The following is a 57671-nucleotide window of genomic DNA, read 5'->3' as shown; positions in this document are numbered from 1 at the left end:
ACTGGACATAAAGCTTTTTTAAATACAGCTCTTTTTATAAACTTAGTTTTGTCTTTTTGCGGACTGTTTTTGTATCGTGTTATTGTAAAACAAACTTTTGAAATGTATTTTTCAGAAAAGGCGACTACCAAGCTTGTAAGAACTGTTATTTATGGTACAGATGCAAATGCAATTTCAGTAGCTAATGCCTTAAAATTTGAAACACCTTCTAGATTTAAAATTGTTGGATTTGTAGATAAAAATAATCAGAATGCATCTAAGCGTATGTTGGATCTTCCGATTTTAATTTTAAGAAAAAAACTTCCTGCGTTAATGCGTTCTGTTGCAGCAGAAGGAGTAATTATCGCAGACAAGAGTTTGACAAAAGATGAACAGCTTATTATTGTTGATCAATGCTTAGAATTTAATTACAGAGTATATACTGTTCCATTGATTTCTGACTGGGAAAACCAAAAAGAAATTTCTCAAAAAGTAAAAAACATACAAATTGAAGATTTATTAGAAAGAAAGCCGATAGTTCTAGATAGTAAATCAATTTCTAAACAATTAAAAGATAGAACAATCCTTATTAGTGGAGCCGCTGGGTCAATTGGAAGCGAAATAGTAAGACAAGTTTTAAATTTTGGTCCAAAAAGAGTCATTGTTGTGGATCATGCTGAAACACCTTTGCATAATTTATGTCTAGAGACGCAAGGAATGAATGTTGATACTAAAATTGTAGCTGTAATTGCAGATGTAAGAAGCAAAAAAGCGCTGGAAAAGGTTTTTAAAAATTACAATCCACACGTTGTTTTTCATGCAGCAGCTTATAAACATGTGCCTTTGATGGAAGAAAATCCTTCTCAGGCAATTCAAACCAATATTAAAGGGACTAAAAATCTTGCCGATTTGGCTTGTAAGTACCATGTCAAGAAATTTGTAATGGTTTCTACAGATAAAGCTGTCAATCCAAGCAATGTAATGGGGGCAAGTAAACGTATTGCAGAAAAATATGTGCAGTCTCTATTCTTAAAAAATCAAAGGGAAAATGTAGAAGGAGGCACGAAGTTCATTACAACCCGTTTTGGAAACGTTTTGGGTTCAAATGGTTCTGTTGTGCCATTGTTTACAAAACAAATTGCTGAGGGTGGGCCTGTAACAATTACGCATCAGGATATTATTCGCTATTTTATGACAATTCCAGAAGCTTGTCAGTTGGTATTAGAAGCAGGGGCAATGGGTAACGGAGGCGAAATCTATATCTTTGACATGGGTAAACCAGTTAGAATTATTGATTTAGCACGAAAAATGATTAAACTTGCTGGTTTTATACCAGATAAAGAAATCAAAATTAAAATAGTTGGACTAAGACCTGGGGAAAAACTTTATGAAGAATTGCTAAATGATACTTCTAAAACTCTTCCAACTTATCATAATAAGATCATGATTGCACAAGAAATTCAAGACGAGTATGAAAATCTTCATAATGAAGTTGATGAATTAATAGGTATTGCCGATTTTTATGAAAACGATGATATTGTGGCTAAGATGAAAAAAATTGTACCAGAATTTAAGAGCATGAATTCTACTTTTGAAGTTTTAGACAAATAAGATCAAGTAAAATAAAATCAAATATAATCAAGAGGTGTTTTTTTAAACGCCTTTTGACATTTTTAAATAATTTTCAAAATGTTAAAAATCTTGTTAAAATTATAAAACTAGATTTTTTTGTTCTTCTAAATGAATTATAAAAACACAAATGACTGGCTGTTTGAAATAACACCCAAGAATAAATTTTTCTCTTTAAATTTTAAAGAAATTTGGCAATATAGAGACTTATTAATGCTTTTTGTAAAAAGAGATATAATTACAGTTTATAAGCAAACTGTTTTAGGGCCTTTATGGTATTTAATACAGCCTTTATTTACTTCTATAACCTTTACTATTATATTTAATAACGTTGCCGGAATAAAAACCGGTACAATTCCTCCATTCTTATTTAACTTAGCAGGAATCATGGTATGGAATTATTTTACTGCCTGTTTGAACGGAACTTCAGACACTTTTAAGTCTAATGCTGGAATATTTGGAAAAGTTTATTTTCCTAGAATTATTACGCCTTTATCAATAGTGATTTCCAACTTAATTAAATTTGGAATTCAATTTGGCATATTTGTTTTCTTTTATATTTTCTTTTATTTTCAAGGAGCAGATTTAAGTCTAAATGTATCAATGCTATTTTTCCCAATCTTAATTTCATTTATGGGAATTTTGGGATTAGGTTTGGGTATGATGATTTCTTCAATGGTTACAAAATACAGAGATTTAAATAATTTAGTTGGTTTTGGAGTACAGTTACTAATGTATATATCTGCCGTAATGTATCCGATGGAATTGATAAAAGAAAAACTTCCAAAATTTGGTTGGATTGTAGAATATAACCCATTAGCTTATGTGATCGAAACTTCTCGTTATATGCTTTTAAACATAGGAAGCATATCAATTTTAGGGTTGATATATACAATGGTCGTTACAATTGTAGTTTTCTTTATTGGATTGTTAATTTTTAATAGGACAGAAAAAAGCTTTATAGATACCGTATAAATGAAAGATATTATATTAAAAGCTGAAAATATTTCTAAGCAATACCGCTTAGGTCAGGTTGGAACTGGTACTTTGAGTCACGACCTAAACCGATGGTGGCATAAAATTCGTGGAAAAGAAGATCCTTATTTAAGAATAGGAGATGTGAATGACCGTTCTACAAAGGGAACTTCAGATTATGTTTGGGCGTTACAAGATATTAATTTTGAAGTAGAAAGAGGAGAAGTTTTAGGTATCATTGGAAAGAATGGAGCAGGAAAATCTACACTTTTAAAAATTCTTTCTAAAGTAACTGCGCCAACTACAGGAAGTATTAAATCGCGTGGAAGAATTGCGTCACTTCTGGAAGTGGGAACGGGATTTAATGGGGAAATGACCGGAAGAGAAAATATATTTCTAAACGGTGCTATTCTCGGAATGACTAAAAAAGAAATTACTTCAAAACTTGATGAAATCATCGAGTTTTCTGGTTGTGAACGTTATATTGATACTCCTGTAAAAAGATATAGTTCTGGGATGACTGTTCGTCTCGCATTTGCAGTTGCTGCTTTTCTAGAACCTGAGATTTTAGTAGTCGATGAGGTTTTGGCAGTTGGAGATGCTGAGTTTCAGAAAAAAGCTATTGGGAAAATGCAGGATATTTCTAAAGGGCAAGGAAGAACGGTTTTATTTGTAAGTCATAATATGGCGGCAGTAAAAAGTTTATGTACAAAAGGGATTGTTTTAGAACATGGTAAAGTGATTTTTGAAGGAAATATTGAAGAAGCTGTTAATAAATATTTCAGTGATCAAGAGCGATTTGCAAACAGAAAGTGGGATTTAGAATCATGTCCTAAAACCAATTTTTTACGTTTATTAGCGGCAAAAGTGTTAAATGTAAATGGTGAATTAACACTGAATCACCAAATATCGAATTCAATAGCAATTGAATTTACATATGAAATCCTAGAAGAAGGAAATGTTTTTACTCATGGATTTAATTTATTTAACAATGAAAATATCCATATTTTAAGTTCTCATGATAGAAACTCGTTAACTTTAAAAGAAGCGCAAAAAAAAGGAGTTTACTCAAAAAAAATTATTATACCAGAAAATTTATTAGCAGAAGGAACTTATTCGTGTAGTTTTGCCATTATGAAATATAACCCTTTTGTTGTTGAATTTCATGAAATGGACGTGGTTGGATTTAATGTAATTGATGAATTTGGAGGTGATACAGCTCGAGGGAATTATAATGGAAATTTCCCAGGAATTATTAGGCCAATCTTAAATTGGAAATAGAATATTTATGAAAAAATGGACTGGAGAGAGGTTAGAACCTTTTATTTATAATCGAGTTGCAATTGAGCATTTACATAGATATGCAATTACAAGCACTTATATAAAAGATAAAATTGTACTTGATATAGCTAGCGGTGAGGGTTATGGTACGAATTTAATGAGTAATCATGCTTCATTTGTATATGGCGTTGATATTGATAAAGAATCTATTGCCCTTGCTAAATTAAAGTACAAGGCAGAGAATATAGAATATTTAGAGGGGAGTACAAGCAACATTCCTTTAATAGATAACAGTGTTGATGTCGTGGTTAGTTTTGAAACAATTGAGCATCATGATGAACATGAAAAAATGATGCTAGAAATAAAAAGAGTTTTAAAACCCGAAGGGATATTAATAATATCTACACCTGATAAATTATACTATTCTGAGCTCCGAGATATTGTAAATGAGTTTCATGTTAAAGAATTATATAAAAATGAGTTTACTAGTTTAATTTCTAATTATTTCAGTAAGTTTCAATTACTATCTCAAACATATAACAATGGAAGTTCAATCATTCAAGAGGATGCCACTGTAAAAAACTCAAATTATTTCTACGGTAATTATACTACGATTAGTAATAGAGTAACAAACCCAATGTTTCTAATAATTATTGCTTCTGAGCATATTATTGAAGAATATAATATCTCTTTTTTTGATGGGGGAGATTTTATAAAAAAAGGATGGTTAGAGGAGGTTAAAGCTAGTTATACCTATAAAGTTGGGCATGCATTTTTACTGCCATTTAAGCTTTTAAAGCGAATTCTCAAATAATACCATCCTAATTTAATATGCAAAATAAGATTTTTGTCATTGTTGTAACTTTTAATGGAATGCAATGGATTGAAGACTGCTTAAATAGTATTTTAAATAACGCAGTTTCATCTCATGTTATTGTTATTGATAATTGTAGTACAGATGGTACAATTGAATTTATTAAGCTAAATTTCAAAAGTGTTCTTTTAATACAGCAAAATAAAAATTTAGGTTTTGGGGCAGCTAATAATATTGGACTAAACATCGCTTTAGAAAAAGGAGGTGAGTATTTTGTTTTATTAAATCAAGATGCGTATTTAAAAGAAGATACAATAGGACTTCTGATTGAACAAATGGAAGCAAATCCAGAATATGGTGTTTTAAGTCCTGTACATTTAAATGGTAAAGGAAACAGAATAGATTTATTGTTTCAGACCTATGTTAATGCAAATAACTGTAAAGATTTTTACTCAGATCTTTTTTTAAGGAAAGATTTGAAAAATATTTATGATGTTAGTTTTGTTAATGCAGCAATTTGGCTTCTGTCAAAAAAAACATTACAGAATGTAGGAGGGTTTAATCCATATTTTTTTCATTATGCAGAAGATAATGATTATATAAACAGATGCCGATTTAAAAAACTAAAAGTTGGTATTGTACCCAAATCAGTTGCTTTACATGATAGGGATGTAAGTGAGAGAACGTTTACTCTCAAAAATTTTGTTAATGCGAATGATCTAAAGCTTTTGAATCCTAACAATGCATGGACAGTAAATAAAATGCTCAAGTTTATTTTAAAAAGAAGTATAGTATCTATTCTATTACTTAACAAAAGCGATCTAACTTATAATCTCAATTATTTAGTAAAGACTTTAAAAAAATATAAGCGTGTTAAAAGTCTTCAGCAAGAGAGTATGTACAATGAATATTCTTTTCTTAGTTCATCACAAGTTAAAAGATGAGTAATAATTTATCAAATATGAGTAAAGAGCTAGTTTCTATAATTATTCCTACTTTTAACCGTGCGCATTTAATAGGTGAAACATTAAACAGTGTACTAGCTCAAACTCATCAAAATTGGGAATGTATCATTGTTGATGATGGCTCAACTGATAATACTATAGAAGTAATTAATAAATACGTAAAAAAAGATAGCCGTTTTCAGCTACACCATCGGCCCTTAGATAGATTGTCAGGTGGTAATGCAGCACGTAATTATGGTTTTGAATTAAGTAAGGGAGAGTTTATTAATTGGTTTGATGATGACGACATAATGATCAATAATTTTCTTGATAGGAAGGTCGAATTGTTTTCTGAAGAAATTGATTTAGTTATTTGCTCAGGAACTTATACTGATCAAAATTTGAAAGTATTGCAAAATATCAATCTAGAAATAAATACTTATTTATTTAAAGATTATGTTCTATGGAGACTTCAAATCCTTACCCCATCTATTCTTTTTAGAAGAACTTTTTTAAATAATAAAGAATTATTCAACCTTAATATCGCAAGGGGGCAGGAAACAGAACTTTTCTCTAGATTGTTTTTTGATATTTCACCAAACAATTACAAAATTATAGATATACCATTATTTTTGTATAGACAGCATGGTGAAACAAAAAGTGAAAAAAATAACCAATATGTAAAGACTTATAAAAAATCTCAATCCTACATTGCTTTAGAAAATTTCAAACGTAGTATAGCTCTACATGATAATGATTTAATACAATATTTTTACAAAGCAATCGTAGAATATTTTTTTAGAGCATTAGAAAATAATCATGCTGAAAACGCCAATTATATTTTAAAAGAATTTATCCCGTTGCTTAAAAGCAAGAATTATATAAGAGGTGTAGAATTTGCTTTTTTTGGGAGATTGTTTTATTTGATTGATAGAGGGAGTTATCGAATAGAAAAGTATCTCAAATTAAAAAAAATTAATGAATAACTCATCTTTAATTTCCATAATAATTCCTACTTACAATAGAGCTCATCTTATCGGAAAAACACTCGACAGTATATTGATGCAAACTTATGAAAATTGGGAGTGTATAATAGTTGATGACGGCAGTTCTGATAACACAAAAGAAATAGTTTCTAAATACGAAAAAGATTCAAGATTTAAATATTTTGAGAGACCAAAAAATAGTATCAAGGGACCTAATTCTTGTAGAAATTTTGGTTTTCAGATGAGTAAGGGATCTTGGATTAATTGGCTAGATAGTGATGATTTTTACAAAAAAAATGCTCTTGAAGTCTTTTTCAATTCCAAAGATCAAAATACTGATGTTGTTGTTGCTAATCTAGTTAAAGTAGATGTTTTAAGTAATCAAATTATAGGGTACAATAGAACAAATACTAGTAATTTATTTCAAAATTATTATACAGGTTTTACCAGCTTTTATGTTTGCGGGCCTTTATGGAAAAGAGAATTTTTAGAAGAAGCTAAAGAATTATTTGATGAAAACATTCGCTTTTTGGATGATTGGGATTTTAATTTGCGAATGTTGTATAGAAAACCAGAAATCAAATTTGTTGATCAAATTTTAATTCAATATAATATTGATTTAGACTCATTGTCTAACCAAATTTATAAATTGAATGTAACAGAAATACAATCAGAAATAGTAGCTAGAGAAAAACAGCTAAAAATTATTAAAGAAAATCAATTAATAGATTACACAACCTGTTTACTTTTTACTAGAGAAAGATATAAAATTATTTTTAGAGACTTATTGATAAAAAATGGACATGGGGAAATGAAAAGAAAACTGTTTTTTAAATTGTTGCAAAAAGATTTTGAACTGAAAAATTTTGTACTTCCGGTTAAGACAGCATTTGGGTATTTATCCTTTTCGCTTTTCAATAAGGGGTATTTCTTTTTTAAGTAGACTATGGAGCAAATTCCTAAAATAATTCATTATTGTTGGTTTGGAAAAAATGATTTTAATGATATTCAGTTAAAGACGATTAATTCGTGGAAGAACCATTTATCTGACTACGAGTTTATATTATGGAATGAAGAGAATTCAGATATGAATCATCCTTTTGTTAAGTTTGCATATGAGCGTAAAAAGTATGCGTTTGTTGCAGATTATGTTCGGCTAAAAGCAGTATATGAATTTGGAGGGATTTATATGGATACCGATATGTTTTTAATAAAAAAATTAGATAGTCTATTAAACGATACTTTTTTTATTGGAGCAGAAAATGAACAATTAATCAGTGCGGGTATTTTTGGAGGAGTAAAAAAAAGTGAATATCTTCTAGAATGTTTCAAGTATTATGAAAACGCTCAAATAGAAGAATGGCAGATGAAATTTGGCATCCCGAGAGTATTAACAAGAGCATTTGAATCATATACTGGAATTGAAAATCCAATTTTCAAAAAAATCGTAGAAGAAAAACAAATTGTGGTTTATCCTCCAGAGTATTTCTACCCTCTTCCATTTGATGTTAACAAGCCATTTCAAAAGGACTTTCTAAAATATGCTTCGGAAAAAACCATAGGGATTCATTTATGGGACGGATCATGGATAGAATATGATGTTTTTCAATTAATAAGGAGAAAAGAATATTTAAATGCAGTAAAAAAAACTAAGTTTGGAAGAAAACCAGATTTAAATTTTATAGTTAAGATAGTTAAGACAGTTCTAAAATCAATTATTAGCTAAAAATGATCTCAATAGTCATAAGAAATAAAAACGAAGCAAAAGCATTAGGGGCAACTCTAACGATGCTAAATAAAGTTTATGCGGAAGATATTGATGAAATTATTATAGTTGATAATAATTCGACAGATGAAAGTATAACTGTAGCAGAAAAATTTAATTGCAAAATTGTAAAAATTGATGTCTTTACATATGGCAAAGCAATAAATCTGGGTATTGAAATAGCTAGAAATAATTTAGTCTTACTTTTGAGCTCGCACGCAATTCCTGTTGGAAACTCATTTTTTAAAAATTCGCTAAAAGAGTTTAATCGGAATTCATCGTTAGCTGGAATAAGATATATAAATTCTTACACGAATTACTTGAGAGCAAATGATAATGATTTCACTGTTAAAGATGGTCTTAAGTATGGGTTAATGGCGGGATGTGCTATGATAAATAAAGAAATATGGAAAAATTTTAAATTTGACGAACAGCTTGTTTTTAGTGAAGATAAGCAATGGTCAGAGCGAGTTATAAAAGCAGGATTGATAATTAAAGATTTTAATGAAACATTTTTTTACCATATAAAACGCGATGAAAAAAGTCTTTTAAGTCGTTTAAAAAATGAAACAATTGCTCATTATCAATTACATCAATTAGAATACCTTTCTGTAATTAAAATTTTATTGATTTTTGGAAAAAAAATCATGCTAAATTTGCCTGCAGAATTCTTTCAAAAAATTATTTTCGAAACCAAATTACTTCGAACTAGGTTAGAAATTAGAAAAAAGATACTTAAAAATTAAAAATGGATAGTCTAGTTTCGGTTGTCATACCTTGTTTTAATGTTTCAAAATTTGTTGAAGAAACAATAGAATCAGTTATTTCTCAAACGTATCAAAATTGGGAAATTATAATAGTAGATGACGGGTCAAATGATGATTTATTTGAAACTATCGACAAATATCTTTCAGACAGTAGGATTTCCTTTTTCCGTAAAGAAAACGGTGGACTTTCTAGTGCAAGAAATTTCGGAATTTCAAAATCAAAAGGAATTTACATTCTTCCTCTAGATGCAGATGATCTTATTCATCCCACTTATATTGAGAAAGCAGTTAATGTTTTTAATAATGATGATGAGTTGAAATTGGTTTATTGTCGAGTTTCTTATTTTGGAGAGAAAGAAGGAGAATGGATACTTCCGCCTTATTCTTTTCCTGAAATTTTGATTGAAAATATGATATTTAGTGCATCAATGTTCAAAAAAAACGATTTTATAAGTGTTGGGAAGTATAATGAGACATTAAAATCAGGATTAGAAGATTGGGACTTATGGATAAGACTTTTGTGCCCAGATGGGAAAGTTTTTAAAATACCAGAAATTTTATTTTTTTATCGTAAACATGCTGGAACATCTATGAGCGATAAATTTCTTGATAAAGAAAAGCATAATATTGTGTTGAATACTTTATTTGATATAAATAGAAACATTTATAATGATTATTTTGGGAATCCAATTTTTATGGCTAGAAAAGCTATTTTGTTTAAAAAGAAAATTGTAAGTATTGAAAATTCAATAGTATTTAGGTTTTACAACAAACTTAAAAAGATTAAAAACAGTAAGTGGTTTATTTTTAAATGATTGCAATTGTTGTCCCATATTATAATTACCTGTTTTTTTTACAAACATTAGAATCACTATCACTTCAGACTGATAAAAGATTTCGAGTTTACATAGGTGATGACTGCAGTCCAATTAGTCCTGAAGAAATTATATCACAATTTCAAACGTCATTATCTGTAAAATATAAAAGATTTGAAAATAATTTAGGACATTACTCATTATCTGAACATTGGAATAGATGTGTTGATCTAATTGATAACGAAAGCTGGATTATGGTTTTGGGAGATGATGATCAACTTCATCATCAAGTAATCGAGAACTTTTATAAAAATATAAATGATATTGAAGTGTCTGGTTCTAATTTAGTTCGACTTTCAACAATCATAGTAAATGAAAATAACTTACCATTTTCACAAAGATATGTTCATCCAAAAACAGAACATGCTAAAGATTCTATGTTTCGAAAAATGAGAAACGAAACAAGAAGTTCGTTAACTGAATATATTTTTTCGAGAAAATCATTTGAAAGAAACAGATTTAAACATTATCCTCTGGCCTGGCATTCTGATGATATTGCTTGGCTTGAGTTTTCAGAAAAAAAGATAATTTTTACAATTAATGAAGCGATCGCCTATATTCGAGTGACAGATCATAGTATATCTGGTAATAAAAAAAACACGTTTTTAAAAAGAGAAGCAAACAATTTGTTTTTTATTTATATAATTAAAAGTGATTTTAATTATACGGTATCAGAGTTTAAATATGTTATAAATAGTTTTGCTCATTTTCTTGCACTATATAATAAATTTAGATTAAAAACTTTAATTTTTCTTGTTTTAAATTGTATTAAGAATTTTCAATTAAGCCTAACATTTTCAATTATAAAAAAGTTTTTTAAGTATAAAGTATCGAATACTATGAAATTTGCTAAATTAAAATTAAAGTCATCGTGAATAACAAAGTAAGCATATTTATACTTACTTATAATCAAGAAAAATTTATAGGTCAGACTTTAGAAAGTATTCTATCTCAAAAAACTAATTTTGAATTTCAATTGGTTATTGGAGAAGATCACAGTACAGATTCAACAAGAATTATCTGCGAAAAATATGCCAAGGAAAACCCTATAAGAATAAAATTATTGCCATCCTTAGAATGCAATATTGGATTGATAAAAAATTATATACGTACTATACAAGAATGTGATGGTAAATATATAGCAATTTGCGACGGTGATGATTATTGGATTGACGATCAAAAACTCCAAAAGCAAGTAGATTTTTTAGAAAGTAATCCAGATTTTTCTATAATATACACTAACATAGAATTATTGTTTAAAGATGGCACTAGAAAGATATGGGAACCGATTATATCTAAAAAAGATACACAATTTGATGATCTAGTTTTTGCTAATCACATTCCATCTGTTTCTGTTTTATTTAAAAATAATCAAAGTCATACGGAAAAATTGCCATCTTGGATTTTAAAATACCCCTTTGGAGATTGGCCAACATATCTGTGGACAATTAGAAATGGAGGATGCATTCATTATCTAAATGAGATAACCGCAGTTTATAGAATTGATGCTGGTATTTCAACAGAGATGAGAAGAGTAAATAGTAATATTTTAAAAATTAATCTTAATATTTTGCAAGATGTATTTCAAGACAATGATTTCGCATCTAAAAAAGAGATAACAGCCAAAGCGATACTAAATTTAAAGAAAAGTTTAATGTTAAGTTTTAATAGAGAGAATAGGTATCATAAAGGGTTTATCCAATTTTTAAAAAACTTGAAAGAAACAGGAGTCAATTATATTGACTTAAAAATGTATTTATATTCTATTTATAAAAGTTTTATATGATTAGTATAGTTCTCACAAATAGAGATCGTGATTTACGAATTGTAGAAAGAAGTTTAGCATCTCTTGACATTCAATCGGATAAAGACTTTAAAGTGTTTTTAGTAGACTACGGAAGCAAGGTTGATTATATCGATAAACTTAAAGAATTAACTAAAGCATTTATTTTTGTAGAATTAATAGTATGTCCAGTTCAAGGACAATTATGGAACAAATCTCGAGCTATTAATATTGCATTAAAAAAAACAAAATCACCCTATTTTTTGGTTGGGGATATTGATTTGATGTTTCATCCCGATTTTATAGAGATATCAAAAGGTTTAGTAAATAATAAAAAAATCTATTATTTTCAGTATGGATTTTTATCTCCTGAAGAATCTAAAGAAGGAAAAGATTTTGATGACTATAAGGTTGATTTTCTGGGAAATGATGAAGTTACGGGAACAACTCTTTTTCCAACAGATGTATTAATGTCTGTTAACGGATATGATGAATTTTATCATGGCTGGGGAGCTGAAGACACAGATATTCATCTGAGATTAAAAAATGCTGGATTATCTGTAATTTTCATAGATGAAAAATTACTAGTAAAGCACCAATGGCATCCAAAAGCTTATAGAAGTAAGAATAGCAGCAATCCTTTTCATTCAACATTGGAGCGAATCAATCACTCGTATATGCACTTTTCTAATGCTTCTAGGCGAACAAAATTAAATCTTCAAAATGAATGGGGAATTATACCATTGGAATCAGATTATAATGAGTTAGTAAATAATAAAGCTGATTTCCAATTTATATTGGATTCGGAAGAAGTTAAGCTTTCTGCAATTTTGATGCAATTGAGTAATTTTGAAAATGTGACGGTAGAAATAACTATTAATAAAATACCGTTCAAAGAAAAACTCAAAGAAAATATAAAAAAACTTTTTGGCAAAAAAAGTAAAAAATATTTAGAACCACAGATAATAAATGACAGGATTTTAGAAATTATTGTTTCATTCTATAGAAATAATTCATATCAATATTCATTTGATACTACAACAGGTGAAATTCAACTCAAAATAAAATTATAGAAATGAAAATTCTAATGGTTTCGATACCTAATCACCATTTTTTTCAATGGGTAAATCAACTGAGAGATGCAGGACATGAGGTTTATTGGTTTGATATTTCAGATAGTTCAACTACATCTGAAAGAACAAAATGGTTGAAACAAATTAGAAATTGGAAAACAAAATGGGATTTTCCAGGAAGGAAAATGCTCAAAAAATACTTTCCAGAGATTTATAAAATCATTCAACAATATAATGAAAGAAAAGTAGAAGTATATTTTAATGAACTTTTACATCAGATTCAACCAAATATTGTACACAGTTTTGCAATGCAGTTATCTTGTGTTCCCATTTTGGATGTAATGAAACAACATCCAAAAATTAAGTGGATTTATTCGTCTTGGGGAAGTGATATATTTTTACATGAAACATTAGGCATTACAAAGGATAAATTTACAGAAGTGCTCCAAAGGGTGGATTACTTAATTACAGATTGCAGAAGGGATTATAATATAACTTTAGAAAACGGATTTAAAAACAAATTTTTAGGAGCTTTTATTGGTAATGGAGGATTAGAAATCAATGAAAAATTTATTTTAGATTCTGATCAAAGAAATATTTTCTTAATTAAAGGTTATGAAGACGGAATTGGTAAAACTTTACAGATAATTGACGCTGTTGAACTACTGCCAAAAGAATTATTTGAAAATTTAAAAATAGTAATTTATAGTGCGGATTTAGTAGTAAAAGAAAGAGTAGAAAAATCAGAATATTTTAAGAATTTAAAGGTAAGAATGTATCTGCGTGGCCAGTTTGTTTCTAATGATGTTCTACTCGAAATTATGGGAAAAAGTATTCTGCATGTTGCCAATAGTGTTTCTGACGGTTTACCAACAGCTGGAATAGAAGCAATGGGAATGGGGGCATTCCCTATCCAAACGAATCCTGGAAATGTATCAGAAGAAGTTATCACACATGGAGTAAATGGATATTTGATAGAAAATCCCTTTGATGTTCAGAAAATTGCACTCAATTTGCAAAATGCTTTGAAAAATGCAACCCTGAGAGAAACAGCAAAGCAGTATAATGTTACATTTGTTGATAAGAATTTTAATAGAGATCGTCTTAAAAAACAAATAATTAAATTGTATGAAAGCATTGGTCAAGAATCTAATTAATTTGCTACGCCCAGTAAATGATGTTGATCAAACATTACACGAGCGCCAAATTGAAAACAGCAAACTTAGAGCAGAAAAAAAAACCGATTTTAAAAGATGGCAAAACAATGAGCAGCTTTTTTCAGATTGGGATGAAAGAACAATTATTCTAGGCTCTTATATTTTGCCAAATGCAAATATTATAGAATTCGGAGCTGGAAATATGATTCTTAAAAATCATATTCAAAATTACAAAAGTTATATTCCAACAGATATTGTTCCTAGATTTGAAGAGACTATTGTCTGCGATTTAAATCAAGAAATTATTTCGGAAGTTAAAAAATGCGATACAGCAGTTTTTAGTGGTGTTCTTGAATATGTATATGATATTAACCGTGTTTTTGATGAATTGGGGCCTACAATAAAGCAAGTGGTTTTATCCTATTGCTGTAGCGATATTGTAAAACTATCACGCGATAAAAATGGCTGGTTAAGCGATTATACAAAACAAGAACTAGAAGAAATTTTTAGCAAGCATAGTTTTAAAATTGAAAACTACTCAGAGTGGAGACAACAATCTATCTTTAATTTAATTAGGTTATAACAGATGAAAAAAATAGCAATAATTCCTCTAAGAAAAAACTCAAAAGGAATTCCCGGAAAAAACAAAAAGAAAATGTTAGGTCGCCCACTTTTTTCATGGGTTTTAACAGAAGCTTTTTTTTCTGATTTAGATGAAGTTTATGTTTTTACAGACGATCAGGATATTTTAGATTATATTAAAAGGGAATATTTTTGGACACCAAAAGTAAAAACACTTTTAAGAAATGACGAAAATGCATCAGATACTGCTTCAACAGAAAGTGCAATGCTGGAATTTTCAACGTTAATAAATTACGATTTTGATGTATTGTGTTTATTGCAGGCAACTTCACCAATGACAAAGACTGAAGATATTAATGCAGTATTAAATGAAATCATTATTAATGAAAAAGAATCTGCACTTACAGTTGTAAATACACATCGTTTTATTTGGAATTCAGACGGAACACCAAATAATTACGATGTTTTTAAAAGACCAAGACGGCAGGACTTTGAAGGATTGCTTATCGAGAACGGAGCTGTTTATGCAACTACTAAAGAAGCTTTTTTAAACTCTAAAAACAGAGTAAGCGGGACAATTGGATTAGTAAAAATGCCCGAAGAAACTTTGGTAGAAATTGATAGTTTGTCCGACTGGGATATTCTTGAAAAATTATTAGGAGATCGTCAGAAAAAGAAAAAGGTGCATCAAAGAATCGAGTATTTGGTTCTGGATGTTGATGGAGTTTTTACAGACGGTTGTGTTTATTATGATGCGAATGGCGAAATGGCCAAAAAATTCGATATGCGTGACGGAATGGGATTAGAAATCCTGAGACAAAATAATGTTGAGGTCGTAGTAATGACTTCAGAAAATTCTGATTTAGTTGCGGAGAGAATGAAGAAATTGCAGATTAAACGTACATTTTTAGGAGTAAAAGATAAATTTTCCTTTTTAACACATTTTCTTTCAGAGAGAAATAGTAGTTTTGGCGCCGTTTCGTACGTGGGCGATGATGTAAATGATTTGGCAAATATTTGTAGCGTCGGATGGTCATTTACGCCAGCAGATGCAACAGATATTTTGAAGGCAAATGCAGATTATGTTTTAACTCATAATTCAGGAGCTGGAGCTATTAGAGAGACTTGTGAAATTTTATTAAAGTATAATAAACGTTATGAAGGAATTTAAAAAACCTTATGTGATTGCAGAAATTGGATGTAATCATAAAGGGGAAATGGAAATAGCCAAAGAATTAATTAAAATTGCAAAAATCTTCGGAAATGCAGATGCTGTAAAATTCCAAAAACGTAATAATAAAGAACTTTTAACAGAGGAACAGTATGATGCTCCACACCCTAATGCTTCTAATTCTTATGGAGATACTTACGGAGCACATCGTGAATTTTTAGAATTTGACGCGGCACAGCATCAAGAACTAAAAACATATTGTGAAGAAATCGGAATTGTCTATTCTACTTCAGTCTGGGATACAACTTCTGCAAAAGAAATAGCGGATTTAAAACCAGAGTTTATAAAAATACCTTCGGCCTGTAATAATAATTTTGAAATGCTGGGCTGGCTTAGCGAAAATTATGCTGGCGAAATTCACATTTCAACAGGAATGACAACTAAAGATGAAACAGATCGATTAGTTGAATTTTTTACTGCAAAAGGAAGAAACAAAGATTTGGTTTTATATAATTGTACGTCTGGTTATCCTGTTCCTTTTCAAGATGTATGCCTTTTAGATATTAACCTTTTAAGGCAAAAATATGGCGATAAGGTTAAACACATCGGTTTTTCAGGTCATCATCTCGGAATAGCGGTTGATATTGCGGCCTACACTTTGGGAGCTAATATTATTGAAAGACACTATACACTTGACAGAACTTGGAAGGGTACAGATCATGCAGCGTCTTTAGAGCCAATGGGACTTAGAAAATTAACTCGTGATTTAAATGCCGTTTATCAGGCTCTGACTTTTAAATCGACTGATATTTTACCAATCGAACAAATTCAGAGAGATAAACTAAAAAACAAAAAGGTTTAAATTATATGTTTTTCGCAAAAACAATCAGACTTTTTTGGTGGAATGAAAAAATCATTCAGAGGAAGAAAAATGAAAATTACGGAGATCTTCTGGGCAAATACCTTGTAGAGAAAATTTCCGGAAAAAAAGTAGTTTTTGCCTGGCCTAAAAAGTTTTCCTTTTTTGATTGGTTTGCGCCGATTTATGTTACTGTCGGAAGTATTTTGGCAAATGTAAACCAAAAATGTATTGTTTGGGGCAGCGGAATAATAGATCAGAACATCAAAATAAAGAATGCAGTATTTTTAGCCGTTCGTGGTCCGCAGACGAGAAAATTTCTTTTAGAACTTTCTTATAATGTTCCCGATGTGTATGGCGATCCGGCTTTATTACTGCCAAGATATTTTAATCCGAAAGTGGAGAAAAAATATAAATATGGTTTTGTGCCACATTATAATGATTATAAGTTAGTACAAAATTGGTTTTCTGATAATCCGGAAGTACTTCTAATCGATATGATGACAAATGATATCGAAGCCAAAACAATCGAATTTTTACAATGCGAAAAAATTATTTCCTCATCACTTCACGGCGTTATAGTTGCTCATGCGTATAATATTCCAGCAGTTTGGCAGAAATTCTCAGATAAGGTTTTTGGAGATGACATAAAATATCAGGATTATTTTGAATCTGTTCAAATGCCATTTTTTAAACCTGAAATCAGACTCGAAAAATATACAGATTCTGAGTTAGAAAAACTCTTTGAAGAACTTCCGAATCTTCCAAAAAGAGAAATAATCAGTCAATTATGCGACGGACTTTTAAAAGTTTGTCCTTTTAAAAAATAGGATTTCAAATAGCAGTTTTAGCTTTTTATTTTAAATGAAAAAAAACATATTTATCTTTTTACCAGACGGAGTTGGACTTCGAAATTTTGCCCTGACTTCATTTAAAGATATTGGAGAAAAAAACGGTTTTGATATCACGTATTGGAATAATACACCATTTTCGATAAATGAAAAATTAGGTTTTAATGAATTAAAGATTCAGGAAAAATCATTAAATCCATTAACTACGGTTTACACTCGTGCCCGAAAAAGAATGGAATTGAATGTTTTTGATAGAAAATTTAATGAAATAGTTTACAATACGTATAATTTTCCGCAATCTTACAAAGGGCTCACCAATTTCACCAAAAGTGTAATGGTTGATGTTTTGGTGAAATTTGGTTCTAACGAAAAAGGAATCAAATTTGTTCGTGAACAAATAAAAAAAGGCGAGCGCTCTACCAATAAATATAAAGAAAGCAAAAAGCAATTAGAAGAACACAAACCTGATTTTGTTTTTTGTACCAATCCGCGACCGACGCAAGCGATAGCTTCAATTTTGGCAGCACAGGATTTAGGAATTCCAACCGGAACGTTTATTTTTTCATGGGATAATTTGCCCAAAGCAACAACTTTGGTTGAAACAGATTATTATTTTGTCTGGAGCAAACACATGAAAAAAGAACTTTTAATGTATTGCCCGTATGTAAATGAAAATCAGGTATTGGTAACAGGAACACCTCAATTTGAAAGTCATTTTGATAAAAGTCTTTTACAAACCAGAGAAGAATTTTATAAAACTCATAATCTGGATCTTAACAAGAAATACATCTGTTATTCTGGCGACGATATTGTGACTTCTCCTCTTGATCAGTATTATTTGGAAGATTTGGCATTATCCGTTAGAGAATTGAATAAAGTAGGGTATTCTTTAGGAATAATTTATAGAAAATGTCCGGTAGATTTTACAGATCGTTACGATGCCGTTTTAGAAAATTACAAAGATGTAATTGTAAATATTGATCCGTTATGGAGTCCGGTCGGAACAAGCTGGAACGAAATTATGCCAACCAAAGAAGATTTTGCACTTCAGTCTAATATTTGCGAGTACACCGAATTTGTTGGGAATATTGCCTCTTCAATGGTTTTTGATTTTTCTGCACACAATAAATCATGTTTATTTTTTGATTATGAACAGCCACAATTAAAAAAAGGAATTCGTGACATTGGACAGAACTATAAATATATTCATTTTAGATCAAAACCTTCTGAAGCAGCTGCTTTATGGGTTAGAGATAAAAAAGATTTGAAAACGATAGTCAAAGATATTGTAGACGGAAAAATTTCCAGCGTAAAAGAAAGTAAAAAATGGTTTGATATAGTTGTAGGACCGGAACCAACCAAAGCATCTGAAAAAATTTGGGATAGTTTAAAAAGTATTTTAAAAAAATAATCATTTATGTTCTTTAATTCGTTGGCTTTTGCCATCTTTTTGCCAATTGTTTTTTTTCTGTATTGGTTCGTTTTCAATAAAAACAAAAGCACTCAAAATGCATTATTAATTGTAGCAAGTTACTATTTCTATTCCTGTTGGGATTGGAGATTTCTGTTCTTGTTGGTTTTCTCAACATTTCTGGATTATTTTACCGGAATCCAAATTGAAAAAAGTGATTCTGATAAAGGAAGAAAATTTTGGTTTTGGCTGAGTATTTTAGTCAATTTAGGATTTTTAGGAATCTTTAAATACTATAATTTCTTTGCCAGTTCTTTTGCAGAAATGTTTACCTCTTTTAGGTTTAAAGCCAGTCCGATTTTGCTGGATGTTATTTTACCAGTCGGAATTTCTTTCTATACTTTCCACGGATTGTCTTATGTAATTGACATTTATTATAAAAGAATAAAAGCCGAATATAATTTTATAGATTATTCATTATTTGTGAGTTACTTTCCTCTTCTGGTTGCAGGGCCGATTGAGAGAGCAACGCACTTATTGCCAGAATTAAAAGAAAAGCGGGAGTTTGATTTTGAAAAAGCAAAACAAGGAGTTTGTCAGATAGTTTGGGGATTAGTAAAAAAAGTGGTTATAGCAGATACTTGTGCGGTCTACGCCAATGCAATTTTTGACCATTATCAATCCATGAATTCTTTATCACTGATTTTAGGCGCCATTTATTTCGCTTTTCAGATTTATGGAGACTTTTCCGGATATTCAGATATGGCGCTTGGAGTTTCGAAATTGTTTGGTTTAGATTTATTGAGAAACTTCAATTATCCTTATTTCTCAAGAGATATTGCCGAGTTTTGGCGTCGCTGGCATATTTCGCTTTCTTCCTGGTTTCGCGATTATTTATACATTCCGTTGGGCGGAAGTAAAGGCGGACTGTGGATGAAAATTAGAAATACATTTATCATTTTTCTTGTTAGTGGTTTTTGGCATGGAGCCAATTGGACTTACATCGTCTGGGGATTTATAAATGCAGTTTATTTTCTGCCCTTGTTACTTTCAAACAATAACAGAAATAACATGGATTCAATTGTTTTAAAATGGGATCTGGATTCTGTAAAAGTATTGTTTAGCATTCTTACTACTTTTTTACTGACTTGCGTGGCTTGGGTATTTTTTAGAGCCAGAACAATTACAGATGCAGTATTATATTTAAAAAGGATTTTTACAGATAATAAGTTTGCTTCGCAGTATTTAGAAAATGAACGTTACAATTATGAATTATTATTAATGATTGGTTTGTTTGTTTTGGTTGAGTGGAATAATCGAACGAAAGAAGAACCAATTTCCGGAAAAAGAAATATGTTTAAAATGGCTTTAGCAATTCTTGCCATCATTGCTTTTGGAACATATTCAGATTATAAAGAATTTATTTATTTCCAATTTTAATGAAAAAGTTTATACGTTACATATTTTTAATTTTTGTAGTAGTAGTTCTGATTGCGGTTCTCCTTGACGTAGTCTATACTTATGTATTTTTACAGTCTAAAAATCGTGGGAAAATTGAAACTGTTTTCAATTCTTCAGCAAAAAAATACGATGTCGTTATTCTTGGTTCTTCAAGAGCAAATAATCATTTTGTTTCGCAAATGTTTGAAGATAAAGGAATCAAAACATTTAACTACGGAATGAGTGGCGGCCATTTATTTGAAGCTTCGTTAATGTTAAAATTGATGCTGGAAAGAAAGTACGAAATCAAAAATGTAATTCTTGAAGCCGATTTGAATCTTTCCAACGATCATCAGGCAGAAGGTATCTCAGCATTATTTTTGCCATATATTCACAACTCATCAATAATTAAAAATCACTTCAAAAATGAAAGTGATTTTAAAGAATTATACTATATCCCGTTTTACAGATATATTAAGTATCAAACTAAAATTGGAGTTAGAGAAGTTTTTTTTACCGGAATTGAGAAGAAAACTACATCACTGTATAATTTAGGTTACTATCCGTTAGAAAAACATAAAAATGGCAATATGAAAAATAACATTATCAATCTTAATCCATTGCCACACAATAAATATTACGAAGAAATTAAAAGTCTTTGCAAAAAACACAATATCAACTTTATTGCTGTTATGACTCCAATGTGCAAAAATGTTGTTGGAATGAATTATTTTGCGAAGGTTAAAAAAGCTTATCCCGAAATTTATAATTATGAAAATACGGTTATTGATGATAAGTATTTTTCTTCCTGCGGGCATATGACAGATGAAGGGGCAAAGTTGTTTACATCCAGAATAGTTAAAGACTTTTTTAATAAATAATGATGCATATCGCTTTTTTAACCCCAGAATTCCCACACGAAAAAGTTAAACATGCTGCCGGAATAGGTACCAGTATAAAAAATCTGGCCATTTCTTTGGCGAAAGAAGGTGTAAATGTTTCTGTTTTTATTTATGGTCAGAATACCCATGAAATTATTGTGGAAGACGGGATTAAAATACATTTAATTAAGAAAAGAGATTATAGATTTTTAAGCTGGTTTTTCCAAAGAAAATATATTGAGAATTATTGTAACGAAGTATCTAAGAAAGAAAAAATAGATTTAATTGAAGCCCCTGACTGGACGGGAATAACCGCTTTGATGAATTTTAAAATTCCGCTTATAATTCGTTTTCACGGAAGTGATGCTTACTTCTGTCATTTAGAAAACAGAAAACAAAAGCGTAAAAATTTCTGGTTTGAAAAAATTGCTATAAACGGAGCAAAAGCATTTATTGCTCCGACCAAGTTTGCCGGAGATGTTTCTAAACAACTTTTTAACATAAAAAGAAAAGAAATCAAAACTATTCATTACGGTTTAAATCTTGAGAACTTTGAGAATGAAACACCAAAGGAATTTGAAAAAGATCTGATTTTATATATTGGCACTTTAATTAGAAAAAAAGGAGTTTTAGAACTTCCTGAAATTTTTAATAAAGTGCGTAAAGATTTCCCGAATGCCAAATTAGTTTTAATTGGTGGCGACGCACCCGATTTAAAAACGAATTCAAAATCTACATGGGAATTAATACAGAATTTATTCCAGGATGATTTAAATAATGTAGAATATTTGGGTAAGATTCCCTACAGCGAAGTTCAAAATTATATTAAAAAAGCAAATGTATGCGTGTTTCCTACTTTCGCAGAAACTTTAGGAATGGTGACGATTGAGTCTATGGCAATGCAAAAATCAGTTGTAAATAGTAATATTGGATGGTCTCAGGAATTAATTGCAGATGAAGAAACTGGTTTTCTGGTTTATCCCTCCAATCATGATTTGTACGTAGCAAGAATAAAACAAGTTTTAAGGGATAATATTTTGGCACAGAAAATTGGTGAAGCAGCCAGAAAAAGTGTAGAAGAAAAATTTGATATTAAAAAATTAGTTCTTGAAAATATCACTTTTTATCAAAGTATTTTAAATAAGAAATAATCAAGAAAGTGATAATCGTTTATCATCAGAATAATAAAGTAGTTGAGGTTAACTTTCAAGGAGAAAATATCCCATTTTCCCTAGAAAGTGTAGCGTATAATTTATTTCAGATTGCTGAAAAATATTCAGATGAACTTATAATTTGGTGCCGGCTGGATTTAAAATCAAATTTAAATCAGTCAAAAATTCAGGATGTTTTTCATCACAAAAAAATAATGGCTTCTTATAATTTATCCGAAAACCATTTTTTGCCTGATGCAATCGAATATGTCGACGAATCACTTTTTTTAAATGTAAAAAAAGACGTTTGTTATCCGACATGGTTAATGAGTGGTGATGTTGGAGGAATTCATGCTTCGGTTTTAAATCTTTTAAGAAATAAAATCAAAGAAGATTTCAGTTTTAATTATTTTCTTGTTTCATTGGCAAAGCTTGCAATGTTATGTGGGCTTTTATGTTATTCTGAGCCGTTACTGGTAAAAGATACTTCAAAAGTTCTTACTAAGAAAAAAAGTAGTAATTATTTAGTTTTTCGTTTTGTAAAACAACATTACAAAACAGGCTGGGTTTTCTTATTGTTTTTGAATCTGTTTTTATGCGAAAGTAAGTTTGCTCTTCTTCCTTTAATTACGAGTTTTGGCTTTAGAAAAAGAAGCTTAAAAGAAAATGTACTGGATGATATTTTGATTCAGTCTGCTAAAAAAGTAACCGATAAAAAGACGACAGATGTGATTATTCCAACTATCGCAAGAAAAAAATATTTGTATGATGTTTTAAAAGATTTGTCAAAACAGACTCATTTGCCGAAAAACGTTATCATAATTGAACAAAATCCGAATTTAAATAGCAGTTCAGAACTCGATTATTTACAAAAAGAATTTTGGCCTTTTCAAATAAAACATACGTTTACACATCAGACAGGAGCCTGTAATGCCAGAAATTTGGCTCTCGCAGAGACTGAAAGTGAATGGGTTTTTATGGCAGATGATGATATACGAATTCAGGATACATTTTTGAAAGAAGCTTTTGAACTTATAGAGAATGATGGTACAGAACAGGTCACTTTCGGTTGTTATGAACCAGGATATTTAGAAAGCAAAAAAGAGAAGCAAAAAACACAATGGGACAGTTTTGGATCAGGTTGTAGCATAGTAAAATCTGTAAATTTAAAATCAGTTTCGTATAATCTTAGTTTTGAGCATGGTTACGGTGAAGACAGCGATTATGGAGCACAATTAAGAAATTTAGGTTTTGATATTCTCTTTTCAACTAAACCTGAAATTACTCATCTTAAAGCGCCTGTAGGCGGTTTTAGATCGAAACCTGTTTTGGCCTGGGCACATGATGTAATTCAGCCGAAACCTTCTCCAACCGTTATGCTTTATAAAATTTTGCATTTAAAGAAAAAACAACTATACGGCTATAAAACGGTACTTTTCTTAAAATTTTATAAAGTTCAGAATATTAAAAATCCAATAAAGTATTTCTTTAATTTTTGCAAACAGTGGGAAGCCAGCTTATTTTGGGCAGAACAATTAAAAAATAAATCTAAAAAGAATATCAATTGATAAAATCCATTTCAATAAAAAAGGAATCAATTAAGGAAAATTTTATTTTTGATGAAAATCAAAAGCATAAAATAATAATTGATCTGGATAAATTAGATTTTTCAAATGTTAATTCTTTTGATATTGAAATTGTATTTAACCAGCCTATTTTACAATTTAGAAATCATGATTATGAATGGGTAAATTGTGACGTCAACAGAATTGCAAACGAATTTTGTCCTAAAATTATAAAGCTTCAGAACGGACAACTTATACAGGCTAATATAACTCCTGGAATTTGGGAAATAACCAGAAAAAAATCAAATGTTTTGCTTTGGCGTTTTAATCCTGAATTTGCAGCATCTTTGACTAATTATACGAAAAATTCCAATCAAAAAAAGATAGTTAAAAGCAATCAAAAGTTCAGTTTTATTGAAAATCCGGCGCTTTTATTTCCTGACAATTATGCTCTTGAATTTAGTAGATCCAAATATCCCTTTACTGCGATTGCTTGTTTTACAGATCATTGTGATTTTGATACTACTGAAAATTTAGAATTACAAAGAACTTTTTTTAAAGAGAATAATATAAAAGTAACAAAAGGTTTTTTTCTAAATCATTTTTCAAAACGCGCAGAAAATGCTTCATTTCAGAATGATAAAGAAGAATTGCTGAAATGGAAAGCAGACGAACACGAATTATGTTATCATTCTTTATCACAGTCAATTAAGCCTGAAAAAGAAAGTTATGAAGATTTCATTCAATTTAAACCGCCTTTAGAAGATTTGAAAGTTTGGATTGATCACGGATTTCAGCCGTATAATTTTTCTCTTTTAGAAAAGAATATTTTTAATGAAAAGGACTATGGAAGCATTTTAGACGAGAAAGAAATTAGTGTTCTTTGGAATTATATAGATTCGGGGACATCTTCAGAAGGCGTAATAAATCAATTAAATAGATTGCATTTTACGCTGAAAAGTTTTTTAAAAGGAAATAAAAATCTTCCTTTTGTGAAAAAGCTGCAGTTAATGATTAAAAATATTATTTTTCATTATTACAATGATGAAAATTTAATTCTGAAATATAAAAATACTGCCGGTAATTTTAAAAAAGTATTTCTTCAGAGAAAAATAAAATCTATTTTTCCTCTTTTTAAAGATTCTTTTGGTCTTGCAGCTTCAATTTTTTCGGTTGTTTTATTTTGGGCAAAAGCTAAAAATAAACCATATAAATTAGCAAAATATTCACCGTTGCTATTTAAACATACCATTGGTGAAAAAGAGTTTTATATTTTTCAGACTTTGGAAATGCTTGATTTTAAAAAATCATTATCAGAGAATAATTTAAATTCAATTATTAAAGAGAAAGGGGTTTTTATTGCACATACTTATTTTTCAGTTCCAATGGAATATCACACTGGAAGAATGTTTTCTGATTCTTATACGATTGATCCAATAGTTTCAGAGAAGTTTAAATTATTAGGAGAGAAAATTAAAAATCAGGAAATCTGGAACCCGACTCTTTCGGAGTTAATCGAATATTGGTCTAATTTTGAAAAAATAGTTTTAGACATAAAGTCGGATGGGAGTATATATTTGAAAGTAGACACAGTATTGAAAATGAGACAATTAATTTAAAAAGTAAATGAATCATAAAATAAAAACGGCATTGTTTAAAACATTGACTTTATTACCAAATAAAGTTGATGATTATTGTTACCATAAAATTCAAAGTTTTTTTGATAAATCTACTTTAGAGAATCGTTTAAATAGTGTTGAACCAACTTATTTGAGGCTTTTAAAAGTTTTGTCTGATTTAAATTTTGATTTGAAAGATAAAACAATTTTTGAATTAGGATCAGGTTGGTTTCCTGCAATGCCTTATTTTTTTAAATATAAATTTGGTGTAAAAAGTGTTATTACTGTTGATATAAACCAGCATTTTAAAAAAGAAACTATTCTAAAAATCAATAAACTTTTTTCTAATAAATATGGGAAGGAAATTGTTTCTGATTTAAAAAATGAATACGGACTTCCGGCAGAAATTAATTATAAGCCTAATTATAATGGGGTTTTAAATGATTTTCCAAATGTAGATTTTGTTTTCTCCAGATATGTTTTGTCTCACATGAATGAAAATGATGTTGACGCATTGCATGAAAAAATGAAAAAACAACTAAAAAAAGGTACTCTTGTAGCACATTTTATTTCGCCAAGTGATTTAAGACAACATGGCGACAGTACTTTATCACTTCAGGATTTTTTAAGATACAGTAAAGAAGAGTGGAGCAGGATTCGTACAAAATTTGATTATCACAACAGGTTCAGATTGCCCCAGTTTATCGAAATCTTTAAAAAATATGATTTCGAAATATTACATTTAGATTATGAAAGTCTCGAAGTTGGAAGTAAAAGATACGAGTTATTTAAAAAAGTTAAACTTCACGAAGATTTTACAAAATATTCTGATGATGAATTAACGGCCGGAAATATTCTGGTAGTTCTTAAAGTTTAGTATTAAAATTTATGCAATTTTCATTAATACTTTGTACATACATGCGTCCTCAGCCTTTGCTGAGTTTACTTCAGTCAGTTAAAAATCAGACGTTATATCCTGATGAAATTTTAATTATTGATGGCTCGACAAATGATGAAACAGAAAGTCTTTTAAAAAATAATAGTTTTAAAAATTTAAAATATATAAGAGTAAGCGATGAAAATCGTGGGTTGACTAAACAACGCAATTTCGGAATTTCTAAACTAAATGGTGGTTCAGAAATTATATGTTTTCTGGATGACGACACTGTTCTGGAATCCAACTATTTTGAAGAAATTATTAAGACATTTCAAAATAATTCAGAAGTAACAGGAGTAGGAGGTGTTGCCATAAACGAAAATAAATGGAAAATTCAGGAAGAAGGAAAAAATTATAATACGAAGAAATATTATTTGTTTGAAGAATATTTTTATCCTGAAGGTTTAAGAAATATCGCTCGCAATTATTTTGGTTTAGCTTCCAATTTAGGTCCCGGAAAAATGCCTGATTATTCTCATGGAAGAACATGTGGCTTTCCTCTGACCGGAAAAACATATGAAGTAGATTTGTTGATTGGAATGTCGATGGCTTTTAGAAAAAAAATATTCGATAAAATAAAATTTTCAAAATTTTTTGAAGGTTACGGTTTATATGAAGATGCTGACTTTAGTTTAAGAGCACTGCAGTTTGGGAAAAATGTAATTAATACCAATGCAAAACTAAATCATTTTCATGACCCTGCCGGTAGACCAAACCAATTTAAATATGGAAAAATGGTGGTTAGAAATGGTTGGTACGTCTGGAGGATAAAAAATCCGAAACCGGATTTGAGAGCAAGATTAAAATGGAACGCTATTACTATTTTGCTAACTTTAATAAGATTCAGTAACATAATAACAGAAAAAAATAAAAAAGCGCCTTTAACGGAATATCTAGGAAGAGTATTTGGGTGGTGGAGCTTATTATTTAATAAACCAAATACTGCACTAAAAAAATTGACAACAGAACAATAATGAAGTTTGCAATCATAACTCATGTAAATCATATTCAGCACGAAATTGAATATTTTGGATATGCTCCATATATTCATGAAATGAATATATGGCTGAAGTATGTGGACGAAGTAATTATTGTTGCTCCATTAAAAATAGGTCGGCCCACTCAGATCGATATTTCCTATCAACATAAAAATATAGATTTTAGGAAAGTTCCTGATTTTAGTTTTACCAATGTAAAAAATATTTTCAGTTCAATATTTAAACTTCCAATTATTATCTGGAATATTTTCTCGGTGATCAAAGCTGCAGATCATATTCATCTGCGATGTCCGGGAAATATGGGGTTAATAGGATGTGTCATTCAGATTTTCTTTCCGAAAAAAAGAAAAACTGCAAAATATGCCGGTAATTGGGATCCTAAGAGTAAACAGCCATGGACTTATAAACTACAAAAATATATTCTGAATAATACATTTTTGACTAAGAATATTGAGGTACTAGCTTACGGAGAATGGAACGGGCAATCTAAAAATATAAAATCTTTTTTTACCGCTACTTATCCAGAATCTGAAAAGGAAAATATAGAGAAAAGAAGATTTGAAGATGGAGTTAAATTTATTTTTGTTGGAAGTTTAGTTACAGGTAAAAATCCGATGTATGCCATACAACTTGTAGAGCAATTAATAAAAAAAGGCTATAATATTACCTTAGATTTATATGGCGAAGGAGAACAAAGATTTTCTTTACAAACTTACTTTGAAAAGAATAACCTTAAAAAGCAAATTATTTTAAAGGGAAATCAAAATAAAGGAATACTAAAAGAGGCTTTCAAACAAAGTCATTTCGTAATATTGCCATCAAAAAGCGAAGGCTGGCCAAAAGCAATTGCAGAAGGTATGTTTTGGGGAGCTCTGCCTATTGCAACAGCGGTTTCATGCGTTCCATTTATGCTGGATTATGGAAAAAGGGGAACCTTATTGCATATGGATTTAGAAAAAGATTTAGAACAGCTTATTTCAATTATAAAAAATGAGGACGATTTTAGATCTAAAAGCCAATTAGCACAAAAGTGGTCTCAAAATTTTACCACAGAACTTTTTGAAACTGAAATAAAAACATTACTTTAAAAATGAGGATTGTTCAGATTATTGATTCTTTAGAGACCGGAGGCGCAGAAAAGATGGCCGTTAATTATGCCAACGCACTTGCAGACAGAATCGAATTCTCGGGTTTAATTACAACTCGTAAAGAAGGAATGTTAAAGTCTCATCTTAATAAAAATGTATCTTATTTATTTTTAAAAAGAAATTCAGGGATAGATTTGAAAGCTGTTTTCAAATTGAGAAGTTATCTTCAAAGAAATAAAATTCAAATTATTCATGCGCACAGTTCTTCTTTTTTTATTGCAGTTTTAGCTAAGTTTACAAGGCCAAAGACTAAAATTATCTGGCATGATCATTATGGTATTTCGCAAGATTTAAAAGTTAGAAAAAATATAATTCTCAAATTTGTTTCCTTATTGTTTTCAGGTACTATTTCGGTTAATCTATCACTTCAGAAATGGGCGGAAAGTTATTTGAAATGCAAAAAGATAGTATATCTTCCTAATTTTGTTGAGCTGTCAACACCAGCCTCAGCGCCTTCTCTATTGAAGGGAGAAAATAACAAAAGAATAATTTGTGTTGCAAATTTACGCCCACAAAAAAATCACGAATTATTAATTGAAGGAGCTTCTCACATTCATAAAAAATTTCCGGACTGGACATTTCATTTAATGGGAAAAGATTTTAATGATCACTATAGTGCAAAATTAGTTAGTAAAGTAAAAGAACTTAATCTCGATGGAACCATTTTTTTTTATGGAGCTTTAGAAAATACTCACGATCTGCTAAAACAATGTCAGATTGGAGTTTTAACTTCAGTTTCAGAGGGACTTCCATTGGCAGTTCTGGAATATGGTCTTGCTGGTTTGCCAGTTGTTGCGACAAATGTAGGAGAGATTTCAGGAATTATATATTCAAATAAAGCAGGTATTTTGATAGAATCAAATAATTTAGATCAGTTTGTAAATTCAGTTCAAAAATTGATTCAGGAAACAGATACGCGTAAAGAAATGGGAGATCATTTAAAATCCTTTGTCGAAAACAATTTTGGAAAAGATTTAATTTTAAGCAACTATCTATCATGGTTAAATCTTTAAGTACTTTTGTGAAAATAATAAATTAAATGAACAACATAAAGCTTAGTTATTTCGCATTAATAATTTTCCATGCATTAATTGCATTGATCATTTTTTTTGCACCATTTATATCCAAGATTTATGCTTTGTTAATTCCTGTAATTGGATTTGTACTTGTTTATAAAAATAAAAATAAGAATCAGGAAGTACTTTACGTTAGCGCTTATTTAGTTGGAGTAGAGGTTTTTTTACGAATGACTGGAGGTAATTTTAATAACGAGTACGTAAAGTTTTCAGTTATATTTTTTATGTTTTTAGGAATGTTCTACAGTAACTTTTCTAAAAATGGTTTTATTTATTTGTTTTTTTTGCTTTTGTTGTTACCGGGTATTTTCATGACGGTTTATAATGCAAGTATTGAAACAGATGTTAAAAAAGTTTTATTCTTTAACTTATCAGGCCCTGTTTGTTTGGGTATAGCTACAATCTATACGTTTCAACGTAGAATTTCTTTTAGTGGTCTTCAAAATATTTTACTTTGCATAGGGTTTCCAATCATTACCACAACAGTTTATCTTTTTTTATATAATCCAAGTGTTAAAGATGTTATTACGGGTACACAGTCAAATTATGAGACATCCGGAGGTTTTGGTCCTAATCAGGTGTCAACCATTTTAGGTTTAGGAATATTTGTTTTTTTTACACAATTAATATTATTTTCAAAATCTAAGATTACATTATTGATAAATGGTGCTCTGTTTATTTTTATATCTTATAGAGGTATTGTGACTTTTTCTAGAGGTGGAGTGTTTACTGCTATAGCTATGATTATATGTTTGCTATTTTTGCTATATAGAAATTCTAATGCAAAAGGCAGGAGTAAATTTGTTTTAGTCTTTATTATGACTGGAGTTATGGCAACCTGTATTTGGACATATTCTTCTATACAAACCTATGGGATGATAGAAAAGAGATACGCTAATCAGGATGCACGAGGAAGAGAAAAAAAAGATCGATTAGGTGGTCGTGAAGAAATTATGGGTGAAGAACTGCAGGTTTTTTATAAAAACCCGATATTAGGAATTGGGGCAGGAATGGGAAAAGAAGTCCGAAAAGAAACCTTTGGAGAAGAAGCCGCCTCTCATAATGAGATTACGCGTATGATTAGTGAGCATGGTTTGTTTGGAATCTTAGGACTTATATTATTGGGTTTAGTTCCATTGGTATCATATTTAAATAATAAACAGCATCTTTATTTCTTTTCATTTTACGTTTTTTGGCTTCTAACAATTAACCATGCAGCAATGCGAACAGCCGCCCCAGCCTTTGTATACGCATTGTGCCTCCTTTCTGTCCAAATAAAAATTCCCGAAGAAACAGAAAATTAACAGATTAGTTATATTTTTTTGCGATACATTTGCTCTGCCCAATAACCAAATTTAAACCTACAGTGATGTCATCAAAAAAGAAAATGCATTTCGAAATTTCGGAGAGGAAAATATTGCTTCTTTCTTTCGATGCTGTTTTTATCTTATCTGCTTTATATCTACTAAGCTTAATATTTAATTATCATTACTTCGATTTTGATGTCCATAGTTCGTTAAGCATTCTTCTGCTTATAGGCTATCTTTACATTTTTGGCGTAATATTCGAAATTTATAATTTGCAAGTTGCAAGCAATCATCTTCAGATTCTGCAAAATGTTGTTTTTACTGCCACAGTCACTGTTTTAGCTTATTTATTCACGCCAATACTTTCCCCTGTTCTTCCAAAACAAAGGTTAATTATATTAATATTCTACTTTACAATATTAATTACACTTTTAGCATGGCGATTATTTTACTGTTATTTTCTAGCTTCTCATCGATTCTCACAAAATGTGGTTTTGATTTGTGGTCAAAGTGAAGTCGAACGATTAGTTTTAGGACTTGAAAATGTTGATCCGCATTATAAAATTATTGGTTTTGTAAACTCCGACTCTATTGCAGAAGAAAATTTAGATTTTCATTATGTGAAAGAAATAAAAAAGGAGGATTTAGAGCATTTTGTTTCTACACACAATGTCTCGGAGATTATTATTGCATCACAAAAAACTGATGGTATTACTTCAGATTTGTACCAGCAGTTACTTCATTTGCTAGAAAAAGGAAATATTATTAGAGAATATACTCAGGTTTACGAGAGCAAAACGCAGCGAATTCCTGTTCATTATATAGAAAGAGACTTTTATAGGTTTTTCCCTTTTAGTAGAAGCAATAATAACAAACTCTATTTGTTTTTTACTCGACTGATTGAAATCGTCTTTTCTGTTTTAGGTCTTTTAGTTTCTCTAGTTTTCGCCCCGATAATTTTTATTTGTAACATCTTCGCCAATAAAGGAAGCCTTTTTTATACGCAGGAAAGAGTAGGTAAAAACGGAGTGGTTTTCGAAATCTATAAGTTTAGAACCATGACAGAGAATTCAGAAACCAATGGAGCTGTTTTTGCTGTTCATAATGATAAAAGAGTTACGCCTTTCGGGAAATTTATGCGTAAAACTAGAATTGACGAACTTCCACAATTCATCAATATTTTAAAAGGAGATATGGCTGTAATTGGCCCGAGACCTGAGCGTCCTTTTTTTGTTGAAGAAATTGCCGCTGTAATGCCTTTTTATGAAACGCGCCATGTGATTAAACCGGGGCTTACAGGTTGGGCACAGGTCAATTATTCATACGGAGAATCAATCGACGAAAGTTTGATTAAACTTCAATATGATTTGTACTATATCAAGCACAGAAGTGTTTTTCTTGATTTAAGCATCACTTTCAAAACTATTACGACAGTTCTGTTTTACAGAGGTCAGTAATTTTAGATTATTATCGGGATTGGTCTTTTGTTGCGGATTGCTGTTCGTACAGAACTACTCCGCTTGTAATGATTAATGGTAACGTGATAAAGAAATGTGCTTTGTTAATCAAAAACAAAAAGTAAATTACTAAAAGTACAAAGTTGATTAGCGAAAATCTATAAGTCCATAATTTGTTTTTGAAAATGGAGAACAAAACTAAAACCAATAAAAGAGGACTAAATAATAGAACATTATAATTCATTGCCAGTTCTTGGTGAAAAGAGTAAAATCCCATAATAACGAAGAATATTCCAATTAATGATAGAATCGAAAAATAGATTTTATCAACTGTTTTGTTTCTTGCAAAGATTACAAAAAGCAAGATGAAGAGATACGTGTAAATGTTGTTCCACCAAGATTTTGGTGTTTCTTTTGTGAACTCTAATAGTGTTTTGCTTTTTGCCGCCAATGGTTTATTTTGAAAAGTAGTTTTGTCTAAACTGTTTTTCAATTCAAATGGAAGAAAAATTCTTGTTCCCATTTGATCGACTTTTGTTCCAAAAATAATACTGGTTCCCAACTGATCATAGAAATGACCGTCAAAGTAAGGGAAGAGAATAGAACGATAAGTTTTGTCTGTATCGTCTTTTTTTACAATCACATTTCCGCCTAAAGTTTTATTCACAACATCAACGACCATAGAGGTGCAGTTTTTATCAATGAATTTATAAGTATAGTAACGCTCTTCAGAATCTAAAACAGCGTTTAATTGATCAAAAAGTTTTTGCTTTAAATCTTGAGAAATCAGTAATTCCTGCTCATAAATGCTTCTCTTCTCATAGGTATATTCGTTGAAAAAATCGGCATACGAATGCACGGTTGCAAAATATTGTAAATCTCCTTTTGCAAATTTCATTACGAAATTAGGCGTTCTAAAATCAAAAGTTCCATAATTGTAAACAACATCAAAGTTGTTTCCAGGATCTAAAACTCTAATTCCCGTATGCCCAAAATAAGAATACGTTTCATTTCCCAATCCGCAGGTCAAAATACTTACTTTAGCATCTTTAGATAAAGCTAGACTTTGGCTAAAACCAATAAAACTGGATAAGAATAATAAAGTAAAAAGTGCTTTTTTGAACATGACAGTTTTCATGATTTAAAATTTTAATGTTTTATGGTTTTAAATAATTATCTAAAGATACCCAAATCTACTTTCAAGGAAAAAATATTAGAATACAATGCCGTGCTTTGATTTCCTAAATCGGTTAGAGCGTAATCAATTTGTATGCCTTTATACCTAAAGCCTAAACCAATATTAGGCTGAAAATTTACTTTTTCAGTATTGTCCAATTGTGTTACATTTTGGAAATTCCCTGCACCTGCGCGTACGAAGACCAAATCGGTATAGCCAAACTCAAACCCTAGAGCTGGGTCTATACTTACTACTTTTGATGAAATAATATCATTCGTCTGCTCAAAACGCATATTTAAATTTGCAGAAGTTACAAGACTGCATTCGTTATGAAAATCAAATCTTTTTGAAACTCCCAATTGTGCTTTTGGCAATGTTATTTCTGTATTTTCTGGCAACTCATTATTTTCTCCCGGAATCGCATTGGCAATTTTAGCATATTCTTCTTCGTCAATATTCCAAACGTTGTAAGTTGTGGTTATATCGCGAAGCATTAAACCAAATTTCCAGTCATTTCTTTCAAACTGAAGTCCGACATCAAATCCAAATCCCCACGAATTGGCAAATTTTCCAATTACTCTTCGAATCACTTTTGCATTTACACCATATTGAAATCCTTCGATAGGAAGTTCTCTCGCATAAGAAAAAGTAAAACCATAATCTGCAGTAGAAAACAGCCTGATTCTATTGTAATCGATGTTTCCTTGGCTGTCGATTAATTGCGTAGTGTCCATAATGTCGTCTACTCCAAAACGAATCATCGAAATTCCCCAAGCACTTCTGTCATCAATCGGGCTTGCGTAGCCTATGTAATCGTATTGGGCAATATTGGCAAAATAACTGGCGTGCATTAAAGCAATCTGATGATCTTCCAGATGTGTCAAACCTGCCGGATTCCAGTAAACAGAATTTACATCAGTGGTAGAAGCAGTTACGGCACTTGCCATTCCGAGAGCAGCGGCATCGACTCCAATATTCATAAATTCATTCGAATATTTTCGAACGGTTTGCGCATACTGAAAAGTACAACTCCAAAAGAATAAAAACACTAAATATTTCTTCAACGTATATGTTTTTGCAGATCGAGGCCTGTTTTTAAATTTTTATCAAAAATATAATATTTTACTCATCTAATAAGTTCCTTTGCTTAAATATTCCCAAAGTCGTATTTAGAAATAAAAAACTCTCTAAAAAACTCGTTTTGCATCCAGTTATTATACTAAATTTGTTCTCTGCCATTATCAAAAAATAAAGCTATGAATATTAAAAAGCACATTCCAAACCTAATTACATTAATTAATCTTTTCTGCGGCTGCGTTGCAATTGTTTATGTTTCCGAAAATAATTATCTAATGGCTTTTTATATGGTTTGCTTGGGAATCTTTTTTGATTTCTTTGATGGCTTTTTTGCCAGATTATTTAAAGTTTCTAGCCCGCTTGGATTGCAGTTGGATTCTTTGGCAGATATGGTAACAAGTGGAGTAACTCCAGGATATGTAATGTACAGCATGTTTACCAATAGCGCGCACGAACTAGGCACTCACCCAGCAATTCCATTTTTAGGATTTATCATCACTTTAGGATCTTGTTATCGTTTGGCTAATTTTAATATCGATACGCGCCAGACAGATTCTTTTATTGGATTGCCAACTCCAGCAAACGCCTTATTTATTTTAAGTCTTCCTTTGGTTATTTCGTTTTCAGATTCTTTGATGATTTTGGAAATTTTAACTAATCAATGGGTTTTACTGATAATAACAGTATGCAGTGCTTATATTTTAAATGCTGAGATTCCGCTGTTTTCTTTAAAAATTAAAAAATTCAGTTTTAAAGAAAATACACTTCAAATTGTGTTTCTGATTATTTCGGTACTAATGGTTGTTTTGCTTCAATATACTGCGATTCCGTTGATTATTGCTTTTTATGTGTTGTTGTCTATTATCAATAATCTGTTTCTGAAAAAGTAATTTTGTTGAATGGCAAGAAAAACGACTTATCGTAAAACATATTCAAGAAAACCCGCTGGAAGATCTTTTTTGAGCAGAGTTTTTCGTTCCCTTTTATTGATTTTTTTCGGACTTATATTCATTGGGATAATTTATCATTATCGCAAAGGAATTGCCTATTATTTAGGTTTTAAAACAGAAAAAGTTCTGGAAGAAGATGGGGTTGATAAACACCTTTCGGATGTGCGAAATATTCGAGTTCTCGAAAATCATAAAGGAAAAGTAATCGGAATTGACGTTTCTGAATTTCAAGGAAAAGTCGATTGGGAAGAAGTCGAAATCTTGGATGAAAAATATCCTGTTCAATTTGTTTTTATTCGTGCTACTGCTGGAAATGACCGTGTTGACAGGCAATTCAAGAGAAACTGGGAAGGCGCTAAGGAAAATAAAATCATGCGCGGTGCTTACCACTATTATCGACCAAACGAAAATTCTATCGAACAGGCCGATCTTTTTATCAAAACAGTAAAATTGCAAAAAGGAGATCTTCCTCCTGTTTTAGATATCGAAAAATTGCCTAAAAATCAGTCTTTAGATAGTTTAAAAGTGGGATTGAAACGCTGGTTGAATAAAGTTGAAAAACATTATCAAGTTCGTCCGATTATTTATTCGGGAGAAAGATATTATTCCGATTTTTTGAAAGAAGAATTTAGCGATTATCTTTTCTGGATCGCCAATTATAATTTCTACAGAGAAAAAATTGAAGACGACTGGCTATTTTGGCAGTTTACAGAAAAAGCCTCTTTGCCTGGAATAAAACACCGTGTTGATGTTAATATTTATAATGGAGATCTAGAACAATTGCATTTTATCACAGTAGAATAGTGTTCAGTGCTCAGGTTTTTAGTGTTCAGTTTTAAACTGATACTAAGGGTATTATTTTAAAAGTTGAGATAGCGGAATTAATGCGAGAATTGCAATAAGGATTAAAACCGAGTAAGGATTTGCAAAATTGACTGTCCATCCCATCCATTTTATTTTTTTTGGAGGAAGAAGCCTTTTGTCTTTTGGATTGAAATAAATCGAATTCAAAAGAAACCAATTCTTGGGATCTTTGTGCCAATTGTCGTAATCTTCCTGAGTTGGTTTTTCTGATTTCATCTTTTTAAATTACTTTGAAAAAAAGTATTCAGTGGTCAGTTTTTAAGTAATCAGTATGACTGACCACTAAAAAACTGACCACTGCTCACTAAAATCAAAACTCCAATTTCTTCTTACGAAGCTCGAAGTTTTGTCCAAGGTAAACGCGACGAACCATTTCGTCTTCTACCAATTCTTCTGGAATTCCTGCTTTAAGAATTCCTCCCTCGAACATTAAATATGTTTTATCAGTGATGGCTAATGTTTCCTGAACGTTGTGATCGGTAATTAAGATTCCGATATTTTTATTTTTTAATTGTGCTACAATTCTTTGAATATCCTCAACCGCAACAGGGTCAACTCCAGCAAAAGGCTCATCCAATAAAATAAACTTTGGATCGGTTGCCAATGCGCGCGCGATCTCTGTACGACGACGCTCACCTCCAGAAAGTAAATCGCCTCGGTTGGTGCGAATATGCTCTAAACTGAATTCTTCTATTAAACTTTCCATTTTAGCGATTTGCTCTTCTTTAGAAAGTTTGGTCAATTGTAAAACGCTTAGGATGTTATCTTCGATACTTAATTTTCTGAAAACAGAAGCTTCTTGCGCCAAATACCCAATTCCTTGCTGTGCACGTTTGTACATTGGGTAATCGGTAATATTCAAATCATCAAGATAAATGTTTCCTTGATTTGGTTTTACCAATCCCACAATCATGTAAAAAGACGTTGTTTTTCCAGCTCCATTTGGACCTAAAAGTCCCACAATTTCTCCTTGATTTACTTCAACAGAAATTCCTTTTACAACACTTCGTCCTTTGTATGTTTTTATTAAATTATCGGCTCTTAGCTTCATTTGTTTAATTAGATAATGTGTCAATTTGATAATGAGATAATTGCTTATCTCTTTGGCAAAATAAGATAAAATAAATTAATCCATTAAATCAATTAACATAACATGTTGAATTATCTAATTGACTAATTTTCAAATTATCTAATTCCCAGCTTGTTCTTCAAGAGCTTCCCAGAATTCGTAAGCTCTTCTTAAATGAGGAATTACAATTGTTCCGCCAACAAGAGTTGCGATTCCCATTGCTTCCATCATTTCTTCTTTAGAAACGCCTTCTTTATAACTGGTTTCTAAATGGTATTTTACACAGTCGTCACATCTTAAAACAGTAGATGCAACAAGGCCTAAAAGTTCTTTTGTTTTTACATCAAGAGCGCCTTCAGCATAAGCATTGGTGTCAAGATTAAAAATTCGCTTTACAATTTTGTTATTGTCAGCAAGCAGTTTTTCGTTCATTTTAGAACGATAGTCGTTAAATTCTTGAACTATATCAGACATTTTCTTTTAATTTATTTCTATAAACAATTTTCGAAATCAGAATACTTACTTCGTAAATAATAAGCATTGGAATTGCAACAATAGTTTGACTTACAACATCTGGAGGTGTTACGATAGCGGCAACAATTAAAATAATTACAACGGCATATTTCCAATATTTTCTTAAAAATTCAGGAGTTACAAGTCCTAATTTAGTCAAGAAATAAATGATGATCGGAAGCTCAAAGAATAATCCACTTGCTAGAACGCTCGTTTTAACCATTCCCATATACGATTCAATAGTAAACTGATTTACTACCATTTTGCTCACAGAGAAAGTAGCGACGAAGTTCACAGACATCGGAATCACGACAAAGTAGCCAAATATTACTCCTAAAAAGAAAAGCATTGAAGAAGAGAAGATAAATAACTTTGCATTTTTACGCTCTTTCTCATACAACGCTGGACTTATAAATTTCCATACTTCATAAAGAATATAAGGGAAACTTGTGATAAAACCGACCAAAAGACACATCCAAACGAAGATATTGACCTGACCTTCCATTTCTGTGTTCTGAATTATAAAATTCAATTCGGTAATACAAATGCTGTCAGCAAATCCCAATTGATGAGATAAATCGCAAAACCATACATAAGTAAAAAATGAAGGTTTTGTCGGTGCCAGTATTATTTCGTCAAATAAATAATCACTAAAAAAATAAGTCACAATTCCCATTATGATAATTGCAATTGTGCTTCTAACCAATAACCATCTTAATTCTTCAAGATGATCCAAAAATGACATCTCGCCAAGATTTTTCTTTGCCATTATACTATTCCTTCTTTTAAAATGTCATGTAAATGTAAAACTCCTTTGTATTCTCCATTGTCTGCAACGATAAGTTGTGTAATGGAAAAATCTTCTAAAATATTTAATGCGTCAACCGCCATAGTTTCAGACGAAACTACTTTTGGGTTTTTAGACATAATATCTCTTGCTGTTAAGTCAGCGATAGAATCTCTGTCGTTAAGCATTCTTCTGATGTCTCCATCCGTAATAATTCCAACAATTTTATTGTCTTCAATTACTGCAGTTACACCTAATCTTTTTTCTGAAATTTCAAAAATTGCTTTTTTAATTGAAGTGTCTGGTGTAACACTTGGTTTTAAGGAATGCTCGATCATGTCTTTTACACGTAATAAAAGCTTTTTGCCTAATGCGCCGCCTGGATGATAAACTGCAAAATCTTCAGGTTTAAAATCACGCATTTCCATTAAACAGACTGCAAGAGCGTCTCCCATAACAAGTTGCGCTGTAGTGCTGTTTGTTGGCGCTAGATTAATCGGGCATGCTTCTACTGTAACGGTAGTGTTTAAAACATAATCTGATCCTTTTGCTAAAAAAGAAGTTACATTTCCTGTAATAGCGATTAAAGTGTTTCCGAATCTTTTTAATAAAGGAACCAAAACTTTAATTTCAGGGCTGTTTCCACTTTTAGAAATACAGATAATGACATCATCATTTTGTATCATTCCTAAATCGCCGTGAATTGCTTCAGCCGCATGTAAAAACATAGAAGGAGTTCCAGTTGAATTAAAAGTGGCAACCATTTTTTGCGCAATGATGGCGCTTTTTCCTATCCCAGTTACGATTAAACGGCCTTTAGTTTTGTATATGTGTTGGACAGCTTCGTAAAAATTTTCGTCCAAAAAATCAATTAGTTTTGTAATTGCTTCACTTTCAGAGAGTATTGTTTTCTTGGCAATCGCCAATATATTTTCTTTTGTGATCAAAACAGAATATTTAAAATTTGTATGTATAAAAGAAAGTTGTATCTTTATGTGTTGCAAATTTATACAAAATACAGTTAATATAGAGAATGAATTCAAATGAAATTGAAATACATAAAGAATTAAAGAAGTATTTCGGCTTTAGCCAATTTAAAGGCTTGCAGGAGCAAGTCATTACGAGTATTTTAGGTAAAACCAATACATTCGTAATTATGCCGACCGGTGGTGGAAAGTCTCTTTGTTACCAATTACCGGCTTTAATTCAAGAAGGAACAGCAATAGTTGTTTCTCCTTTAATTGCTTTGATGAAAAATCAGGTTGACGCAATTCGAAGCCTTTCGTCTGAAAATGGAATTGCACATGTATTAAATTCCTCTCTAACTAAAACGGAAATTGCTCAGGTCAAGAAAGATATCACTTCTGGATTGACCAAACTTTTGTATGTCGCCCCAGAATCATTGACAAAAGAAGAATATGTGGCTTTTTTACAAAGTGTTCCAATTTCTTTTGTTGCCATTGATGAAGCACACTGTATCTCAGAATGGGGACATGACTTTAGGCCAGAGTACAGAAATCTGAGAAACATAATTAAGCAGCTCGGGAAAGTGCCAATTATTGGTCTTACCGCGACAGCAACTCCAAAAGTTCAGGAAGACATCCTGAAAAACCTTGACATGGCTGATGCCAATACTTTTAAAGCATCATTCAACAGACCGAACTTGTATTATGAAGTTCGAACAAAAACAAAAAACATTGAGTCGGATATTATTCGATTTATCAAACAGCATAAAGGCAAATCTGGAATTATTTACTGCTTAAGCCGGAAAAAAGTAGAATCGATTGCCGAAGTTTTACAAGTAAACGGAATCAGCGCTGTACCTTATCACGCAGGTTTAGATGCTAAAACTCGTGCCAAACATCAGGATATGTTCTTGATGGAAGACGTAGATGTGGTGGTGGCAACCATCGCATTCGGAATGGGAATTGATAAACCAGACGTTCGATTTGTAATTCACCATGATATTCCAAAATCACTAGAAAGTTATTACCAGGAAACGGGTCGTGCAGGACGTGATGGAGGAGAAGGGCATTGCTTGGCTTACTACTCTTATAAGGATGTAGAGAAGCTGGAGAAATTTATGTCTGGAAAACCAGTTGCCGAACAAGAAATTGGTTTTGCGCTTTTACAGGAAGTTGTGGCTTACGCCGAAACCTCGATGTCGCGTAGAAAATTCTTGCTGCATTATTTTGGTGAAGAATTTGACAGCGAAAATGGCGAAGGTGCTGATATGGACGACAACGTTCGTAATCCGAAACATAAAGTGGAAGCGAAAGAACAAGTGGTTAAACTGCTTGAAATTGTTCGCGATACTAAACATATCTACAAATCAAAAGAAATTGTATTTACTTTAATCGGCCGTATCAATGCGGTTATTAAAGCACATAAAACCGATACTCAACCTTATTTTGGTTCAGGATCTGATCATGACGAAAAATATTGGATGGCCTTATTAAGACAGGTTTTGGTAACTGGACTATTGTCAAAAGATATTGAAACTTACGGTGTGATTAAAATTACGCAGGAAGGTTTAGATTTTATCAAAAATCCAGTGTCGTTCATGATGTCTGAAGATCACGAATACACAGAAGCAGACGACGAAACAATTGTAACTGGAGGAAAATCTTCTGGAACTGCAGATGAAGTCTTAACAGGAATGCTTCGTGAACTTCGTAAAAAAGTGGCTAAAAAATTGGGAGTTCCGCCATTCGTAGTTTTCCAAGATCCTTCTATTGAAGATATGGCTTTAAAATATCCGATAACCATACAAGAATTATATAACATTCATGGTGTTGGTGAAGGAAAAGCTAAAAAATACGGAAGTGAATTTGTGGCTTTAATCAGCCGTTATGTTGAGGACAACGATATTATTCGCCCAGACGATTTAGTTGTAAAATCTACAGGAGTAAATTCTGCCAACAAATTATATATTATTCAGAATATTGATAGAAAACTGCCGTTAAGTGATATCGCTTCCGCGAAAGGACTTTCTATGGATGCCTTGATCAAAGAAATGGAACAGATCGTATATTCTGGAACAAAATTAAACATCAAATATTGGCTAGACGATATTTTAGATGACGATCAACAGGAAGAAATTCACGATTACTTCATGGAATCTGAATCGGATAAAATAGAAGATGCTCTTAAAGAATTTGATGGCGATTACGATATTGACGAATTGCGTTTAATGCGTATTAAGTTTATTAGCGAAGTCGCAAATTAAATTCCAATGTTTTAAATTCCAAATTCCAAAATAACGGAATGTAAAATATAAATTCCAAATTCCAATTGCTTCATCAACTTGGAATTTGGAATTTTTTTATTTGGAATTTTCCCAAAGGTTGGAATTTGGAATTTAAAATATTGAAATTTTACTCCGTATAAACTTCCCCTCGATGCGGTTTCAAAGCATCTCTTACCTGAATCATATTTTGTTCTTCGACAACCATAAAGGCTGTTGCGTGCATATCGTTTACAATTGAAAAGCCAGTTATATTTAAAGGAAGTTTTTCAATAGCTATATATTCTTTCAAATGAATTTCGTGATGTTCGGCAGTTTTGGCAGAAGCAGGTCCGCGGAAATCCCAAATTAGGTTTATTTTTCTAGACATTTTTTTTTGTAAAGGTTCTAAGTGACAAAGATACAAAGTCTTTCTTAAAGGTTCTAAGGTTCTGAGATGCTGAGGTTCTAAGGTTTTTTCTGTAGAGGCGTATCGCAGTGCGTCTAATGTATTGTGGATATTCGTTGCGTAGACTCACTGCGGTGCGTCTCTACGACATTCTTTGTGTGAGAAATCTCCAAAATCTCCAAAATCTGCGAGAGAAAAAAACAATTTGCTCGCAAAGGAGAAAAGTTTTTCGTTGATTTAAAAATTTTATTATCATCCCGATATTCGTTGCGTAGACGCACTGCAGTGCGTCTATACGATATGCTTTGTGTAAAAGAAATCTTTTTAATCCAAATAATCTGTGGCTAAAAAATAAATAGCAATGATTTTAAAACGATAAAATCTGCTTCGATAAGTGTAAATCTGCATGCAAATTTTACACTAAATATAAAATCTCATTTCAAAATAGTACTTTTGCATGTTCTTTTCATAGAAAGAAAAGCTAATAGAATAAAAACACAAAAATGCCTAAAGAACTTTTACTTCAAGTTACACCAGAAATTGCTGCAAACGAATCATTGCTAAAAGACCATTTGTCTAAGCAGATTAAAGTTTCTGTACAAGAAATTCAGCATGTTTCGATTTTAAAACGCTCTATCGACGCACGTCAAAAAGCAATTAAAATCAATTTGAAAGTTCTTATTTATTTAAAAGGCGAACCTTTTCAAGAAACCAAAATTGATCTACCTATATATAAGGATGTTTCCAATGCGCAAGAAGTTATTGTGGTTGGAGCAGGTCCAGCTGGACTTTTTGCCGCTTTGCAATTAATTGAATTGGGTTTAAAGCCAATTGTACTTGAACGCGGAAAAGATGTTCGCGGACGCCGTCGTGATTTAAAAGCAATCAATCGTGAGCATATTGTAAACGAAGATTCAAATTATTGTTTTGGCGAAGGAGGGGCAGGAACGTATTCTGATGGAAAGTTGTATACGCGTTCTAAAAAGCGTGGAGATGTAACAAGAATTTTAGAACTTTTAGTCGCTTTTGGAGCCTCAGAAGATATTTTGGTAGAAGCGCATCCGCATATCGGGACAAACAAACTTCCTAAAATTATTGAAGACATCAGAAATAAAATCAGGGAATTTGGAGGTCAGGTTTTGTTTGAAACTCGAGTAAGCGATATTTTAGTTAAGAATAATGAAGTTGAGGGAATCCTAACTCAAAACGGAGATAAAATTCACGCCAATAAATTGATTTTGGCAACGGGACATTCGGCGCGTGATATTTTTGAATTATTAGATAAAAAGAAAATTTTAATAGAAGCAAAACCTTTTGCTTTGGGAGTTCGTGCAGAACATGCTCAGGAATTAATTGACAGCATTCAATATAGCTGTGATTTCCGCGGAGAGCATTTGCCACCAGCACCCTATTCAATTGTAAAACAAGTCAACGGCCGCGGAATGTACTCATTCTGTATGTGTCCAGGTGGTGTAATTGCACCTTGCGCTACAAGTCCAGGCGAAGTGGTTACCAATGGTTGGTCGCCTTCAAAGCGAGATCAGTCAACAGCAAATTCTGGAATTGTGGTCGAATTGAAATTGGAAGATTTTAAACCTTTTGCAAAATTTGGCGCTTTGGCTGGAATGGAATTTCAAAAAAGCATCGAACAAAAAGCGTGGCATTTGGCGGGCGAGACTCAAAAAGTTCCAGCTCAGCGAATGATCGATTTTACAAAAAGTAAAGTTTCAGCAGATATTCCAAAAACTTCTTATGTTCCGGGAACGACTTCGGTTGAATTAGGACAGGTTTTTCCAGGATTTTTAACTCAGATTATGCGTCAGGGATTTCAGGATTTTGGAAAATCTATGCGTGGTTATTTAACAAATGAAGCAATTCTGCATGCGCCAGAAAGCAGGACTTCATCGCCAGTAAGAATTCCGAGAGATCCGATGACTTTAGAGCATTTGCAAATCAAAGGTTTATATCCTTGTGGAGAAGGCGCAGGTTATGCGGGCGGAATTATTTCTGCTGCAATCGATGGTGAAAAATGTGCCTTAATGATCGCGGAATCCTTGAAATAATTGGCTTCGGGTTTTTTGGTCTGGTAAAGATTGTTATCTTAGTATTCTGATTTTAATAGAATATTCCCCCAAAGATGACCATACAAGAAATCGAAAAAAAATACGGATTTGTGTATCCTTCTCTATACAAGCAGCTAAACGCCGATGGTATGCTAGATGTTGGAGAATATGGCCCAAATTGGTATACAGATGTCTATCCTACTTTAAAAGACAATCCGCCTTTGCTTTTGCATTCGTATGATTTTGAATCGCTGAATTTAAAATCTGTTGTAGAAGAAATCGAAGAACTTCAAGATCCCGAAGATTATCGAAATATTAATCCAGAATTTAAATTCATTCCGTTTGCTAAAAGCGGCGGTGGTGATCATTATTGTTTTTTCTTAAACGAAGAAAATAATGGAGACGTGCCAATCGTGTTTGTTTGGCACGATATGAATGAAGTGAATTATCTGGCAAAAAATCTTCAAGATTTTATCTTTAAAGTTTTGTTGATCGATATGTCTAAACAAGACGTGTACAATCAACTGACAGATGAAGAATTTAGAAGTGATATCGAATCGGTATTTAAATCGCACAAAAAATATCTTACTGATCGGCAAAATCAAATTTTATCAGCTATTCTAAAACGAGATATTGTCGATTATGAAATCAATGTTTCACCAAAAATAGTAGAATCGGCGAGAGGATTATTGACAGATCACGAACTGGAATCGATTGTCCATGAGGTAATTCCCTTTGATAAAATGAATCAAAGTTTTAAATATTCTATCGATTAATTTTAATATAAAATATTTCGTATGAGCTTTTTTTCCAATTTATTTAATAGAAATAACGATCCGAAATCGATCATTTCTTTTGATGTTATTGATCCTATTTACTCTTATTTATATAATGAGCAGTCGAGTCTTGAATTTAAAATGAAAGGAATTCAAGAAGATGTCCGGGTAAATTTATATTACTTTCCGGGTTCTTTGGATCATGAAGAAGGAAATGCAGAAATCAAAAAAGCTGGCTTTAATAATGCTTATGAAGTTTTGAATGAACTTTATAAAAAAATGAATATTGCGACTCTTTCTGATGAAATGATTCAAGAAGGTTTAGAATATGATTTTATACATATTCAGTTTTATTCTGAGCCAACTCCAGAGGAGAAAAAGTTCTTTAAACGTTCTATAAAAAACTTTGTAATCTTTTTTTGCTGTACGAATAGTTTAGAAATAAACGATTTTAAAATGCTGTATTCCGGAAGACATTTCTTTGACTATACCCAAGGATTACTGGAAAGTGAAGTTATAGATGTAAATAATCCGAAGAATGAAAGTGAAGCAATCGGAGTTCGAGATTTTAAATTGGTTTTGCAGGGAATTTGTCAATATTTAAATATTGAAGTTTCAAAAACGGTTGAACTTCCTTCAAATGAAGATTTATTAACGAGTGAAGAAGCGACAGAAGAAACTTTTCAGGAATTTATAAAATTGGTTTCAAGAGGAAATGTTGAAGATAAAGAACTGAAAAAAGAAGCTAAAAAGCTTTTTAAAAACTACCAGAAAGAAGCCAAAGAGTATCACGATATTGTTGAAGGTCATTTTGCTTTTTTTGAAAGTATCGATGCTTGGAACAGTGATTGGAAATTTGATCCAGAAGATGCAGAATATTTTATTTCGGAATTAATTGGAGAAGATTTTACTTTCGATTATCCCGAAGAAACGTATAGTCATGATTTGTTTCCGTACATTCAATCGGCATTAGAAAAACACGATCTTGAATTAATGACATACGACACGTACGGAGATAATTATTTGTTTTTTGTCGCCAACAAAGATGAAGTAGAAAGAATCTTAGAATTATCAGAATTGACGAAAATAGAAGTAAATCAGTTATAAAAAGAAACCCATTATTAAACATAATAGGTTTCTTTTTTAGTTTTTGATTTCACTTGTTGTAGCAGCATTTTCAGTATTGCAATTTGTATTATAAAATTTTACAACATCGTAAACTTTATCTTTTTTATATTCTTTATTATTGATCTTTTCTACAAGAATCGGACAATCTTCAAAGAATTTAGAAGCTACTTTTTTAAAGTTTTTGCCAAAGCCACCGATAGTGCTAATAGAAATGACTTCAAATTCTTCTCCGTGTGCAACATAATATTCTTCAATTGAGCTTGAATACATATTAGTTCCTCCAAAACCATTAGTTCCGAAGCCAGTGGGAGTCATCGAAGGAACGAAGATAAGACCTGAATTATCATATTTGTATAAAGAAACATTCCCTTCAATGAGAACTTTTAGCCATTTATGAAACCCATCGATCTCTTTTTTGTATTTGAAAACTTGAGAAACACCATCTTTTTCGATAACTATTTTATCAATTATCATCGGATCATAATCGGTACTTTTTGCATCTTCGTTTAATTTGAATTTAATAAAATTGTCACTTTTTATTTTTCCCAGACCAGTAACAGAAGTATTATCATCAAAATAAATTGTACAGGTCAGTTTTTGTGATTGAGCAGAACAAAAGATTAGGCAAAAAATAAGTAATAAAAAATAGTTTTTTGGTTTATTCATCATTAGAGAAAAGATTAATTTTTGGTTTCAAATCTAAGGAATTAAAATAATTTTTCCTGTGCTTTTTCTGCTTTCTAAAAAGTCGTGCGCCAGTTTTCCTTCTGATAATTTAAATGATGTCGGTTCTGAAAGTTTGATTTTTCCTTCGGTAATCCAACTGAATAATTGCGCTGCTCTTTTAATTCTTTCTTCTTTAGAATTTAAATAACTCCATAAATCGCCTCCAGTTAAAGTTTTAGAACCGTCCATAAGCATTCTCGGGTCTACAGGTTCAGGATCGCCGCCCGCCATTCCGAAGAAAACCACTTGTCCGCATTCTTTTGTTACTTCAAAACTTTCTTTTAAAGTGCTTCCAATACTGTCGTAAACTGCATCAACACCATTAGGAACAACTTTAAAAACTTCCGATTTCCAATCGTCATTGTAAAGAAAAACATGGTCTGCGCCTTGTTCGAATCCGATTTTTGCTTTTTCTGGCGATGAGGTTAAGCCAATAACTGTCGCACCCAAAAGTTTGCTTATCTGAGTAAGTATCTGTCCAACGCCGCCTGCAACTGCGTGTATTAAAACTGTTTCTCCTTTTGTGGTTTTGTGACTGTCTGTAGCGAGATAATGAGCCGTTAAGCCTTGAAGCAAAACAGAAGCAGCAGTTTCAAAAGAAATACTTTCAGACAATGGAATAATGTGATTTACATTTACCGCTACGAATTCAGCATTGGCAAACGGAGCGTCGGCAAAAGCCACACGATCGCCAACTTTATATTCGGAGTGATTATTTGCATCAACCACAATTCCTGCGCCTTCGTAACCCGCAATAAAAGGCGGATTTCCTTTTAAATGATAATTTCCTTTTCGTCGGTAAACATCAGCAAAATTTAATCCGATGGCTTTCATTTCGATTAAAATTTCGTCATTTTTTAAAACAGGATTTATTATTTCTATATATTCTAAAACATCAGAATTTCCAAAAGTGGAAAAAGTAAGTGCTTTCATTTTTAAATAATTTTAGAATGTAAAGTTCGGTAAAAATCAAAAGAAAAAGCCTCAAAATATTGAGGCTTGATTAAAATTTTATGCCACAGATTAGAAGGATTAAAAAGGATTTTTAAATAATCTGTGAAAATAAAGTTTGCCACGAATTTCACTAATTCTCACGAATTATTTTTGTAGACTATTTGAGAAAAATTAGCGGGAATTCGTGAAATTGCTTCGCCTATTCGCTGTCGCTCGAGTCGTGGCAAAAAAAAAACTATATTTTAGGAAACTTCATATCATTAAAAGTGCTTTTTTGTTTCGCTAAAGCCTCAATATCCTGCCATTTTCTTGGAGAATCTATAGAAAGGTTTTCATAAGAATCTTTAAGCATTAAAATATCATCTTCAATACGAACCCCGATATTCCACCATTTTTTATCGCATTTACTGTTTGCCGGAATATAAATTCCAGGCTCTACTGTAAGAATCATGTTTTCTTTTATAAGAGTATTAGGGCCATTGTAAGTTCCTTTGTCATGAACATCGAGTCCAAGAAAATGGGAGCAGGTGTGCGGATAATATAATTTTACATCTTTTGGGTCTGTAATAATACCTAATTTTATTAAACCTTTTGCAATAACATCTTTGGCAGCTTCATTCAGTGCAACTAGAGGAGTTCCTGCTTTACAGATTTTAAAAACAGCTTCTTGAGCATCATAAACAATTTGATAAATGGCTTTTTGCTCCTCGGTAAATTTTCCGTTTGCCGTAATTGTTCTGGTAACGTCTGCAGAATAGCCGTGATACTCAGAGCCAACATCCATTAATAACAATTGATTGTCCATTTTTGTAGCGTTGTTTTCCCAATAATGCAATATGCATCCGTTTGCACCAACGCCTATAATTGGAGCGTAACCTTCGGCTTCTGCTCCATAATGTTTGTGAATGTAAGTGTGAATTCCGTCAGCTTCGTTTTCACTCATGTCTGGGCCAACTGCTTTCATCACTTCGTTGTGAGCCACGCAAGAAAGCTTTACCGTTTTGCGCATCAAAACAAGTTCTTCGGGAGTTTTTATTTCACGAAGCGAACTGGTGATTTTGTCAAATAAATCTGTTGAGACTTCATTTGCTTGAGTAATTCCAGCTTTAGATTTAAATGATTTTAGCAGTGCAAATAAATTGTCTGGACTATTATTTTCTGCAACATCTGTTGGAATTCTGTCATAAATAATTGTACTGAATTTTGAAAAGTCAATGCCAAACGCATTAAAATCTTTTCCGTTGTAAACCGTTGTAAAACCAAGTTTAGCTTTTGCGCCTTCAATTCCCAAACGTCTTCCCGTCCACATTTCTCTGGCTGCATTTCTTTCTCTTACAAAAAGAACTTCGTTGTATTTTTCAGTTCCTTGTGCTTCTTTAAAAATCAGTAATACCGCATCTGGTTCTTTGTATCCTGATAAATAATACATATCTGGATTTGCATGATAGATATAATCCATGTCTCTAGAAAACACTCTTTCTGGATAAGAAAAAACGACGGCAACTGAATTAGCAGGCATTAAAGCTCTAAATGCTTCACGACGTCCTTGATGGAATTCTTTTGTGAGATAATCTGTTGGAAGGTTTTCTTGCGAATGAGCAAACGGAGCGGTCAATGCAAATACAAGCAAAAATAGGAATTGTTTCATTTTTTGGGTTTTTTATTGATGATTTTGGTTTTTTGATTGATGCAAATTACAAAAAAAAAGAAATCATCTAATTGAAATTAAATCTTTGATTTATAAAAGTTTAAAGAAAATATAGTAATTTAGAGACAGAAATAACAGTTTTATATAGAATTTAAATTGTTAAAAATCTCTAACTAGGCATGAATATTGAGTAAAGAATTTTTATAGAATTATTTTAATCTTCAAAAAACAAATTATAAATCTTTAAAAATATATTTTTATGAAAAAGTACACACTTGCAGTTCTTTCAATTTTAGCAATATTTTTTGCTTCATGTAAATCGTCAAAAACTGCTGGAAACGCAGGCAATTTATTTGACACAACTTGGGAGTTAGAATACATTTCGGGACCAAGAATTGCTTTTGAAGGATTATATCCGAATAAAAAGCCGCAAATTACTTTTGATCAGAAAGAAACAAAAGTTTATGGCAATAACGGATGCAACGGTTACAGTGCGCCATACACTTTGAGCGGTAAATCTCTAACTTTTGGAGAACCAGGTCCAACTACAATGATGTTTTGTGAAGGTGGAGGAGAACAGCAGTTTGTAAAACAAATGGCAAAAATTACAAGTTATTCTATTGATAAAGACGGAAAACTTAATTTGATTCAGGGCGATGTGCCAATGATGAGATTCAAAAAAGTGGCTAAACAATAGTTTGAAAATAGATATAAAAACAAAAGCAGATGATTCGTTTCATCTGCTTTTTTTATGCGGTAAGATTATTTAATTTTTGAATGTTTTTGCTAATGATATTTTTATCAGAAACGGTTTTGGCAAGATTTAAAGCACTTTCAAAATGTTTTAATGCTTTTTTGGAGTCAATTGAAAAATAAAGATTTCCGAGTAAAGAATAGTAAAAATGATTATCGGTAAGGTTTAATTTTTCGGCTTCGCGAATGGCTTCTTCATTGCCTTCTACTTTAGATAAAGCATACGTTCTGTTTAAAGCTACAATTGGAGAATATTCCAAAATAATTAGATTATTGTACAATTCAAGAATATTTTGCCATTTTTCAGCGGTATCATTTTTGTTCGTGTGCCAGTAAGCAATTCCAGCTTCTAAATGATATTTTGAAAGCGTATTTCCAGTTGATGATTTGCTTAAAAAATAAGTTCCTTTGTCTATCAATTCCTGATTCCAAAGGGATTCGTTTTGGTCTTCGTACAAAATAATTTCACCGTTTGACCCAGTTCTAGCTTCAAATCTTGAAGAATGAAAACACATTAACGCCATTAAAGCATTGGTTTGCGGGAGATTTGTATTTTGATTTTGAATCAGCAAATAGGTAAGACGCATGGCTTCGGTACAAAAATCTTTTCGTAGCGTAGTGTTTTGAGAAATAGAATAATAGCCTTCAGAAAAGAGCAGGTAAATCGTTTTTAAAACCGTAGGCATTCGGTCTTGTATTTCAGAAAGATTCGGATTTTTAATCTTGATATTTTCTTCTTTCAGCTTTTCTTTGGCGCGATTGATTCTTTTATAAATCACTTCTTTATTTGACAAAAAAGCATCGGCAATTTCACTTATTCCAAAACCGCACAATAAATTTAGCGCCAATGCAATTTGCGCTTCTTCAGAATTACTGGGATTACAAACCGTAAAAATCATCGCGAGCTGACTGTCGGCAATATTTTGATCTGATAAATCGATGTCAATTTCTGGATTTTGAAGTGGAGCATTGTGTTTGATTTTACCAGCTATTTTGGTTTCAAAAACCGTATTTCTTTTTAGGTAATTTTTAGTTTTGTTTTTGGCAACTGTATACAACCAAGCGGTCGGATTTTCGGGAGTTCCTTTTATCGACCAAGTTTCAGCAGCGGAAAGAAAAGTATCGCTAACAATATCTTCGGCAATTTCGATATGCTGAATGCCAAATAAGCTGCAGAGTACCGAAACTATTTTTTGATATTCTGTTCTAAATAAATTAGGGATAAGTTCTTTGTTCTCCATATTATAAAGCAAAATGCCTAAGTAAAGATACAAAGGCATTTTTGATATTTAATTCTTCAAAGTTAAACGGCCATTCTGATTTCGACATTTCCGCCAAAATTCAGAACTGGACATCCTTGCGCAATTTCGGCAGCTTCGTCATAATCTTTGGCTTTAATGATAATTAATCCGCCGATAGATTCTTTAATTTCGACAAAAGGTCCGTTTGTAACTCCTTTTGAGTTTACGAGTTTTCCTTGGCCATCCCAACGCTGTAAAGGTCTTGCCAGTTTATCCTGAGCCGCAAGACTTCCGAACCAGTTTTGCCATTGCTGTAAATGCTGCTGCAGTTCTTCTGGAGAGGGTTGTTCTTCTTTTGTTATAAAATCTCTTCTGAAAATCAATAAAAATTCATTCATTTCGATATGTTTTTATAAAGGATTAATTTTCTTTTTAAGTTGTATAAAGTTAATTGTTTTTAGAAAATAAAAACCAATTATCATTATCCAAACTGACCCACTCTGTAAGTTCCTGGAGTGTTAGCAAAAGCAATATTAAGACGATTCCAAGCATTGATTGCCGCAACTGCAAGAGTAAGATCTATTAATTCTTGTTCTGTAAATTCAGCTTTTGCGATTTCGTAAATTTCGTCTGGCACGTCGCAAGCATTTACCGCTTCTGTGTACGCAAGAGCTACTCTTTCTCTTTGCGTAAAATAAGGCGTTTCTCTCCAAGCGCTTAATCCTAATAAACGTTGAGTTGTTTCTCCAGCTGCTAAAGCTTCTTTTGAATGCATGTCTAGGCAGTATGCACAGTTGTTAATTTGTGAGATTCTAAAATCTACCAATTCCATTAAAGATTTTTCGATTGTTGCTTTTTTCAAATAACCAGAGATTCCAAATAATGTACTAACTGCTTTTTGACCTTGTTCGAATAAATTTAATCTAGCTTCCATGATGTATAATTTTTTAATGTTTATACCCTAATAACAATCGAACTTTCAGGATTGGACAAAAAATCTGAAAAAAAATAAAATATTTTTAAAATCTCAATGTTTATAAGCCTTTAGCAAATAAAAAAACCGTCCATTTTTTGTGGACGGTTTACAATAATGCTTTATTATTTGTTATTTCTTTTTCAGCTTGTCTTTAAAAACCTTTTCGAATTTTTCCAGTTTCGGCTGAATCACCATTTTGCAATACGGCTGATTTTTATTGTTCGAATAATAATTCTGATGATAATCTTCGGCTTTATAAAAAACTTTAAAAGGTTCCACTTTTGTCACAATTGGACTGTTGTAAACTTTGGCCTTATTGAGTTCGGCAATAATGCTTTGAGCAGCTTTTTTCTGTTCTTCGTTTTTGTAGAAAATTACCGAACGATATTGTGTTCCAACATCTGCGCCCTGACGGTTTAAAGTTGTCGGATCGTGAACAGTAAAAAAGACTTTGAAAATTTCATTAATATTTGTTACGGTTTTGTCATACGTAATCTGAACCACTTCGGCATGACCGGTTGTTCCCGTGCAAACTTCTTCGTACGTCGGATTAGCAACTTTACCGCCCGAAAACCCAGAAACGACAGATTTTACGCCATCTAGTTGTTCGTAAACAGCTTCAACGCACCAATAGCAGCCTCCGCCAAGTGTAATCGTTTCAAGATTTGATTTTTTGTTTTGCGAAATGCCATTCAGCGAAAGCGCAAAAAAGAATATTAAAAGTATATTTTTCATAATGAGAATTTTGTTTAAACATATAGAGACATAGCTTTTTGGAATCTTGATAAAGGCGTTTCACTTGACTAAATTCACATAGATTACTATGTGTGAGAAACGTGTTTCTTTTGATCTCCTTAGAAATTTTATAATTCTATGTTTCTATGTGTTTAGCTATTATTTAGAATCAGGAATAAAATCTAGAGCAATTGAGTTCATGCAGTAGCGTTTTCCAGTTGGTTCTGGGCCATCGTCAAAAATATGTCCTAAATGTCCGCCGCAACGACCGCAAAGCGTTTCGATTCTTTCCATTCCAATCGAATTATCTTCTTTAAAAACAATACTTTTTTTGTTTTCCTGTTCAAAAAAACTTGGCCATCCGCAGCTGCTCGAAAATTTAGCTGTCGATCTAAACAGTAAGTTTCCGCATGAAGCGCAGTAATACGTTCCTTTTTCGTCGGTATTCCAATATTTTCCTGTAAAAGGTCTTTCTGTGTCGGCCTCACGCATTACGGCATAAACGTCTGCGGGTAAAACCTTTTTCCATTCAGCATTGCTGACATTCAATTTTGTGGTATCGGTATTAGAGTAATAAGGATTTCCGGGTTTGCTTATTTTGTTTTCCATAACGACAGTTTTTGCAGATTGCTTTTTGGTATTTTGTCCGCAAGCTTGAAAAATAAAAAGCGGAATCAAAAAACAAAGGCTGAAAATTAGATTTTTAGATTTCATAAATTTTTGGGTGCTATTAGTCTGAATTTCAAAGATACGTCGAGATTTACCTTCAAATTACAGTCTGAGTTATTATTGAGATTTTTTTAAGTGTGTTTTAACTTTTTATTAGTTACGTAAAAGAGTACAATGTAGTTTTTATGTCTTAATTTTAACAGCTTTTAATTTTTAGCATAAAATTAGAATGTTGTAAATCAGTAAAATAGAAATTGGGTCTTGAGCTTGGCTTTTGACAATCGTAATTAGCGTTTTTAAGCCATTTCTTTTTTCGTATTTTTGTTTGCTTAAGAAGCCTTATGACAGAAGAAAACGTAATACTAGTTAATCAAAACGATGAACAGATTGGCTTGATGCCAAAATTAGAAGCACATGAAAAAGCGCTTTTGCACCGTGCCTTTTCGGTTTTTATTTTAAATAGTAAAAACGAAATTATGCTGCAACAGCGTGCTCATCATAAATACCATTCTCCGCTGCTTTGGACAAACACTTGCTGCAGTCATCAGCGTGAAGGTGAAACCAATATTGAAGCTGGAAGCCGACGTTTGTTTGAAGAAATGGGTTTTAAAGCAGAATTGAAAGAGCTGTTTCATTTTATTTATAAAGCTCCTTTTGATAACGGCTTGACAGAGCATGAATTGGATCATGTGATGATTGGTTATTATAATGATGAACCCAATATAAATCCAGATGAAGTAGAAGATTGGAAATGGATGAGTATTGAAGAGGTTAAAGCAGATATTGAAAAACAGCCCGAAATTTATACCGTATGGTTTAAGATAATTTTTGATGAATTTGATCATTATCTTGAAGACCATAAATTATAGCCAAACTAACCAGAAGCATAAATGAGAGTAACCATATCAAGAAAAGCACATTTTAATGCTGCACATCGACTACATCGAAAGGATTGGTCATTTGAGAAAAACGATGCCGTTTTTGGAAAATGCAACAATCCTAACTTTCATGGTCATAATTATGGTTTAACAGTAAGTGTTACAGGAAAGATTGACCCCGAAACTGGTTTTGTTTTAGATGTGAAAGTATTAGCGGATATTATACGTGAAGAAGTAGAAATTCCGTTTGATCACAAAAATCTGAATCTGGATGTTCCAGAATTTACAGATTTAAATCCAACTGCAGAAAATATTGCCGTTGTGATATGGAATAAAATTAGACAACGCATTCACACTGACTTTGATCTGGAAGTTGTGCTGAACGAAACGGACCGAAATTTTGTAACTTATAAAGGAGAATAAAAAATGTCATTAAAAATAGGAGATATAGTTCCGAATTTTACTGCGAAAGACAACAACGGAGAACTTTTTGAAAGCCAAAGCGTTTTAGGAAGAAAGCCCTTGGTGATTTATTTTTATCCAAAAGATAATACGCCTGGCTGTACTACTGAAGCATGCAGTTTTCGGGACCAATACGAAGATTTTAAAGATTTGGGAGCTGAGGTAATTGGTATTAGCAGCGATAGTGTAAAGTCACATCATAAATTTGCTACTAAACATAAATTACCTTTTATTTTGCTTTCTGATCAAGATAAAAGATTGAGAAAACTTTTTGGTGTCCGCAATAGTCTGCTAGGACTTTTGCCTGGACGCGTTACTTATATAATTGATAAAAATGGTTTGGTGATTTCGATATTTGACAGTGCAAACGCGGCAAAACATATTCCGAAAGCCTTAGAAATTGTTCAAGAATTAGTGTCATAAGATTACCAAAATAGTATTAGAAAAGAATTAATTAAACAAATATATTAGCCTAAAAACATGAGCCAAAATTTATACCCTTTGCAATTTGAACCGATTTTGAAAGAAAGAATCTGGGGAGGAGAAAAACTAAAAACAATTCTAAACAAACCAATCGTTTCTAATATTACTGGCGAAAGCTGGGAATTATCTACTGTAGAAGGAGATGTAAGTGTGGTTGCGAATGGAGTTCTTAAAGGAAAATCTTTAATGGATTTGATTGAGGAAACACCAGACGCTATTTTAGGGACTAAAGTTTATGAAAGATTTGGAAAACAGTTTCCGCTTCTTTTTAAATATCTTGATGCAAGAGAAGATCTTTCGATTCAAGTTCATCCAAATGATAAATTAGCAAAAGAACGTCATAATTCATTCGGAAAAACCGAAATGTGGTACGTAACCCAAGCCGATGCAGACGCTAGAATTATTGTGGGTTTTAAGGAAGATTCAAATAAAGAAGAATATTTAAAACACTTACATGACAATACTTTAGTTTCAATTTTAGACGATGTAAAAGCAAAACCGGGAGATGTTTTCTTTTTAGAAACAGGAACGGTTCACGCCATTGGTGCAGGTTTGGTTGTTGCCGAAATTCAGCAGACTTCTGATATTACGTATAGATTATACGATTTTGACCGTGTAGATGCGCAAGGAAATAAAAGAGAATTGCACGTAGATCTTGCATTAGATGCCATTAACTACAATAAAGTAGATACACAGAAAAAATACGAGACTAAAACGAATACTTCCAATACAGTTGTAGACTGTCCTTATTTTACAACTAATTTCCTTCCGTTAGAAAATAAATTAGAAGTGGCTAAAACAGGAGAAACGTTTACAGTATATATGTGTATTGAAGGTAATTTTGAAATTGAATACGACGGATTCAAGCAAGCTTACAAAAAAGGAGATACCATTTTGATTCCAGCTGCAATAAATGCATTTAATTTGATCGGAAACGCTTCAATTTTAGAAATTTACATTTCTTAGCATTAAATTTAAAGATAATATGTACTTTTGCAGACGCAAATTAAAATAATAAGAAAAATGGCAAACGTTAAGAATTTAAAGAAAGACATCAACTTCGTATTAGGAGATATTATTGAAGCAGTTTATTTGTTTGAGATGTCAACAACAGGAAATCCAACTCCAGAAACGAATGCTTTAGTCGATGAAGCTATTGCTGCATTCGATACTTTGATTACAAAAGTGAACGCTAAAAACGTTGAAAATAAAAAAGCACACTTCAAACAAATCAATGTTGAATTAGAACAAACTGCTAATCAATTGATTGAAAAAATCAACGCACTATAAGCGAAAAAAAGTGTAAAAAAGTGCAATTTTATTTTGGAGAATTGAAAATCCGCTTTATATTTGCACCCGTAATGAGGCCGATGTAGCTCAGCTGGCTAGAGCAGCTGATTTGTAATCAGCAGGTCGTGGGTTCGAGTCCCTCTATCGGCTCAAACGGAAACCATTCGCATCAGCGAATGGTTTTTTTGTTTAAATAGAGAGTGGTGCGAAATTTTTTTTGGAATATTAAAAAACATTTCTATCTTTGCACTCGCAAAATAGGCCGATGTAGCTCAGCTGGCTAGAGCAGCTGATTTGTAATCAGCAGGTCGTGGGTTCGAGTCCCTCTATCGGCTC

Annotated in this window: 58 protein-coding genes and 2 tRNA genes (1 of these 60 running past the window's edge); 44 read left to right on the top strand and 16 right to left on the bottom strand. The window is 31.7% G+C overall.

The window, feature by feature from the left end; genetic code table 11:
- The 30 genes from Q9Q97_RS13910 to Q9Q97_RS13765 all read left to right on the top strand — a co-directional run.
- Nucleotides 1-1590: the 3' portion of a nucleoside-diphosphate sugar epimerase/dehydratase gene (locus Q9Q97_RS13910; protein WP_306158043.1), read on the top strand. It extends 378 nt beyond the left edge of the window; 1590 of the gene's 1968 nt are visible here — the last part of the coding sequence; its start codon lies beyond the left edge, outside the window; the stop codon is at nucleotides 1588-1590.
- Nucleotides 1591-1719: 129 nt separating this feature from the next.
- Nucleotides 1720-2583 carry an ABC transporter permease gene (locus Q9Q97_RS13905; RefSeq protein WP_306158041.1) on the top strand — a complete coding sequence of 288 codons (864 nt, stop codon included), beginning with the start codon at nucleotides 1720-1722 and terminating at the stop codon, nucleotides 2581-2583.
- Nucleotides 2584-3864, top strand: a complete 1281-nt coding sequence (locus tag Q9Q97_RS13900; protein WP_306158039.1) for an ABC transporter ATP-binding protein — start codon at nucleotides 2584-2586, stop codon at nucleotides 3862-3864. It begins immediately after the preceding gene.
- Nucleotides 3865-3871: 7 nt separating this feature from the next.
- A complete protein-coding gene (locus Q9Q97_RS13895; protein ID WP_306158037.1) occupies nucleotides 3872-4678 on the top strand; it encodes a class I SAM-dependent methyltransferase in 807 nt (268 codons plus the stop codon).
- A gap of 17 nt (nucleotides 4679-4695) precedes the next feature.
- Nucleotides 4696-5622, top strand: coding sequence for a glycosyltransferase family 2 protein (locus Q9Q97_RS13890; RefSeq protein ID WP_306158035.1), 927 nt, complete (start codon nucleotides 4696-4698; stop codon nucleotides 5620-5622).
- Entirely contained in the window at nucleotides 5619-6608 is a 990-nt protein-coding gene (locus tag Q9Q97_RS13885) for a glycosyltransferase (protein ID WP_306158033.1), read from the top strand. Before Q9Q97_RS13890 ends, Q9Q97_RS13885 begins: the two co-directional genes overlap by 4 nt.
- The gene (locus Q9Q97_RS13880) at nucleotides 6601-7551 is read left to right on the top strand and encodes a glycosyltransferase (protein WP_306158031.1); all 951 of its coding nucleotides are present in this window, start codon (nucleotides 6601-6603) and stop codon (nucleotides 7549-7551) included. Before Q9Q97_RS13885 ends, Q9Q97_RS13880 begins: the two co-directional genes overlap by 8 nt.
- Before the next feature lie 3 nt (nucleotides 7552-7554).
- Nucleotides 7555-8334 (top strand): glycosyltransferase, encoded by a 780-nt coding sequence (locus Q9Q97_RS13875; RefSeq protein WP_306158029.1) that lies wholly within the window; start codon nucleotides 7555-7557, stop codon nucleotides 8332-8334.
- 2 nt (nucleotides 8335-8336) lie between these two features.
- Nucleotides 8337-9119 (top strand): glycosyltransferase family A protein, encoded by a 783-nt coding sequence (locus Q9Q97_RS13870; RefSeq protein ID WP_306158027.1) that lies wholly within the window; start codon nucleotides 8337-8339, stop codon nucleotides 9117-9119.
- Between the two features lie 2 nt (nucleotides 9120-9121).
- Complete coding sequence (locus tag Q9Q97_RS13865; protein ID WP_306158026.1) at nucleotides 9122-9955, top strand: glycosyltransferase; 834 nt, start codon at nucleotides 9122-9124, stop codon at nucleotides 9953-9955.
- Complete coding sequence (locus Q9Q97_RS13860) at nucleotides 9952-10890, top strand: glycosyltransferase (RefSeq protein ID WP_306158024.1); 939 nt, start codon at nucleotides 9952-9954, stop codon at nucleotides 10888-10890. The genes Q9Q97_RS13865 and Q9Q97_RS13860 overlap by 4 nt, the downstream gene beginning before the upstream one ends.
- A complete protein-coding gene (locus tag Q9Q97_RS13855) occupies nucleotides 10887-11801 on the top strand; it encodes a glycosyltransferase (protein WP_306158022.1) in 915 nt (304 codons plus the stop codon). Before Q9Q97_RS13860 ends, Q9Q97_RS13855 begins: the two co-directional genes overlap by 4 nt.
- Complete coding sequence (locus tag Q9Q97_RS13850; protein WP_306158020.1) at nucleotides 11798-12871, top strand: glycosyltransferase family 2 protein; 1074 nt, start codon at nucleotides 11798-11800, stop codon at nucleotides 12869-12871. The genes Q9Q97_RS13855 and Q9Q97_RS13850 overlap by 4 nt, the downstream gene beginning before the upstream one ends.
- Before the next feature lie 2 nt (nucleotides 12872-12873).
- Entirely contained in the window at nucleotides 12874-14028 is a 1155-nt protein-coding gene (locus Q9Q97_RS13845; RefSeq protein ID WP_306158019.1) for a glycosyltransferase family 4 protein, read from the top strand.
- Nucleotides 14000-14611, top strand: coding sequence for a hypothetical protein (locus Q9Q97_RS13840; RefSeq protein ID WP_306158017.1), 612 nt, complete (start codon nucleotides 14000-14002; stop codon nucleotides 14609-14611). The genes Q9Q97_RS13845 and Q9Q97_RS13840 overlap by 29 nt, the downstream gene beginning before the upstream one ends.
- A 3-nt stretch (nucleotides 14612-14614) precedes the next feature.
- Nucleotides 14615-15781 carry an acylneuraminate cytidylyltransferase gene (locus Q9Q97_RS13835; RefSeq protein ID WP_306158015.1) on the top strand — a complete coding sequence of 389 codons (1167 nt, stop codon included), beginning with the start codon at nucleotides 14615-14617 and terminating at the stop codon, nucleotides 15779-15781.
- Complete coding sequence (locus tag Q9Q97_RS13830) at nucleotides 15768-16643, top strand: N-acetylneuraminate synthase family protein (RefSeq protein ID WP_306158012.1); 876 nt, start codon at nucleotides 15768-15770, stop codon at nucleotides 16641-16643. Before Q9Q97_RS13835 ends, Q9Q97_RS13830 begins: the two co-directional genes overlap by 14 nt.
- Nucleotides 16644-16648: 5 nt before the next feature.
- The gene (locus Q9Q97_RS13825) at nucleotides 16649-17470 is read left to right on the top strand and encodes a polysaccharide pyruvyl transferase family protein (protein WP_306158010.1); all 822 of its coding nucleotides are present in this window, start codon (nucleotides 16649-16651) and stop codon (nucleotides 17468-17470) included.
- Between the two features lie 34 nt (nucleotides 17471-17504).
- On the top strand, nucleotides 17505-18902 hold the full coding sequence (locus tag Q9Q97_RS13820) for a UDP-glycosyltransferase (protein ID WP_306158008.1): 1398 nt from the start codon (nucleotides 17505-17507) through the stop codon (nucleotides 18900-18902).
- Between the two features lie 6 nt (nucleotides 18903-18908).
- Nucleotides 18909-20342 carry an MBOAT family protein gene (locus Q9Q97_RS13815; protein ID WP_306158006.1) on the top strand — a complete coding sequence of 478 codons (1434 nt, stop codon included), beginning with the start codon at nucleotides 18909-18911 and terminating at the stop codon, nucleotides 20340-20342.
- A complete protein-coding gene (locus Q9Q97_RS13810; RefSeq protein ID WP_306158003.1) occupies nucleotides 20342-21223 on the top strand; it encodes a hypothetical protein in 882 nt (293 codons plus the stop codon). The genes Q9Q97_RS13815 and Q9Q97_RS13810 overlap by 1 nt, the downstream gene beginning before the upstream one ends.
- Nucleotides 21223-22374, top strand: a complete 1152-nt coding sequence (locus Q9Q97_RS13805; protein ID WP_371878218.1) for a glycosyltransferase family 4 protein — start codon at nucleotides 21223-21225, stop codon at nucleotides 22372-22374. Before Q9Q97_RS13810 ends, Q9Q97_RS13805 begins: the two co-directional genes overlap by 1 nt.
- An 8-nt stretch (nucleotides 22375-22382) precedes the next feature.
- The gene (locus Q9Q97_RS13800) at nucleotides 22383-23942 is read left to right on the top strand and encodes a glycosyltransferase family 2 protein (protein ID WP_306158001.1); all 1560 of its coding nucleotides are present in this window, start codon (nucleotides 22383-22385) and stop codon (nucleotides 23940-23942) included.
- Nucleotides 23939-25558, top strand: coding sequence for a hypothetical protein (locus Q9Q97_RS13795; protein WP_306157999.1), 1620 nt, complete (start codon nucleotides 23939-23941; stop codon nucleotides 25556-25558). Before Q9Q97_RS13800 ends, Q9Q97_RS13795 begins: the two co-directional genes overlap by 4 nt.
- A gap of 7 nt (nucleotides 25559-25565) precedes the next feature.
- Entirely contained in the window at nucleotides 25566-26435 is an 870-nt protein-coding gene (locus Q9Q97_RS13790) for a hypothetical protein (protein WP_306157997.1), read from the top strand.
- Between the two features lie 11 nt (nucleotides 26436-26446).
- Entirely contained in the window at nucleotides 26447-27469 is a 1023-nt protein-coding gene (locus Q9Q97_RS13785) for a glycosyltransferase family 2 protein (protein ID WP_306157995.1), read from the top strand.
- On the top strand, nucleotides 27469-28581 hold the full coding sequence (locus Q9Q97_RS13780) for a glycosyltransferase (protein ID WP_306157993.1): 1113 nt from the start codon (nucleotides 27469-27471) through the stop codon (nucleotides 28579-28581). The genes Q9Q97_RS13785 and Q9Q97_RS13780 overlap by 1 nt, the downstream gene beginning before the upstream one ends.
- A gap of 2 nt (nucleotides 28582-28583) precedes the next feature.
- The gene (locus tag Q9Q97_RS13775) at nucleotides 28584-29654 is read left to right on the top strand and encodes a glycosyltransferase (protein WP_306157991.1); all 1071 of its coding nucleotides are present in this window, start codon (nucleotides 28584-28586) and stop codon (nucleotides 29652-29654) included.
- A gap of 26 nt (nucleotides 29655-29680) precedes the next feature.
- A complete protein-coding gene (locus tag Q9Q97_RS13770) occupies nucleotides 29681-31021 on the top strand; it encodes an O-antigen ligase family protein (protein ID WP_306157989.1) in 1341 nt (446 codons plus the stop codon).
- Between the two features lie 65 nt (nucleotides 31022-31086).
- Nucleotides 31087-32481 (top strand): sugar transferase, encoded by a 1395-nt coding sequence (locus Q9Q97_RS13765; RefSeq protein WP_306157987.1) that lies wholly within the window; start codon nucleotides 31087-31089, stop codon nucleotides 32479-32481.
- 10 nt (nucleotides 32482-32491) lie between these two features.
- Here the strand turns inward: Q9Q97_RS13765 and Q9Q97_RS13760 are convergent, their stop codons facing one another.
- Nucleotides 32492-33619 (bottom strand): DUF4105 domain-containing protein, encoded by a 1128-nt coding sequence (locus tag Q9Q97_RS13760; protein ID WP_306157985.1) that lies wholly within the window; start codon nucleotides 33617-33619, stop codon nucleotides 32492-32494.
- A 35-nt stretch (nucleotides 33620-33654) separates the two neighbouring features.
- Entirely contained in the window at nucleotides 33655-34638 is a 984-nt protein-coding gene (locus Q9Q97_RS13755) for a PorV/PorQ family protein (protein WP_306158386.1), read from the bottom strand.
- A 276-nt stretch (nucleotides 34639-34914) separates the two neighbouring features.
- Here Q9Q97_RS13755 and Q9Q97_RS13750 point away from each other — a divergent pair, with 276 nt between their 5' ends.
- Nucleotides 34915-35625, top strand: coding sequence for a phosphatidylcholine/phosphatidylserine synthase (locus tag Q9Q97_RS13750; protein WP_306157982.1), 711 nt, complete (start codon nucleotides 34915-34917; stop codon nucleotides 35623-35625).
- Nucleotides 35626-35634: 9 nt separating this feature from the next.
- Nucleotides 35635-36489: a glycoside hydrolase family 25 protein gene (locus Q9Q97_RS13745; RefSeq protein WP_306157980.1), complete on the top strand. Its 855-nt coding sequence runs from the start codon at nucleotides 35635-35637 to the stop codon at nucleotides 36487-36489.
- Between the two features lie 51 nt (nucleotides 36490-36540).
- Here the strand turns inward: Q9Q97_RS13745 and Q9Q97_RS13740 are convergent, their stop codons facing one another.
- From Q9Q97_RS13740 to Q9Q97_RS13720, 5 genes are all read right to left on the bottom strand, one after another.
- Complete coding sequence (locus Q9Q97_RS13740) at nucleotides 36541-36765, bottom strand: DUF5808 domain-containing protein (RefSeq protein ID WP_306157978.1); 225 nt, start codon at nucleotides 36763-36765, stop codon at nucleotides 36541-36543.
- Between the two features lie 94 nt (nucleotides 36766-36859).
- A complete protein-coding gene (lptB, locus tag Q9Q97_RS13735; RefSeq protein WP_026982881.1) occupies nucleotides 36860-37600 on the bottom strand; it encodes an LPS export ABC transporter ATP-binding protein in 741 nt (246 codons plus the stop codon).
- 138 nt (nucleotides 37601-37738) lie between these two features.
- Nucleotides 37739-38092, bottom strand: a complete 354-nt coding sequence (locus tag Q9Q97_RS13730; protein WP_306157973.1) for a carboxymuconolactone decarboxylase family protein — start codon at nucleotides 38090-38092, stop codon at nucleotides 37739-37741.
- The gene (tatC, locus tag Q9Q97_RS13725) at nucleotides 38085-38900 is read right to left on the bottom strand and encodes a twin-arginine translocase subunit TatC (RefSeq protein WP_306157970.1); all 816 of its coding nucleotides are present in this window, start codon (nucleotides 38898-38900) and stop codon (nucleotides 38085-38087) included. Before tatC ends, Q9Q97_RS13730 begins: the two co-directional genes overlap by 8 nt.
- On the bottom strand, nucleotides 38900-39865 hold the full coding sequence (locus tag Q9Q97_RS13720) for an SIS domain-containing protein (RefSeq protein WP_306157968.1): 966 nt from the start codon (nucleotides 39863-39865) through the stop codon (nucleotides 38900-38902). The genes tatC and Q9Q97_RS13720 overlap by 1 nt, the downstream gene beginning before the upstream one ends.
- A gap of 86 nt (nucleotides 39866-39951) precedes the next feature.
- On the opposite strand from Q9Q97_RS13720, the gene recQ reads away from it, so the two are divergent.
- The gene (gene recQ, locus Q9Q97_RS13715; RefSeq protein WP_306157966.1) at nucleotides 39952-42147 is read left to right on the top strand and encodes a DNA helicase RecQ; all 2196 of its coding nucleotides are present in this window, start codon (nucleotides 39952-39954) and stop codon (nucleotides 42145-42147) included.
- A gap of 148 nt (nucleotides 42148-42295) precedes the next feature.
- On the opposite strand, the gene Q9Q97_RS13710 is transcribed toward recQ, so the two are convergent.
- Nucleotides 42296-42535 carry a hypothetical protein gene (locus Q9Q97_RS13710; RefSeq protein WP_306157964.1) on the bottom strand — a complete coding sequence of 80 codons (240 nt, stop codon included), beginning with the start codon at nucleotides 42533-42535 and terminating at the stop codon, nucleotides 42296-42298.
- Nucleotides 42536-43056: 521 nt separating this feature from the next.
- Between Q9Q97_RS13710 and Q9Q97_RS13705 the strand changes: the two genes are divergently transcribed.
- The 3 genes from Q9Q97_RS13705 (at nucleotide 43057) to Q9Q97_RS13695 (ending at nucleotide 46499) form a co-directional block, all read left to right on the top strand.
- Nucleotides 43057-44616, top strand: a complete 1560-nt coding sequence (locus Q9Q97_RS13705; RefSeq protein ID WP_306157961.1) for an NAD(P)/FAD-dependent oxidoreductase — start codon at nucleotides 43057-43059, stop codon at nucleotides 44614-44616.
- A gap of 74 nt (nucleotides 44617-44690) precedes the next feature.
- Nucleotides 44691-45392, top strand: a complete 702-nt coding sequence (locus Q9Q97_RS13700) for an SMI1/KNR4 family protein (RefSeq protein WP_306157958.1) — start codon at nucleotides 44691-44693, stop codon at nucleotides 45390-45392.
- 21 nt (nucleotides 45393-45413) lie between these two features.
- The gene (locus Q9Q97_RS13695) at nucleotides 45414-46499 is read left to right on the top strand and encodes a hypothetical protein (protein ID WP_306157956.1); all 1086 of its coding nucleotides are present in this window, start codon (nucleotides 45414-45416) and stop codon (nucleotides 46497-46499) included.
- 36 nt (nucleotides 46500-46535) lie between these two features.
- Here Q9Q97_RS13695 and Q9Q97_RS13690 read toward each other — a convergent pair whose 3' ends face one another.
- The 3 genes from Q9Q97_RS13690 to Q9Q97_RS13680 form a co-directional block, all read right to left on the bottom strand.
- A complete protein-coding gene (locus Q9Q97_RS13690) occupies nucleotides 46536-47189 on the bottom strand; it encodes a hypothetical protein (protein WP_306157954.1) in 654 nt (217 codons plus the stop codon).
- A gap of 30 nt (nucleotides 47190-47219) precedes the next feature.
- Complete coding sequence (locus Q9Q97_RS13685) at nucleotides 47220-48179, bottom strand: quinone oxidoreductase (RefSeq protein ID WP_306157952.1); 960 nt, start codon at nucleotides 48177-48179, stop codon at nucleotides 47220-47222.
- 256 nt (nucleotides 48180-48435) lie between these two features.
- Nucleotides 48436-49848, bottom strand: coding sequence for an aminopeptidase P N-terminal domain-containing protein (locus Q9Q97_RS13680; protein WP_306157950.1), 1413 nt, complete (start codon nucleotides 49846-49848; stop codon nucleotides 48436-48438).
- A 259-nt stretch (nucleotides 49849-50107) separates the two neighbouring features.
- On the opposite strand from Q9Q97_RS13680, the gene Q9Q97_RS13675 reads away from it, so the two are divergent.
- Nucleotides 50108-50545 carry an META domain-containing protein gene (locus Q9Q97_RS13675; protein WP_306157948.1) on the top strand — a complete coding sequence of 146 codons (438 nt, stop codon included), beginning with the start codon at nucleotides 50108-50110 and terminating at the stop codon, nucleotides 50543-50545.
- 52 nt (nucleotides 50546-50597) lie between these two features.
- Here the strand turns inward: Q9Q97_RS13675 and Q9Q97_RS13670 are convergent, their stop codons facing one another.
- From Q9Q97_RS13670 to msrB, 5 genes are all read right to left on the bottom strand, one after another.
- On the bottom strand, nucleotides 50598-51842 hold the full coding sequence (locus Q9Q97_RS13670; protein ID WP_306158382.1) for an RNA polymerase sigma factor: 1245 nt from the start codon (nucleotides 51840-51842) through the stop codon (nucleotides 50598-50600).
- Nucleotides 51843-51904: 62 nt separating this feature from the next.
- The gene (locus tag Q9Q97_RS13665; RefSeq protein WP_125722392.1) at nucleotides 51905-52240 is read right to left on the bottom strand and encodes a YciI family protein; all 336 of its coding nucleotides are present in this window, start codon (nucleotides 52238-52240) and stop codon (nucleotides 51905-51907) included.
- A gap of 83 nt (nucleotides 52241-52323) precedes the next feature.
- Entirely contained in the window at nucleotides 52324-52776 is a 453-nt protein-coding gene (locus Q9Q97_RS13660; protein ID WP_306157946.1) for a carboxymuconolactone decarboxylase family protein, read from the bottom strand.
- Nucleotides 52777-52947: 171 nt separating this feature from the next.
- Nucleotides 52948-53553 (bottom strand): peptide-methionine (S)-S-oxide reductase MsrA, encoded by a 606-nt coding sequence (gene msrA / locus Q9Q97_RS13655; RefSeq protein WP_306157944.1) that lies wholly within the window; start codon nucleotides 53551-53553, stop codon nucleotides 52948-52950.
- A gap of 159 nt (nucleotides 53554-53712) precedes the next feature.
- Nucleotides 53713-54267, bottom strand: a complete 555-nt coding sequence (msrB, locus tag Q9Q97_RS13650) for a peptide-methionine (R)-S-oxide reductase MsrB (RefSeq protein WP_306157942.1) — start codon at nucleotides 54265-54267, stop codon at nucleotides 53713-53715.
- A gap of 296 nt (nucleotides 54268-54563) precedes the next feature.
- On the opposite strand from msrB, the gene idi reads away from it, so the two are divergent.
- The 7 genes from idi to Q9Q97_RS13615 all read left to right on the top strand — a co-directional run bounded on the left by idi (nucleotide 54564) and on the right by Q9Q97_RS13615 (nucleotide 57670).
- Nucleotides 54564-55091, top strand: coding sequence for an isopentenyl-diphosphate Delta-isomerase (idi, locus tag Q9Q97_RS13645; protein WP_306157940.1), 528 nt, complete (start codon nucleotides 54564-54566; stop codon nucleotides 55089-55091).
- 21 nt (nucleotides 55092-55112) lie between these two features.
- Nucleotides 55113-55523 (top strand): 6-carboxytetrahydropterin synthase, encoded by a 411-nt coding sequence (locus Q9Q97_RS13640; protein WP_306157938.1) that lies wholly within the window; start codon nucleotides 55113-55115, stop codon nucleotides 55521-55523.
- Nucleotides 55524-55526: 3 nt separating this feature from the next.
- Complete coding sequence (locus tag Q9Q97_RS13635) at nucleotides 55527-55985, top strand: peroxiredoxin (protein ID WP_306157936.1); 459 nt, start codon at nucleotides 55527-55529, stop codon at nucleotides 55983-55985.
- Between the two features lie 57 nt (nucleotides 55986-56042).
- The gene (locus tag Q9Q97_RS13630) at nucleotides 56043-57011 is read left to right on the top strand and encodes a type I phosphomannose isomerase catalytic subunit (protein WP_306157934.1); all 969 of its coding nucleotides are present in this window, start codon (nucleotides 56043-56045) and stop codon (nucleotides 57009-57011) included.
- 57 nt (nucleotides 57012-57068) lie between these two features.
- A complete protein-coding gene (locus tag Q9Q97_RS13625; RefSeq protein ID WP_125722399.1) occupies nucleotides 57069-57335 on the top strand; it encodes a hypothetical protein in 267 nt (88 codons plus the stop codon).
- Nucleotides 57336-57411: 76 nt separating this feature from the next.
- Nucleotides 57412-57485 (top strand) — tRNA-Thr (locus Q9Q97_RS13620).
- Between the two features lie 111 nt (nucleotides 57486-57596).
- A tRNA-Thr gene (locus Q9Q97_RS13615) sits at nucleotides 57597-57670 on the top strand.
- Nucleotide 57671 lies beyond the last annotated feature (1 nt).

It is taken from the genome of Flavobacterium sp. DG2-3, from assembly GCF_030730925.1.
Lineage (GTDB): Bacteria > Bacteroidota > Bacteroidia > Flavobacteriales > Flavobacteriaceae > Flavobacterium.
Note: the sequence above shows the minus strand (reverse complement) of the source record. Positions and strands in the feature narration are given on the sequence as shown.

Excerpts from the sequence above, each read along its gene's own strand:
- msrA (WP_306157944.1), bottom strand. The coding sequence starts at position 53,553 with ATGAAAAATATACTTTTAATATTCTTTTTTGCGCTTTCGCTGAATGGC.
- Q9Q97_RS13905 (WP_306158041.1), top strand. The coding sequence starts at position 1,720 with ATGAATTATAAAAACACAAATGACTGGCTGTTTGAAATAACACCCAAG.
- Q9Q97_RS13815 (WP_306158006.1), top strand. The coding sequence starts at position 18,909 with ATGTTCTTTAATTCGTTGGCTTTTGCCATCTTTTTGCCAATTGTTTTT.
- Q9Q97_RS13810 (WP_306158003.1), top strand. The coding sequence starts at position 20,342 with ATGAAAAAGTTTATACGTTACATATTTTTAATTTTTGTAGTAGTAGTT.
- Q9Q97_RS13695 (WP_306157956.1), top strand. The coding sequence starts at position 45,414 with ATGAGCTTTTTTTCCAATTTATTTAATAGAAATAACGATCCGAAATCG.
- Q9Q97_RS13680 (WP_306157950.1), bottom strand. The coding sequence starts at position 49,848 with ATGAAACAATTCCTATTTTTGCTTGTATTTGCATTGACCGCTCCGTTT.
- Q9Q97_RS13860 (WP_306158024.1), top strand. The coding sequence starts at position 9,952 with ATGATTGCAATTGTTGTCCCATATTATAATTACCTGTTTTTTTTACAA.
- Q9Q97_RS13805 (WP_371878218.1), top strand. The coding sequence starts at position 21,223 with ATGATGCATATCGCTTTTTTAACCCCAGAATTCCCACACGAAAAAGTT.
- Q9Q97_RS13685 (WP_306157952.1), bottom strand. The coding sequence starts at position 48,179 with ATGAAAGCACTTACTTTTTCCACTTTTGGAAATTCTGATGTTTTAGAA.
- Q9Q97_RS13675 (WP_306157948.1), top strand. The coding sequence starts at position 50,108 with ATGAAAAAGTACACACTTGCAGTTCTTTCAATTTTAGCAATATTTTTT.
- Q9Q97_RS13660 (WP_306157946.1), bottom strand. The coding sequence starts at position 52,776 with ATGGAAGCTAGATTAAATTTATTCGAACAAGGTCAAAAAGCAGTTAGT.
- Q9Q97_RS13840 (WP_306158017.1), top strand. The coding sequence starts at position 14,000 with ATGAAAGCATTGGTCAAGAATCTAATTAATTTGCTACGCCCAGTAAAT.
- Q9Q97_RS13740 (WP_306157978.1), bottom strand. The coding sequence starts at position 36,765 with ATGAAATCAGAAAAACCAACTCAGGAAGATTACGACAATTGGCACAAA.
- tatC (WP_306157970.1), bottom strand. The coding sequence starts at position 38,900 with ATGGCAAAGAAAAATCTTGGCGAGATGTCATTTTTGGATCATCTTGAA.
- Q9Q97_RS13785 (WP_306157995.1), top strand. The coding sequence starts at position 26,447 with ATGCAATTTTCATTAATACTTTGTACATACATGCGTCCTCAGCCTTTG.
- Q9Q97_RS13710 (WP_306157964.1), bottom strand. The coding sequence starts at position 42,535 with ATGTCTAGAAAAATAAACCTAATTTGGGATTTCCGCGGACCTGCTTCT.
- Q9Q97_RS13760 (WP_306157985.1), bottom strand. The coding sequence starts at position 33,619 with ATGAAAACTGTCATGTTCAAAAAAGCACTTTTTACTTTATTATTCTTA.
- Q9Q97_RS13790 (WP_306157997.1), top strand. The coding sequence starts at position 25,566 with ATGAATCATAAAATAAAAACGGCATTGTTTAAAACATTGACTTTATTA.
- Q9Q97_RS13705 (WP_306157961.1), top strand. The coding sequence starts at position 43,057 with ATGCCTAAAGAACTTTTACTTCAAGTTACACCAGAAATTGCTGCAAAC.
- Q9Q97_RS13755 (WP_306158386.1), bottom strand. The coding sequence starts at position 34,638 with ATGAATATTGGAGTCGATGCCGCTGCTCTCGGAATGGCAAGTGCCGTA.
- Q9Q97_RS13625 (WP_125722399.1), top strand. The coding sequence starts at position 57,069 with ATGGCAAACGTTAAGAATTTAAAGAAAGACATCAACTTCGTATTAGGA.
- lptB (WP_026982881.1), bottom strand. The coding sequence starts at position 37,600 with ATGAAGCTAAGAGCCGATAATTTAATAAAAACATACAAAGGACGAAGT.
- Q9Q97_RS13765 (WP_306157987.1), top strand. The coding sequence starts at position 31,087 with ATGTCATCAAAAAAGAAAATGCATTTCGAAATTTCGGAGAGGAAAATA.
- Q9Q97_RS13630 (WP_306157934.1), top strand. The coding sequence starts at position 56,043 with ATGAGCCAAAATTTATACCCTTTGCAATTTGAACCGATTTTGAAAGAA.
- Q9Q97_RS13880 (WP_306158031.1), top strand. The coding sequence starts at position 6,601 with ATGAATAACTCATCTTTAATTTCCATAATAATTCCTACTTACAATAGA.
- Q9Q97_RS13835 (WP_306158015.1), top strand. The coding sequence starts at position 14,615 with ATGAAAAAAATAGCAATAATTCCTCTAAGAAAAAACTCAAAAGGAATT.
- idi (WP_306157940.1), top strand. The coding sequence starts at position 54,564 with ATGACAGAAGAAAACGTAATACTAGTTAATCAAAACGATGAACAGATT.
- Q9Q97_RS13635 (WP_306157936.1), top strand. The coding sequence starts at position 55,527 with ATGTCATTAAAAATAGGAGATATAGTTCCGAATTTTACTGCGAAAGAC.
- Q9Q97_RS13670 (WP_306158382.1), bottom strand. The coding sequence starts at position 51,842 with ATGGAGAACAAAGAACTTATCCCTAATTTATTTAGAACAGAATATCAA.
- Q9Q97_RS13700 (WP_306157958.1), top strand. The coding sequence starts at position 44,691 with ATGACCATACAAGAAATCGAAAAAAAATACGGATTTGTGTATCCTTCT.
- Q9Q97_RS13750 (WP_306157982.1), top strand. The coding sequence starts at position 34,915 with ATGAATATTAAAAAGCACATTCCAAACCTAATTACATTAATTAATCTT.
- Q9Q97_RS13745 (WP_306157980.1), top strand. The coding sequence starts at position 35,635 with ATGGCAAGAAAAACGACTTATCGTAAAACATATTCAAGAAAACCCGCT.
- Q9Q97_RS13665 (WP_125722392.1), bottom strand. The coding sequence starts at position 52,240 with ATGAATGAATTTTTATTGATTTTCAGAAGAGATTTTATAACAAAAGAA.
- Q9Q97_RS13875 (WP_306158029.1), top strand. The coding sequence starts at position 7,555 with ATGGAGCAAATTCCTAAAATAATTCATTATTGTTGGTTTGGAAAAAAT.
- Q9Q97_RS13820 (WP_306158008.1), top strand. The coding sequence starts at position 17,505 with ATGAAAAAAAACATATTTATCTTTTTACCAGACGGAGTTGGACTTCGA.
- msrB (WP_306157942.1), bottom strand. The coding sequence starts at position 54,267 with ATGAAATCTAAAAATCTAATTTTCAGCCTTTGTTTTTTGATTCCGCTT.
- Q9Q97_RS13900 (WP_306158039.1), top strand. The coding sequence starts at position 2,584 with ATGAAAGATATTATATTAAAAGCTGAAAATATTTCTAAGCAATACCGC.
- Q9Q97_RS13885 (WP_306158033.1), top strand. The coding sequence starts at position 5,619 with ATGAGTAATAATTTATCAAATATGAGTAAAGAGCTAGTTTCTATAATT.
- Q9Q97_RS13780 (WP_306157993.1), top strand. The coding sequence starts at position 27,469 with ATGAAGTTTGCAATCATAACTCATGTAAATCATATTCAGCACGAAATT.
- Q9Q97_RS13775 (WP_306157991.1), top strand. The coding sequence starts at position 28,584 with ATGAGGATTGTTCAGATTATTGATTCTTTAGAGACCGGAGGCGCAGAA.
- Q9Q97_RS13895 (WP_306158037.1), top strand. The coding sequence starts at position 3,872 with ATGAAAAAATGGACTGGAGAGAGGTTAGAACCTTTTATTTATAATCGA.
- Q9Q97_RS13890 (WP_306158035.1), top strand. The coding sequence starts at position 4,696 with ATGCAAAATAAGATTTTTGTCATTGTTGTAACTTTTAATGGAATGCAA.
- recQ (WP_306157966.1), top strand. The coding sequence starts at position 39,952 with ATGAATTCAAATGAAATTGAAATACATAAAGAATTAAAGAAGTATTTC.
- Q9Q97_RS13640 (WP_306157938.1), top strand. The coding sequence starts at position 55,113 with ATGAGAGTAACCATATCAAGAAAAGCACATTTTAATGCTGCACATCGA.
- Q9Q97_RS13830 (WP_306158012.1), top strand. The coding sequence starts at position 15,768 with ATGAAGGAATTTAAAAAACCTTATGTGATTGCAGAAATTGGATGTAAT.
- Q9Q97_RS13730 (WP_306157973.1), bottom strand. The coding sequence starts at position 38,092 with ATGTCTGATATAGTTCAAGAATTTAACGACTATCGTTCTAAAATGAAC.
- Q9Q97_RS13825 (WP_306158010.1), top strand. The coding sequence starts at position 16,649 with ATGTTTTTCGCAAAAACAATCAGACTTTTTTGGTGGAATGAAAAAATC.
- Q9Q97_RS13770 (WP_306157989.1), top strand. The coding sequence starts at position 29,681 with ATGAACAACATAAAGCTTAGTTATTTCGCATTAATAATTTTCCATGCA.
- Q9Q97_RS13870 (WP_306158027.1), top strand. The coding sequence starts at position 8,337 with ATGATCTCAATAGTCATAAGAAATAAAAACGAAGCAAAAGCATTAGGG.
- Q9Q97_RS13865 (WP_306158026.1), top strand. The coding sequence starts at position 9,122 with ATGGATAGTCTAGTTTCGGTTGTCATACCTTGTTTTAATGTTTCAAAA.
- Q9Q97_RS13845 (WP_306158019.1), top strand. The coding sequence starts at position 12,874 with ATGAAAATTCTAATGGTTTCGATACCTAATCACCATTTTTTTCAATGG.
- Q9Q97_RS13850 (WP_306158020.1), top strand. The coding sequence starts at position 11,798 with ATGATTAGTATAGTTCTCACAAATAGAGATCGTGATTTACGAATTGTA.
- Q9Q97_RS13690 (WP_306157954.1), bottom strand. The coding sequence starts at position 47,189 with ATGATGAATAAACCAAAAAACTATTTTTTATTACTTATTTTTTGCCTA.